Source organism: Bacillus taeanensis, from assembly GCF_003318295.1.
In the GTDB taxonomy this organism is placed as follows: domain Bacteria; phylum Bacillota; class Bacilli; order Bacillales; family UBA6769; genus Maribacillus; species Maribacillus taeanensis.
This window is the reverse complement of sequence record NZ_QOCW01000015.1, coordinates 1-57671: the sequence shown is the minus strand read 5'-3', so window position 1 is coordinate 57671 and position 57671 is coordinate 1. Positions and strand designations below refer to the sequence as shown.

Genomic DNA, 57671 nt, shown 5'->3' with positions numbered 1-57671 from the left:
CAGAGGCTTTTTAGAAAATGGGGTGGAATTTGGTTTCTTAGCCTTAGGCCCTCTTTTATATTCATTCTCAGAATGGATTATTGAGCAGGCGAAGGAAAAGAACTGCGATGCTATTCTATTCTTTGCAAGAGATTGTTATTTACCGAGTAAAATTGTAAAGAAAATTCTTGAAGCACGCGGTGAAGCTGAAAAATTTGATGTTCATTATATTGCAACATCACGCCGCGGATTGATGGGGTTAAACCTTCAATCACCTGAGGATTTCTTTAAAATTCGCATTGATGATTATGCGAGAAAAAATCCTTTCTCGATGCTGCTTGAAAATCGCTTTGGATTAGATCCATATGCAATTTCAGATCATATCCTTACGCGTTGGAGTGTGGAAGATATTGATATTCCTGTTGGTAAGTTAACACCAGCTGCCATATATGGTATCGTCTACGAACATGTTTCCGAAAATTGGGCAGAGGTACGTAAGCCTTTTGATGAAAAAAGACGTGCTTACAAGAAATATTTACAGCAGCAGGGTATTGATTTAGGCAAGAAAACACTTGGAGTTGACTTCGGTTATAAAGGATCCACACATCGAATGATTAATTCTATTTTCGAACAGGAACTGCAGCCTGCGTTCTTTATGACTTATTCTGATGATTTTGGTCATGATCCAATTGAAAATGCGGAAAGTTATTATTTAAAGAATATTAATCCAGCCTATAAATCAGATATTATGTTAAGTCATAATCTCATTATTGAAACACTTGTCAATGAAGCAACAGGAAGCTTAATTGAAGTGGTAGAAGATAAGTCTTCTGAAATTAGAGTTATCAAAGAAGAGCTTGGATCGGCAGAACACCTTGCAAAAGTAAATGCCATTCATCGCGGCGTGCTTCAGTTTGCTGATAGCTGGCTTCGTATTTTTAAAGATAACCCGGATCTTACTTCAATTGAAGCAAATTCAGCTGAATATTTATTAGATACGGTTTTAAGAAAGCCATCTAAACGTGAAGCAGAGGTTTTAAAGGGGATGTTGTTTGATAATGCTTTTGCAGGTCATAATAAACGATACATCCTTACACCGAACGAAGGTGCACCAGACTCTGAAAGCATTTGGAAAGAGGGGCATAAAGCATTATACTCTGCTAATGCTAAAGCACCAGTAAAAAAGCCGAGTCCAAAACCAACAGCACCAGTAAAAGCTGCTAGTGTTCAACAACAACCAGCAAAAAATCCGGCACCAAAACCAGCAGTCCAAAAGCAGCCGGCAAAAAGCCCGAAACCAAAAACAGCTGCACCAGTAAAAAACAATAGTAAAAAGCCTCAAATACCTGAGGTCTCGCTAAAAAATAATAACATTATTGTGAATGGTACAAGCTATCCAAAAGATATTCATTCACTACGTGTCCTGCATCGTAATACATTTGTAGAATCGATAGCTTTACTAGCAAAGCTATCCCCTTCTAAGGAAGTAATAGCTGATTATGCAAATATGGTAAAAGATCATCCGAAAAAATACGTTGCTGCCAAGCTTCTTAAGGACTACGGTGGGATCAGCAATGCTAATATTAGCAAAAAAGATAAGTTGAAAAGTTATTTAAGTTTGTTAGGTAAGAAATAATTTGATGAAAAATCCCAGCGTCTAGTAAAAAAAGCGTTGGGATTTTTTTGAGAGAGCTGCAGCTGTATTAAATAAAAATTAACAACCAAGCAGCATAATAATAGCTTAGATAAGGAGCATAGATAAATGATAAATGATAAGTATATTGATATAAAAAGTGATTATATAAAGATTGTTAAAAAAGGCGAGCACTTGCCCACTTTAGTGGCGTTTACAAATGCAGGAGTGCCAAAAGGTAAATTTAAGCCATATAAAGCGATATTAAATGTTGAAGCGAATATTATTTTTCTTAATGACAAAAATTATCGTTGGTATACTGGAGGAATTGATGGACTCACAGATAACTGTGAAAATTCGGCCGTGAAAATTGTTGAAATGGCAAGGGAAATTGGTAATGGAAAGGTTTATACGTTTGGTTCCTCAATGGGTGCTTTTGGTGCTACTTTATATGCTATGTTAGGTAATGCTGACGGATGTTTAGCATTTTCCTTAGAATCAAAACTGGGGTATGAAGGTTCTAGAAGCAGTCGTTCAAAATATATTATGGAAAATAAAAATATAATAAAATATAATGACTTAAAACTATTGATACAGGAAAAGAAGGTTCCGTTAACTTTGTTTGTCCCAGAAAATGACGAATCTGACTTATTTGGCGCCCATCATATTCTTCATCTTGAAAATATAAAGATAACGTCAATTAGAGGTTCAGAACACCCAGGACTTCAACTTTTTCAAAATGGTGATTTAGAAAAATTGGTAAACGAGTATGTAAGGAATGGTTCTATTATATCTTCTTACCAAAGAAGGGGTACTATTTTTGAAAACCCTGATTGTATTCCAGAAATTTATAATATTTTTAGAAAGAAAAACTCATTAACTAAGCAGGATTGGTTAAATTCTTTATTAGAATTGTCTCAGCAGTGGCCTACTGTGCCATTTATTCAACTGCGATTAGGAGAAGCATATTATGCAAATGGTCATCCACAAGGTGCGGAATTAAGTTGGAGAAAAACAATAGAATTATCTGATTATCAGTATGAGGCATATGTTAAACTTGGTTCTCTATTGAGACGGAAAGGGCAGTTGAAAGAAGCTCTCTCCTTAATTGAAAAAGGAATAGAAATAAATCCACTTTTTGCCCATGGCTATGCAAATTTAGGTTTAGTTTACTTTGATTTGCAGCAATTTGATCTCGCTGAGAAATTTGCAAGGAAAGCCATTGAAATTAACGGTGGAAATATTGGATTTCAAAAAAACTTGGCAAAAATACTGGTTGAATCGGCTAAAATAAAAATGACCGAAGCAAATGACATTTACTTAAAACTTACAAAATGAACAGGTATATGATTAACAACTTTTTGATTTCTAAGAAGGTTAGCTCTTAGAAATTAGAGTGTAGGTCAATAAAGAAGGTGAAAAAGATGGAGAACCATTCCGGTTCTCCATCTTTTTTTCTATTCATTTGTTTCGCTATTTTCATCCGTTTCCTCAGGCTCACTATTTACAGGCTCTTCTTCAACCACCTTCTCAAACACAGCACTAACAGATTTATTTCCATCCATTGTTACACTCGTTGTTGCACTGCTTGAAGAGGAAGCACCTACCCAGCGGACGAATGTCCAGCCGTCTGCTGGATTTGCGGTTAGTGTTACCGTTGTTCCTTCAGGGAACGTGGAGCCGCCAGAACTTCTGCTAATTGAGCCGCTGCCGACAACAAGAGTTGAAAGTGTGTACTGCTTTATTTCAGGCGCTTTTTTGGCAAAGACGGCGCGTACACTTCTATTGCCATTCATTGTCACGACTGCTGAAGAAGACGTACCGCTAACATCGCCTTCCCAGCGCACGAACTTCCAGCCCGCACTCGGTGAAGCACTTACCGTTACTTGCGTTCCTGCTGGGAAACTGCTACCTGAGCGGCTCTTTGAAACCGTTCCTTCACCTGTTTTACTAACAGAAAGCAAATAACTGTCAGGATCTGGTTCAGGTTGTGCTTCTTCTTCCACTTTCGTAAAGACGGCGCGCAGTGATTGATTGTTATCCATCACCACGGTAATTTGAGCCGCTGTCCCAGAAACCGTTCCTTCCCAGCGCTCAAACTTCCAACCTTCAGCAGCTCTTGCTGTTAATACAATTGATTCATTATGTGAGAAAGTTGTATCAAGAGAACTTCTTAAGATTTGCCCTTCACCGCTTGATGAAAGAGATAATGTATGACCAATTCGTTCAAATACAGCATGAATTGCCATATGATCGGTCACTTTTACTGTACCTGGGTTATTCGTACCATAGATATCGCCTTCCCAGCGTACGAATTTCCAGCCTTCCTGCGGCTGTGCTGTAAGTGTAACCACGCTATTTAAAGGATAAGAATCCTGCTCAGGAGAAAGCAAAACCGTTCCTTCTCCAGTGACTTCTGTTGTTACTGTGCGGCTGTCTCCTTCGATAAGCACTTCAACTTCTGTTTCAAACTCTTCATAAGAAATTGTAATAATTTCTTTTCCTTCTTTACGCGCTGTAAAGGATGATTCAGTTCCTTCATTAGCACTTAGGTCACCAAGCTTCTTCTCTAATGTCCACGTTGGAGTAAATGTCATCTCTTCACCAGCAGCATCTTGACCAGTTACTGTTAAAGTGAGACTTTGATCAATGGCAAGTGGTTCAAGCTCTTCAGGTGTTACGCTCATACTTTCTAAGACGTGTTCCTGTACCTTTAGGACAATTTCTCGTGAGATAGAACCAGACTTGGCTGTAATTTTTACTTCTCCACTCTCCTTTCCGAGAAACGTAACGGCTTGTCCTTCATCAATGACTTCAAGTGTGCCAATGCTTTCATCCTCTAGTTCCCACTCTGCTTTCATAGGAATCAAAGCACCTTCTTGTTCCAATACTAAGGATAACTTGTGCTCATAGCCTTTTTGAACGAGGAGACGCTCACTACTAATTTTAATATTTTCTTCTATTTCACTATATTTTGTTTGTAATTCGCTTCCATTTGATTGAGTCATCCCGAGATCTAAAATTTTCAGTGCTGACGTAACGTGTGATAGTTTCACATAAAGAGTTGAAAGCGAAAGATAAAAGGTAGGATCTTCAGGTGCCAGCTTGATTCCTTCCTTTAATACTGTTTCTGCTTCTTTAAACTGTGAGAGCGCCGTATAAGCTTCAGCTAAACCTAATCGCGCTTCCAGATGTAAAGGATCGATTTCTAATACATTTTGATAGGCTTCAATACTTTTTTCAATGTCCTCTTCTTCAAACAATTCAGCTGCCTTTTCATATTGGGCTGAAATGTTATCAGATTGAATCGCATGAACAGTTAGTACTCCCATAAGACCAATAACAATAATGCCGACAAAAATTAATAGTATGTATTTCTTATCCATATTCACCATCTCTTCTAAATAACTTATTTAGTAAAATAATCTATAAATATACCAATTTTTATTATATAGAAATTGATAGGAAAGGAAAAGAGGTTAGACATGAAGAGAGAAGCTTACTAGTAAATCATTAACTATTCCTAGATGAATTTTACTGTAAAAAAATCTACCCAATAAGATAGCGTTTACAAAAACATATATAATAGAAGAAACTCGTCAAAAATATTCGAAAAGAGCAAGAGAAAGATGGCGAATTCCTTCTTCAACTCAATTCTTTTACGAAGTCTCAGCCATTGCCTTTTCTTCTTCTGTTTACTCCACCCATTAGCAAAATTGAAATTGGGTCCTTTTTATCAATTTCAATTCTCTCAATACTTTTTTCAGAGATTTTCTCTATAAGAAGTTCATACATTTCATTTTCTGTATTTTCTACAGAACAATAACGGTAATATGTATAACTGGCAAGGCCTCATACAATAAATCAAACAAATATTTCTAAACTCCAAAATAGTATTTTTATTAGATTTTTACCTCTTTCGGAATTGTGAATATAAGGTATTTTTGCACCTATATGTCGAATTCTGTCTATAACAACCGTTTGAAAATAATTCTAAAGCTAATTATAATGTGTAAGTAAGAAGTTTCCAAAGTGCGTTTTTGTTATTGTAAGTATTTTTTTCCGTTTGTTATAAAAAAGAGTGTTGCATATGTTTACTTATTTTGTAAAAATGAGATAGTGTTATTCTTAACAAAAACTCAACAAAAAAGGACAATTTTCTATGCTATAATACAGAATATAAAAAATCTTACTATTTGGAGGAGAAAATGGAAGAGACAATTAGCTTAAAAGAGGTTTTTGCAGTATTAAGAAAACGATTATCAATGATCTTACTCATTACCATTATTGCTACTGCAACGAGCGGCATCATTTCTTTTTTCTTTATCACGCCAATCTATCAATCTTCAACACAACTTCTAGTGAATCAATCAAAATCCGAAAATCAAATCATAGATCCAAATCAAATTAAATCAAATCTTGAACTTATTAACACCTATAACGTTATTATGAAAAGTCCAGCGATTTTAGAAAAGGTAATTGATGAATTAGATCTTAACAAAACAGCAAGTCAGTTAAACAGCCAAATTAGCGTAAGTGCCGTCAATAATTCACAAGTTATTTCAGTTACTGTAGAAGATCCAGATTCAGCGAAAGCTGCAAAGATTGCGAATACTGTTGCAGCAGTTTTCCAAAAAGAGATTGCAACCATTATGAACGTTGATAATGTAAGTATTCTTTCACCAGCAGAATTAGTGAGTAATCCTTCACCGGTAAAGCCGAATCCTGTGCTTAATATGGCGATCGCATTCGTGGTTGGTTTAATGATTGGCGTAGGACTAGCGTTCTTACTTGAATATCTTGATAATACGGTGAAAACAGAGCAGGATCTTGAGAAGTTACTTGGTTTACCTGTACTTGGTGCAGTTGGAGAAATCAATGTAGGTGAGGGTGCAAGTGCTCCAGGACGCTCTAGAAAACAGAAGTTAGGAAGTGAAAGCCTTGAGTCGTAAAAAAAGAGGATCAATTGTTACGAATAAACAGCGAAGCTTAATTGCTCATTATAAGCCGAAGTCACCGTTTACGGAGCAGTACCGTACCATTCGTACGAACATTCAATTTGCATCTGTTGATCAAGATATCCGGACATTAATGGTTACTTCACCAGGTCCTGGGGAAGGGAAATCAACAACAGCAGCAAACATTGCCGCTGTGATCGCACAGCAAGGGAAGCGCGTCCTGCTTATCGATGCTGATATGCGTAAGCCAACCGTTCACTACACATTCCAAACTTCTAATACACAAGGTGTAACAAATGTGTTAACGAGACAATTAACATTGAATGAGGCTGTATTAGCAACTGAAGTTGAAAACTTATCTATCCTTTCAAGCGGTCCAGTTCCACCGAATCCGTCAGAATTACTTGGGTCAAAGATGATGGATCAGCTGATTGATGAGGCGTTAAAAACATTTGATATGGTGATCTTTGATACACCGCCGATTCTTGCGGTAACCGATGCACAAATTGTCGCAAATCGCTGTCAAGGGTCAGTGCTTGTTGTCTCAAGCGGAAAAACAGAAAATGAAGCAGCACTTAAAGCAAAAGAAAGTCTTGAACATGCCAAAGCAAAGCTTCTTGGTGTTGTGTTAAACCGTAAAGAAATGAAGCAGGGTCAATACCATTATTATTACGGCAATAAATAAAATCGCACATTTTGTGACAATTTAACACAAAATTAACAATTGTGTGTTAAACTATATGTAAAATACAGGTAAGTGCTTTTAATCCATAAATACAGTAAGCATACTGTAGGATAGAAAGGGGGAGAGGTTATGATTGATATTCATTGTCACATCTTACCCGGGGTAGATGACGGTGCACAACATGAAGCGGCAAGTGTTGACATGGCAAAGGCTGCTGCAGCACAAGGCATTACCCACATTATCGCAACACCACACCATAAAAATCGAGAGTGGGATAATGATAAGTCTTCTATCCTGCAGGCTGTTAGTCATTTAAACAAGCTGTTACAAGAGCAGCAAATTCCACTAACAGTGCTGCCGGGACAAGAAACTCGTATTTATGGAGAGATGGTAGCAGACTATGCAGCTGGTAAGTTATTAACGTTAAATGATACGGGCAAATACATCTTTGTTGAATTTCCGTCAAATCATGTGCCGCGTTACACAAATCAGCTTCTTTTTGATTTACAGTTAAAAGGTCTTACACCAATTATCGTCCATCCAGAGCGGAATACAGAAATTATTGAACACCCCGATGTGTTGTATAAGTTTGTGAAAGATGGAGCATTAACGCAGGTAACGGCTTCAAGTGTAACAGGGGATTTAGGGAAGAAAATACAGAAATTCTCAAATCAACTCATTGAACACAGACTTACACATTTCGTAGCATCCGATGCCCATAATACTTCGACAAGACCTTTTCGTTTAAGGGGGTCTTATGACCTAATTGAGAAACAATTTGGAGTAGATGTGAGGTATATGTTTCAGGAAAATACAGAGCTGTTAGTAGAGGGCAAGAATGTATTTGTAGATGTTCCTGAAAGAATTAAGCGAAAAAAGTTTTTAGGATTATTTTAATATAGAAACATAGAAAGGTGGATGAAGATTGAAAAAAGTAAGAAAGGCAATTATTCCAGCTGCGGGCCTTGGTACAAGGTTTTTACCAGCAACAAAAGCAATGCCAAAAGAAATGCTTCCAATTGTTGATAAGCCGACGATTCAATACATAGTTGAAGAAGCGGTGGCATCTGGTATTGAGGACATCATTATCGTAACTGGTAAAGGGAAGCGTGCAATTGAAGACCACTTTGATAAATCATTTGAACTTGAACAAAATCTATTAGAAAAAGGTAAGCTAGACTTATTAGAAAAAGTAGAAGCTTCTACAAATCTAGCAAATATACACTATATTCGTCAAAAAGAACCTAGAGGGTTAGGTCATGCAGTATGGTGTGCACGAAACTTTATTGGAGATGAGCCATTTGCGGTATTGTTAGGTGATGATATTGTACAAGCTGATAAGCCTTGTTTAAAGCAACTAATTGAGCAGTATGAAGAAACAGGTTCATCTATAATCGGTGTGCAAACTGTACCTGATGAGCAAACACATCGCTATGGAATTGTTGATCCATTATTAAAAGAAGATAGACGTTATGGTGTTAGTAATTTTGTAGAAAAACCAGTAGAAGATGCTCCTTCAAATTTAGCGATAATGGGGCGTTATGTGTTGACGTCAGAAATTTTTGTTTTTTTAGAAAAGCAAGAGATTGGTGCAGGTGGAGAGATTCAGTTGACAGATGCAATCCAAGCTTTAAATGAGAGTCAAGAAGTATTTGCATATGATTTTGAAGGTGTTCGTTATGATGTAGGAGAGAAATTAGGGTTTGTTTTAACAACAATTGATTTTTCACTGAAAGATAGTGAGCTAAGATCACAGGTGCTGAACTACCTAGAAAAGACTCTTCAAAAAGAAAAAGTAGACAACTAAATTAATAGAAGGGGGAAAACAGTCTTGGATAACAGTATAATCCGCGCGGGTAAATATACTTCTAATGTTCATGAAACAATAACTATAGAAGAAAGTAGACCTTACAACACAGCAAAGCGTTTACTAGATATTACAGGTGCTTTAATAGGATTAATTTTACTTCTTCCATTGTTTTTTGTTGTGGCGCTTTGTATTAAGTTAGAAGATCCTAAAGGTCCGATCTTATTTAAACAAATAAGAGTAGGGAAAAATGGAAAAGAATTTAATATGTACAAGTTTCGCTCTATGGTATCTAATGCAGAAAAACTGCTTGAACAGTTACTAGAAAAAAATGAAACGACCGGTGCAATGTTTAAAATGAAAAATGATCCTAGGGTTACTAAAATTGGACGTTTTATTAGAAAAACAAGTATTGATGAACTTCCACAACTTTGGAATGTTCTAAAAGGTGATATGAGCTTAGTAGGTCCTCGTCCGCCATTGCCTAATGAGGTTGAACAGTATACGGATTATGATAGACAGCGTTTGCTCGTTGTGCCTGGGTGTACAGGTTTATGGCAAGTTAGCGGTCGCAGTAATATTGGTTTTGAAGAAATGGTTGAACTAGATTTAAAGTATATTACTGAACGTAACATACGTTATGACTTTAAATTAATAGTAAAAACGTTTCTGTTACTGCTGTTTGGAGATAAAGGAGCATACTAATATCTTTTTCCTTTCCAGACAAGTTACTTGTTTAAGGACGGTAAACTAAAATAGAATAAAGAGCGGTTCAATCTTAAGCACTAAATTTACTTGGAGGATCTGTTAAACTATGAATGCAAAAATCGTTGTCAACGGAACTTTTTTAATGAAACCTGTAACAGGGGTTCAGCGTTATGCACGTGAAATTATAAAGTCCTTAAATAAAAGCGGTTATACCGATATTATTATCATTTCTCCAAAAGAATATGAGGAAGAACATTTCATGGGCTATCCTGTTATTCGCGATTCCCTTTCATTTCCTTTAAAAAATCAATGGTGGGTATGGGAGCAAACAAGATTGCCGAGTTTATTTAAACGCTATGCAAAGACACATATATTATGGAGCCCGACGAATACAGGTCCTGTTACGGTTTCAAATCAAGTTGTTACGATTCATGATGCAGCTGTATTTGCAGGTCCCAATTGGTTTTCGAATTTTGGGGGGAAGTATTATCGAATGTTGCTACCTTTGCTTGGAAAACGAGCAAGGCATATTTTAACTGTTAGTGAGTTTTCAAAGAGTGAATTAATAAAGTATGGAATTACTAAAAAGAGTGATATTTCAGTAGTGCCATGCGGAATTGGACAAGAATTTTTAAATGAAGATCTAAAAAGAAATGGCGCAAAAAAGCATTCTTCCGGTTTTGTTTTAAATCTTGGCTCACGAGATCCAAGAAAAAATGTGTCAGCACTTCTTTCATCATGGAATAAATTAGATGAAGGTATCGCTTCAAATAAAAAGCTTGTTGTTGTCGGCGGACATAATAGAGGGTTTAATAATGAAGGAATTAAAGAAGAAGTTCTTCACCCCAATATTGATTTTGTCGGATATAAAACCGATGAAGAAATTATTGAACTGTATCAAAATGCAGATTTATTTGTTTTCCCTTCCCTGTACGAAGGATTTGGATTACCTCCGTTAGAGGCGATGGCTTGCGGCACACCAGTAGCGGTTGCTAACGCTGCGAGTTTACCGGAAGTATGCGGAGACGCAGCAATCTATTTTGATCCAACTGATGAAAAGGATATTGCAGAGAAGATTAGCAAGGCATTATCTGGTACGGTAAATCTAGAAACATACAGAGAAAGCGGACTGCAGCAAGTGAAAAAATTCACGTGGGAAAAATCAGCGGAAAAGCTGATTAAGGTTTTTGCAAAGCTTCATAGGGAGTAAAAGAAGAAACCTTATAGACTTAAATCAATTAAAGGAATGTTATGATATGCGCAATCATGCCAAAGTGGTTTTTATAAGTACCTTATATCCGTTTAAAATTGATAATGGTAAGAAGGTTGTGTTAAATGGTTTTCTTACTTACTTAGTTGAACGGTTTGGCGGTGAAAATATTGAATATGTACTAATTAATGACAAAGAAGAAATCGCCCAAAACGTGCCGGTAAAGCTTATATCTATTGATAAAGCCAGTACCGCTGAAAAACTGAAAAATTTATTGCTACATGTTTTATTAAAACGTGATAAGAGCATACAAGAGGCAATGATTTACTCTAGGAAAGTAGGACAAGAACTTCAGCAGCTTCTTGATAAATCACAGCCTGATATTATAATTTGCGATACGTTTCGAATTGGACAATTTTTTGAAAAAGATATTTCACATGTAACAGGTTATAAGATTCTTTATTTGGATGATTTGTTTTCAATTAGGTATCAAAACATGATTCGTACATTGAAGAAGTTTCCAAGCGCAAACTTAAATCCATTAGGAAATTTCGACAAGTTTGTTCCTAGTTTCTTAAGGCCAATCGTTAATTTTCGTCCCATGTTAAAATTCATTTTAGAGTTAGAAAAAAAGTTAGTGTGGCAAACGGAAAAGCGAATTGTAAACTTCTTTGATAAAAATTTACTTATTAGCAGCCAGGAAACAGCTCATTTAAGAGAGGCAACAAATAATCCAAGTGTTGAAGCCGTGAATCCATTGTTGCTAAACGGTAATAAGGCCGAATTGAATAGAGCGTATAACGGTAATGCCGAATTTATCTTTCTAGGTTCTTTAAATATTCCTCATAACAAATTTTCAATTGTCCATTTTATTACTACCCAAATGGATGAGGTTATTAAACAGGTACCGAATTTTAAATTGCGAATTATCGGAAGAAATGCAGATGAAGAGCTGTTAAATATCGCTGCAAATTATAAAGATCATATTAGTGTTGAAGGGTATGTGAAAGATTTAGAAGCAGTGTTTAATGAAGCTTGTGGAATGCTTATTCCTTTAGTATTTGGAAGCGGCGTAAAGTTAAAAACACTTGATGCTATGTCATATGGTCTTCCGATCATTTCCACAGGATTTGGTGTCGAAGGAATTGATGTAACAAACAAGTTAAACTGTATCGTTGAAGACGATTTAGATAAATATCCAGCATTAATAGAAATGCTGTGTAATGTCAAAACAAATGAAGAATTTTCAAAAAATGCAAAGAACTTCTATACCCAAACATATACGAAAGATGCTATTTTTAAGCAATATGATCAACTTTTTAATTCTAATACAAAAGTAGGTGCTAATCGTGCAGCCTCACGTAGGAGTTATTCTAGTTAACTATAATGGTTATGAAGATACAACAGCATGCATTAATTCATTGCTGCAGTTAAATTACTCAAGTAAAACCATATATGTTGTTGATAATCAGTCACCAGATGGATCAGGGGAGAGGCTTCATTCCTGGATAAAAAACAAACAAAGTAAGGAATTGAAATTTATCCAGTCTAAAGATAACTTAGGGTTTTCGGGTGGCAACAATTTGGCAATGAAGGAAGCGTTAAAAGATGGAGTACAGTATGTATGGTTAATTAATAACGATACAGAAGTAGATTCTAATGCGCTCCTTAAAATGGTGTCCGCATTGACAGAAGATAACAAAATCGGAATGGCAGGATCTAAAATTTATTATTATAATTCCGATCTTCTTTGGTATGCAGGCGGTTATTTTAATTCGTTAGGTTTGCCGAGACATCGTGGTTTAGATGAACAGGATGCTAAAAATACATTATATAATGAATTGTCGGAAACAGATTTTATTACAGGATGCAGCCTGTTAGTAAAAGCTGAATTAATTCAGCAAATCGGAATGCTTGATGACGACTTTTTTATGTATTATGAGGATGCTGAATGGAGTCTTCGCGCCAAAAAGAATGGATGGAAGTTAGTATATGTTCCCGAATCAATTGTTTGGCACAAAGTAGGTTCTTCTACTGGTAGAGAAAAAAAAGACCATTCGCCAATTATTGAATATTACGATATTCGAAATAATATCTTTTTTATCAAAAAAGTTTACTCTAATGCTGAAAAGATCATCCCAACCTTTACAATCGTTTTAAAATTAGTAAAGAAACATGTAAGGTTGGTAATTAGCCAAGAAACAAGGAAAAAGGAAAAGTTAGCTATGATCTATCAAGGCTTATATGATGCAATGGTTGGAAATAAAGGATTATTGAAAAAAAAATAAAGGCTGTTTAATTCTTTTTATAAGGTGGAGGGAGATTTGAAAGAACAAAATTATTTAAATAATGTTATTAGTACTAGGAATAATAATAGTATTATCTTATATATAATTAACCTTATAATAGGGGTATTAATTATAGGAATTACTAACCTTCCCTCTAGTTCAGCAGTTCCTATCTTTAAGGTAGTAGATACTCCTCTAGGTGCAATCTCATTTACTAGAATAACTTTATTAATGACACTTCTTATATGTATTATGTATTTGTTATTAGTAGGAAAAGTACCTAAGCTAAGCTCAATTGATGTTAGTATGTACCTTTTAGCATTAACAGTAATCATCAATTACAAAGATGTTACAAAATTAGCTTATTTTTTCCTTGTAATTATTGGTTCTTATTTTCTGGGGAAAATAATAGTATTTTTTAGATTCGAAAGTTATTTACGTAAATCAATAATTATAGGTGGGATAATACAAGCAATTTTAGTTATTTACTCAACTTATGTTAACCCAATAATAACCTCAGCAGGTGAAAACTGGTGGTATGCTGGAACTAATGGAATCGAAGGAGCAATTAGTAGTGTTAGGGCGTCTGGAACTATTGGACATCCAGTTGTACTTGCCGCAGTCCTAATGCCTTCAGTATTAATTTTACTAGACGATATTTTGACTAAAAAAGGAAGAATAATTCTATTTTTGCAGGTTCCTATTATTCTTACAATATTATTTGCTATCTTTTTAACATATTCTAGAGGTACTTGGTTATCGCTAATTGGAGTCTTTATTTACATTCTTTATAAATATGGTGTATTTAAGAAATTAAAATCCTGGGTAATAGGTACAGTAATATTAATAGCTTTTTCATTGTCTCCTTTTGCAGCCGATATTTCTCAAAGGCTAGCATTAACAGATAGTGGCCATTTTTCATTCTCACACCGTCAATATATGTATGGTTGGTCTTTTCAAAGAGTTTTAGAAGATCCAATTTCCTTTTTATTTGGGCATGGGATTGGGGGTTCTAAAATCTTACTTCAAGAATATCCACCTCCAGATGCATTACTTGTAATAGATAATATATATTTAACATTTCTTGTTGAAATGGGTGTTCTGGGCTTAGGATTGTTAGGTTTTACTATATATAAGTCTATAAAGGTTTACTCTATGCAAAAGTTGAATGGCAATATGTGGGTATTATTTATTATCTTAGGTTTAAGTCTTAATGGAATAACCTTTGAAATATATAATTGGGAGCAAATAGGATCCTTATTTTGGATATTAATAGGGATGGCAAGTGCAAAACGATATTGTTTATTGCATAGTAAATATTAAATTTGAAACACAGTTAATATTTAAGTTGATTCTTTATTATTTTTATAATAGGTTAGTCAATTTTAGAGCTTTTGTGAAAGGTAGAATATATTATGAATAGCCAATTAGATATAAATGCGGATAGTCTATTAAAAAAGTTCAAAAAAGATTCATTAGTATATGCCCCTGCTATATTAATACCTGCCTTCCTAAATGTTTTAACTGTTACAATTGTAACAAGGCTTTTTTCTGCTGAAAGTTTTGGTCAGTATTCAATAGTAATAGCTTCGACCGGTATTTTTGTTGCACTGATATCTCAATGGATAAACCAATCAATCCAGAGGTATCGACCAATTTATAAAAAAAACAACAAACAAACTGAATTTAATCTCCATATAAATTATATGATTTTTGGTTTAATAATTGGTTGTGGTTTAATTTCAATTTCCTTTGCTCCTTTTATGAATACGTTAATGGGTGATTACGAGGTTTACTATTGGCCATCTGTAATTTTAATTATATTACAGAGTATTTATTCTATAATATCGACAATATATAGGGCAGATCTAAAGGCAAAATACTACAGACTATTTCAAGTTTTAAATGCTATTTTAAAATTGTTAATTGCTTTAGTTTGGATTTTGCTTATCAAAAAGGAAATAATTGGATTAGTTTGGGGGGGGATTATCTCTTTTGCTTGTTTAATTGTACCTATGTATGTGGCAAGTGGACTATTTCACATTGAAAAATCACCTATTGGTAAAAATCTGAAATTATTTTGGGGATTTTCAATGAAATTTATGGTTTATGGTTTTCCAATGTTAGGTTGGTTTTTAGGTACTTCCTTATTAAATTTAGGTGACCGTTATATGTTAGAGTACTTTAGTACCAGTGAGCAGGTAGGAATATATTCCGCTAACTATTCACTAGTAATGACAGCGTTGGGCTTAATTAGCACACCTCTTTTAACATCAGCACATCCAGTTATCATGAATGCTGCTGATAATTTAGATAGGGAGAAACTAAAGGAGGTAATATCCAGGTTTTCGAGAGTATTTCTAATTGTTATAGTTCCATTAACTGTTTATATAATTGTCTTCCGTACTGAAATTACCAATATTTTACTTGGTGAAGAATTTAGGGAAGGTAAGCAAATAATACCTGTACTCATAATAGGGATGGTAGTATGGAAGTTCTCAATGTTTGGTCATAAAGGCTTAGAAGTTGAAGAAAAAACAAGAATAATGCTTTGGTTTGTAGTTATTGCGACAGTGTTTAATTTACTTCTAAATGCATTGCTAATTCCTGATTATGGTTATGTAGGAGCAGCAAATGCAACTTTAATAAGCTTTTTAATTTATCCAATTTTAATATACTTTTATTCTAGGAAAAATACCCCTTGGGTTATTAAGGGTGATTCAGCGATTAGGATAATATTATGTTCTATCATAACAGGATTATTATTGTCTATAATAAATTCTTTTTTAAGGGAATTTATTCCTTCTTTTATTTTAATTATTATAGGCTGTATTAGTTTTATTATAATCTACTTATTACTTTTATTAACAACAAATGAACTTAATATTCAAGAGAAAAGAGCACTAAATCGAATGTTTGGAATGACTAAGTGACTTATTTGATATAGGTTCTTTATTTAGGAGGTTAAAGGAACTTTTATGTTAATTCATATCGGATATCATAAAACGGGTACTACTTGGTTTCAAAAAACTTTTTTTAAAGAACATTCTCAGTTAACTACACCATTTAGTTACGAGGAGATTGTCGAGAAAATTGTCTATCCACATAGTTTGCACTTTAATGGGAATAGCACGAAAATTTTTTTTGAGGATAAAATTCAGGAATGTTTGCAAAAGGGGGAAACGTCCGTTCTTTCTTCCGAAAGGCTTTCGGGAAATCCCCATTCAGGTGGATATGATAGTAAAGAAATTGCGGACCGATTATATGAAGTTTTTCCAAAAGCAAAAATATGGATTGTTATTAGGAATCAAATAGATATAATAGCGTCTAATTATAAACAATATGTTAGAGAAGGTGGAACAGGGACAGTAAGAAATTATTTGAAAGGTGACCCTCCAGAAAGGATACCTTCATTTAGCCTTCAGCATTTTGAGTACTTTTATTTAATCAAATACTATCAAGATCTATTTGGAAAAGAAAATGTAATGGTTTCCTTATATGAGGACTTTAAAAGTAATCCAAACGGTTTAATAAAAGATTTGTGCAAATTTATAGGGATAAATCAAGAATTTAATTATAGTCAAAATAAATCTTTAGTTAATAAGAGTTTTTCCGATTTATCAATCAAAATTTTACGACCGACTAATATTTTTAATTATTATCCATCAATGGCTCAATATCCAGTTATAAACTTACCAGGCAGGTTTTTATTAAGGCGTTCTCTACGTGTTATGGACAAGGCAGTTGGTAAACAAGTAGCAAAAAATACAATAAAAAACGAAGTTAGGGAAATTATAGGGAATTATTATGAAGAATCTAACAACGAACTAAGTAAGCTTTTAAATATAAACCTTCATGAAAAGGGATATATGTAAAGGTATTTTAATGAGAAATAACTCCCATTGATAACTTAACATGGAAAGGAGCCATCAGAGAGTGGAGAAAATAAAAAAAGAAAACTTAAACAAGAGTTTATCAAGATGGCCCAATTTTTATATTGTCGGAGCAGCTAAATGTGGAACTACTTCTTTATACTACTATTTAAACAGTCACCCAAATGTTTATATGTCAACGATGAAAGAACCACATTTTTTTGCTCAGGTTAATCCAACAAAGGAACAAAGGCATATTGTTCCAGTCGTTTCGAATGAGGTTGACTATTTAAAGTTATTTGAGGGCTGCGAGGATGGTATGCTAAAAGGGGAGGCAAGCCCATCTTATCTTTGGTCAGAGAAAGCACCTTTAAATATTTATGAAAAAGCCCCTGATGGGAAAATAATTATTTTATTACGAGATCCTATTGAAAGAGCCTATTCTCATTATTTAATGGACTTTCGTCAAGGTGTTCAAACAAAATCATTTTATGAGGCATTAAAAGAAGATTACAGTAAAAAAGAAAAAGGCTGGGGAGTCTCTCACTTATATGTAGAGCTTGGATTGTATTATGAGCAGGTTAAACGGTATTTGGAAACTTTTGGAGATGATCAAATCAAAGTTTTACTATTTGAAGATTTAAAAAGCAATCGTGAAAGTTTAATGGAAGAAATTTGTGGCTTTTTAGATGTTGATTTTAACTTGTTAGCATTTGAGAAGGATAAAGTATACTTGCGTTATGCTGCACCCAGGAATAAATTAGCACAAAAGGTGATGGGGAATCCGATGATTCGTAATGCAGCCAAGTTTGTGCCACAAGCATTCCGAACAGGAATTAAGGATAAAGTATTGTTTAAGCGTACAGAAAAGCCAAAAATGGATGAAAACTCTAAAAACTTTTTAAAGGAAGTTTATGAAACTGACCTTCAACAACTAGAAAGTTTGCTAAATAAAGATTTATCAAAATTAAGAAAAGTATGGGATGTCAATTAAAATCAGCAATTAAAGTTTATTGTGAACAAGTTTTAAAGTGAAAGGAGGAGTTTATCAATGCTCAAAAAAGCTGTAAAGAAACCAATTTTATTAACAGGCGCCCCGCGAAGCGGTACAACGTTTGTAGGAAGGATGTTAGATCTTTCGTCATCAATTGGTTATTTTCATGAACCATTTAATGTTCAATTTGGGATTGAAGGTATACACGAAAATTTTATATATATTTATGAAGGAATGGAAAATGAAAAATATTATGAAAATTTACTCTGTGATTTATTAAAGGGGAAAGCTAAATATAAGCGAGCTCCTTTAGATGTTGTTAATCAAGATAAACCATTATTTATTAAAGCTAGAAACTATTTAGGAAGAGCAATTATTAAAAGTAAACCGAATGTAAACTATTATAAGGTTAAGTTAACTCCTAGTATAGAGCGGTATTTTTTAAAAGATCCAATAGCATGTATGTCGAGTGAATGGCTTCATCGAAAGTTTAATATGGATGTTGTTATCTTATTACGCCATCCTGCGGCATTTGTAAGCAGTTTAAAACGTTTAAATTGGCGTTTTGATTTTAGACATCTTTTAAATCAACCTGATTTGTTAAGGGAGCATCCAGAAATCCTTGAAATTATCAAGGACTATGATGTGAAAAACTTATCGATTGTTGAAGAAGGCGCCCTATGGTGGACTTCTATCTATACGGTTCTGTTCAAGTATCTTGATAGAAACCCTAACATGATTGCATTTAGGCATGAAGATATTTCAAATGATCCATTTGAGAAATTTAAGGAGCTTTATGAACATCTAGGAATGGATTATACACCACAGATCCAAGAAAAAATTAAAGATTTTACGGATAATTCAAACCCAACTATTGCTGAAAAAAATAAAGTACATGTCTTAAAACGGAATAGTAAAGAAAATACAAAGGTATGGAAAAAGAAGTTATCATCTGAGGAAATTCGATTAATTAAAGAGATTACTGAACCTGTAGCTAAAAGGTACTATTCAGAAATTGACTGGTAAAACTTTTTGACAAATAGGGGGGATTAAGATGAAAGGCATCATTCTTGCAGGTGGAAGTGGAACAAGACTTTATCCGTTAACAAGAACAATATCTAAACAACTATTACCTATTTATGATAAACCAATGATTTATTATCCACTATCAATTTTAATGTTATCTGGAATTAAAGATATTCTTATTATTTCAACTCCAGAAGATACACCTCGTTTCGAAGAATTACTTGGTGATGGATCAGAGCTAGGAATTTCACTATCTTATGCTGTACAACCTTCTCCTGATGGATTAGCTCAAGCTTTTATTATTGGTGAGGAATTTATCGGTGATGACGATGTTGCATTAATTTTAGGTGACAATATTTTTTATGGACATGGATTAACAGAGCTTTTAGAAAATGCTGCAAACCGTGAAAGTAGTGCAACAGTCTTTGGTTATTATGTAAACGATCCTGAACGTTTTGGTGTAGTAGATTTTGATGATAATGGAAAAGCTGTTTCAATTGAAGAAAAGCCTTCTGACCCCAAAACTAATTTTGCAGTAACAGGCCTGTATTTTTATGATAACCGTGTAGTAGATATTGCAAGAAATATCAAACCTTCATCACGTGGTGAATTAGAAATTACAGATGTAAATAAAGCATATCTTGAAATGGGTGACCTACATGTAGAATTGTTAGGTCGTGGCTTTGCATGGTTAGATACAGGAACACATGAATCATTATTAGAAGCTTCGCAATTTATAGAGACTATTGAAAAGCGCCAAAGCTTTAAAATAGCTTGTATTGAAGAAATTGCATTTAATAAAGGATATATTTCAAGAGAACAATTAATTGCTTTAGCAAAACCGTTAATGAAAAACGAATATGGGAAGTATTTAATGAGGATAGCTAATCCGAAACAATCTTTACAGCATGTATAGTAAACTTTGTAAATAATAGGAGTGGAAGCATGAATATTATTGAAACCAAGCTTTCTGGAGTGAAAATTATTGAACCAAAAGTATTTGGTGATCATCGTGGATTTTTTACGGAAAGCTATAGTGAAAAGGTCTTTTATGAAGCTGGGATTGATTATAAGTTTATCCAAGATAATCATTCACTATCAGTTGAAGCAGGAGTTCTTCGTGGATTACATTATCAACTAAACCCCAAAGCGCAAACAAAACTTGTACGCGTAGCTACTGGAGCTATTTATGATGTAGTTGTAGATATCAGAAAATCATCCTCAACCTTTGGACAGTGGGTTGGAGTAATTTTAAGTGAAAGTAATAAACGTCAGCTTCTTGTACCAAAAGGCTTTGCACATGCCTTTTGCACAATTACTCCTAATACGAATGTTCTATATAAAGTTGATGAATACTATTCACCAGAAGATGATCGAGGTATTCTATGGAATGATCCTGAACTTGGAATTGATTGGCCGATCTCAAATCCAATTTTATCTGAAAAAGACAGTAAGCATCCTTTATTAAAAGATGCAGAAATTAACTTTGAATAAAGGAGAAGAGAAAATGAATTTATTAATAACTGGTGGCGCAGGTTTTATTGGTAGTAACTTTGTTCGCTATATGTTAGAAAGATACCCTGATTACAATGTTATAAACTATGATTTACTAACATACGCGGGTAATTTAGAGACTTTAAAAGATGTAGAGCACTTATCAAATTATACATTTGTGCATGGAGACATTGGTAATCAAGAATTAGTTGATCATATTGTAAAAACACATAAAGTTGATGTGATTGTAAACTTTGCTGCAGAATCTCATGTGGATCGCAGTATTACAGAACCCGATGTTTTCGTAAAGACAAATGTACTTGGTACACAAGTATTATTAGAAGTAGCAAAAGCTAATGATATTACAAAATATGTTCAAATCTCTACTGATGAAGTATACGGTTCACTTGGTGAAACAGGTTACTTTACAGAAGAAACACCACTTGCGCCAAATAGTCCATATTCAGCTAGTAAAACAGGTGCAGACCTTTTAGTTCGTTCTTATCATGAAACATACGGTATGAATGTAAATATTACACGCTGCTCAAATAACTATGGACCATACCACTTTCCAGAAAAATTGATTCCTTTAATGGTTACAAACGCACTAGAAGGAAAAGAGCTTCCTGTGTATGGTGATGGTAAGAATGTACGTGATTGGTTACATGTAAAAGATCACTGTTCTGCTATTGACCTTGTAATTCATAAAGGTGAACCAGGAGAAGTTTACAACATTGGTGGTCACAATGAGCGCACAAACATTGAAATTGTACAGCTTATTGTAGAGAAATTAGGAGCTTCTAAGGGTCTAATCAAATATGTAGAAGATCGTTTAGGACATGATCGTCGTTATGCAATTGATCCAACTAAGATTACAACTGAATTAGGTTGGAAACCTGAATATACATTTGATAAAGGTATTGAGGAAACAGTGCAATGGTACTTAGATAATAAAGAGTGGTGGCAGCGTATTAAATCAGGCGACTACATGGAGTATTATAAAAAACAATACGAAGGACGCGAAAAGGTTAATGCTTAAGATAGTTGTCACAGGAGCTAACGGACAGCTTGGTGTCGATATGGTTAGTCGTTTGAAAGTAGAAGAGTATGAAGTATATGGATTTGGAAGGGCAGAACTTGATATCACAAATCAAGACCAAGTAAACCAAAAAGTAAAGGAAATTCAACCAGATATTATTATACATTGTGCAGCTTATACGGCAGTAGATTTAGCAGAGACTGAAGTAGATCAAGCTTTCCTTGTAAATGGTATTGGCACAAGAAATATTGCTGTTGCAGCAGAAAAAGTGAATGCTAAGCTAGTTTATGTAAGTACTGATTATGTATTTAACGGACAGGGTGAAACTCCCTACACAGAGTTTGACGTTACATCACCGTTAGGCGTTTATGGAAAATCAAAATTAGCTGGCGAACAATTTGTACGAGAACATCATTCTAAGTTTTTTATTGTTCGTACTTCTTGGGTATTTGGAAAGCATGGCAATAATTTTGTGAAAACGATGTTAAAACTTGTTCAAGATAGAGATACGCTTTCTGTTGTACATGATCAAGTAGGGTGTCCTACTTATACAGTAGATTTAGCAGAATGTATTTCAAATCTTGTTAAAACTGAAAGATACGGTACATACCATGTTTCTAATTCTGGAAGCTGTTCTTGGTATGAGTTTGCCAAAGAAATATTCAGTCAATCTAATATTAAGGTTGATGTGCAGCCGGTAACAACAGAAGAGTTTCCAAGGCCTGCTCCAAGACCTAAATACTCAATTTTCGAACACTCAGCATTAAGATTAAATGATTTCCCTCCAATGCCTGATTGGAAAAAAGCTCTAGGGGAATTTCTGCAACACCTTGATGACAGTATCTAACTTTTATATGGTTGTTTTGGTATTAAAAAATATTAAACTGGAGGTTTTATTATGACAACTGCAACAACAGAAAAAATTCAAACAATCGCACCACATGGCGGTACACTTGTTAATCGTGAAGTGAAAGGATCCGAACGAGAAGAAAAACTTGCTAAAGCTGAAGGGCTAGCTTCTTTAACAATTTCAGCATGGTCAGTTTCTGACTTGGAATTAATTGGGATTGGTGGCTTCAGCCCTCTGACAGGATTTATGGGACAAGCTGACTATGAGCGTGTTGTAAAAGAAATGCGCCTTGCTGATGGTACAATTTGGAGTATTCCAATTACATTACCTGTAACACAAAAACAAGCAGATCAGTTTGAAATTGGCCAAGAAATCGCACTTAAAGGTGAAGATGGCGTTATTTACGGTGCACTGCAGCTTGAAGAAAAGTACACATATGACAAAGAAGCAGAAGCACAAAATGTTTACGGTACAACAGAAGATGCTCACCCTGGTGTTAAGAAAGTTTACGAAAAAGGTGAAGTACATCTAGCTGGCCCAATTACATTATTAAACCGTCCAGATCATGGTCAATTTACAGATTTCTATAAAGATCCAAGTGAAACACGTCAGATGTTTGTAGATCTTGGTTGGAAAACAGTTGTTGGTTTCCAAACTCGTAATCCTGTACACCGTGCCCATGAATATATTCAAAAGAGTGCATTAGAAATCGTTGATGGTTTATTACTTAATCCACTTGTTGGTGAAACAAAATCTGATGACATTTCAGCTGAAATTCGTATGGAAAGCTACCAAGTGATCTTAAAACATTACTACCCAGCAGACCGTTCTCGTCTTGTTATTTACCCAGCAGCGATGCGCTATGCAGGTCCAAGAGAAGCGATTCTGCACGCATTAGTTCGTAAAAACTACGGCTGCACACACTTTATCGTTGGTCGTGACCATGCGGGTGTTGGCGACTACTACGGCACATATGATGCACAGGAAATTTTCAATAACTTCACACAAGAAGAAGTTGGCATTACGATTTTAAAGTTTGAGCATTCTTTCTTCTGTAAAAAGTGCGGCAACATGGGTACAGCGAAAACTTGTCCACATGGAAAAGAAGAGCACGTTCATTTAAGTGGTACAAAAGTACGCGAAATGCTTCGTAACGGCGAAAAGCCACCAAAAGAATTCTCTCGTCCAGAAGTTGCAGAGGTTCTTATCAGAGGTATGCAGGAAACTAACTAAGGAATGTGATGACTAGTGACCTTTGAAATAGGGTTTGTATTACTGGTTGTAATTTTAATGATGGTTGGGCTAGTTTTTGAGCTAGCTCGACCAGATATGATTGTATTTGTTGCTTTAACAATTTTTCTTTTAACAGGCATTTTAACGCCAGATGAAGCATTAAAAGGTTTTTCAAATGAAGGAATGCTTACAATTGCCCTGTTGTTTATTATTGCAGGAGCAATTCAAAAGAGTGGGATTGTTGATCAATTTACAACAAAGTTGTTAAAAGAAAGTAAATCGACTAGTGGCACATTATTAAAAACATTAGTTCCGGTATCCAGTCTATCTGCCTTTTTAAACAATACCCCAATTGTAGTAGCTCTAACACCTATTATTCGCAAATGGTGTGCAGATCATGGTATTTCACCATCAAAATTTTTGATTCCACTATCATATGCAACGATTTTAGGTGGAACGATTACTTTGTTAGGAACTTCTACTAATCTAGTCGTACATGGTTTAATGCTGGATTTTGGGATGGAAGGTTTCTCAATGTTTCAGTTAGGTATTGTTGGAGTACCATCTGCAATTATTGGACTGCTTTATATTGTAACAGTTGGGTATAAACTGCTTCCAGATCACAAGATATTAACAGATACAGTTAACGAACAAAGTAGAGAATATTTATCAGAAGTACGTGTTGAAGCTGATTTTCCTTACATCAACCAATCAATTGAAAAAGCAGGCCTTCGTAAGCTTAAAGGTCTTTACTTAATTGAAATTATTCGTAACAAGGAAAAAATTTCACCTGTAAGGTCATCAACAAAGATTCAACAAGGTGATCGTCTGATTTTTACTGGATTAATTTCTACTATTGCCGAACTGCAGCAAATGAAAGGTTTAAGAGTAGCAGCTGGAACAGACTTAAATCTTGATATGTTGAAAAATGGTAATACAAAGCTTGTTGAAGCAGTTGTTTCTCATCAATCTAGTTTATTGTATAAAAAAATTAGGGATACAGGGTTTCGAAGTCGCTTTGATGCGGGCGTTATTGCCGTTCACCGTAATAGTGAGCGGATTAAAAGTAAGATCGGTGAAATCACATTAAAATCAGGTGATTCTCTATTACTTTTAGCGGGTCCTGATTTTCAAAAGAGAATGGCACAATCGAATGACTTTTATGTTGTAACAGCACTAGATACTCCTGTTTGTCTAGAAGATACAAGAAAAGGTTGGATAGCTCTTGGTGCATTGTTATCGATGATTTTACTTGTTACTTTAAATGTACTAACAATGTTTAAAGCAATGAGTTTAGCAGTTGTAATCCTGCTTTTAACACGTGTACTAACACCAGAAGAAGCAAAGCGTTCTGTACAGTTTAATATTCTACTTTTGATCGCAAGTTCCTTCGGTGTTGGTATGGCTTTATTAAAAACAGGTGCAGCAGAATGGATTGCGAACGGACTTGTGAAGGTTGGACAACCATTTGGAATTATCGCAATGCTGTTTATTATTTATTTAATTACTAATCTGTTTACTGAAATTATTACGAATAGTGCAGCAGCAGTCATGATGTTTCCAATTGGTCTTGAAATAGCAAACCAGTTAAACATTGACCCAACAGGTATTGCAGTAATGATTGCAATTGCTGCGTCATCAAGCTTTGTAACACCGATTGGTTATCAAACAAACTTAATTGTCTATGGTCCTGGTGGCTATAAGTTTACCGATTATTTCAAAATAGGAATTCCGTTAAGTTTAATTGTAATGACTATCACAGTCTTTATCGTGAACTTAGTTTGGATTTCATAGGGAGAGGGAGAACAAAAATGAAAGCAACAAATATTGTATGGCATGATGGACAAGTAACAAAACAAGATCGTCAAAAATTAACAAACCATAAAAGTGCGGTACTATGGTTCACAGGTCTTTCAGGTGCAGGGAAATCTACTGTATCTGTAGCAGTTGAACAAGCACTTCATGAGCGCGGTATTCACACATATATTCTCGATGGGGATAATGTTCGTCACGGTTTAAACAAAAATTTAGGCTTCAGCCCAGAAGATCGTACGGAAAACATCCGTCGTATTGGTGAAGTATCAAAATTATTTGTTGATGCAGGTGTTGTAACATTAACAGCATTTATTTCTCCATACCGTGAAGACCGTGATATGGTTCGTGAACTAAATAATGAAGGTGAATTCATTGAAGTTTACGTAAAATGTGATGTTTCAGAATGCGAAAAGCGTGATCCAAAAGGCTTATACAAAAAAGCTCGTGCTGGTGAAATTAAAGGATTTACTGGAATTGATGCACCATATGAAGCGCCAGAAAATCCTGAAATTGTTGTTGAAACAGACAAGCAGCCTCTTGAAGAGTCTGTAAACCAAATTATTAATTATTTAACTGAAAAAGGTTATATCAACCAATAAAAAAAGGGGAGATAACCATGAACCTTGTATTATTATCAGGTGGATCTGGTAAACGTCTATGGCCTCTGTCAAATGACTCTCGTTCCAAGCAGTTTTTACGTGTACTAGAAAATGAAGATGGTAAGTTAGAATCAATGGTGCAACGTGTATGGGGACAGCTTGAGGCATTAAACTTAAGTGATTCTACTGTTATTGCGACAAGCAAAAGCCAAGTTGAAATGATTCAAAATCAACTAGGACAGCAAGTGCCTATCATTATTGAACCAGAGCGACGTGATACATTCCCTGCTATTGCTTTAGCAGCAGCATACCTTTATTCTATACAAGGTGTCGGTCTTAATGAAGTCGTTGGTGTATTACCAGTTGATCCTTACGTAGAAAATAAATTCTTTGATCGTGTTAAGGACTTAGAAGATGTATTGTTATCTTCTAATGCACAACTTGCATTAATGGGAGTTAACCCAACTTATCCATCATCTAAGTATGGTTATATTGTTCCAGAAACTATTGAAGATGATCATATTAAAGTTAGTCATTTTAAAGAAAAGCCTTCTGAAGAAGATGCAGAACAATTAATTAAAGATAATGCGCTGTGGAATTGCGGCGTCTTTGCATTTAAGTTAGATTATATTATTTCTATGCTTGAGGTCAAAGGTTTACCTATTCAATATGATGAGTTATCAAAACAATATAGTAGACTTGAGAAAACGAGTTTTGACTATGAAGTTGTAGAGAAAACAAATCAAATTGTTGCGGTTTCTTATGATGGTTACTGGAAAGACCTTGGTACATGGAATACATTAACAGAAGAAATGGCTGGAAATATGATCGGTAAAGGTATTATTAGTGAAGACTCTAATAATACACATTTAGTAAATGAATTAGATATTCCTGTTACAATTCTAGGTGTACCAAATGCTGTGGTGGCAGCAAGTCCAGATGGAATCTTAGTAGCTGATAAAGAATCGAGTCCCCGTATTAAGTCTTTATTAAATGGATTCGAGCAACGCCCAATGTATGAAGAACGACGCTGGGGTTGGTATAAAGTGTTGGATCATACAAAATATGATGAAGGCAATGAAGTTCTTACAAAGCGTATCGGTATTAAAACAGGTAAGAATTTAAGTTATCAGCAGCATTTCAAGCGTAGTGAAGTATGGACAATTATTAAAGGTGAGGGCGAATTTGTGTTAGATGATACAATTCGAAATATTAAGCCAGGTGATGTTTTAGAGATTCCTGTTGAATCAAAACATGCAATTAAAGCAATTACAGATTTGGAGTTTATTGAAGTTCAGACAGGTTCTGAGCTAATAGAAGAAGATATTGTCCGTATTTTTATGAATTGGGATGAAATAGAGGCTAATTGCGCATCCATGAAATAGTAACTTAAAAGGTCACTATAGGAAAGAATAATCCTCTAGTGATCTTTTTTAAAACTAAAACAGAGAAGGCAGGTTAAAAACATGCTTGAAAAAATAAATGTGGTTAATATTATTAACATCTCTATTGAAGCTGGTGATAAGATTTTAGAAGTATATGAATCTGCAGATTTTGGAGTGGAAAATAAATCAGATAACTCACCATTAACATTAGCAGATAAAAAATCAAACGATGTTATTACAGAACAATTAGAAAAGTTATACCCTGAAATTCCAATTTTAAGTGAAGAAGGAAAGCATTTAACTTACGAAGAGCGTAAGAATTGGGAATATCTATGGGTAGTTGACCCACTTGATGGAACAAAAGAATTTATTAAACGTAATGGTGAATTCACTGTAAATATTGCTCTTGTACATAATGGTACACCAGTACTTGGAGTAATTTATGCACCAGTACTTGATACGGTATATTTTGCAAAGCAGGGATTTGGATCTTATAAATTAGAAAATTCCAAGGAACATTTTGATAGTAAAGTTGAAGAGAGCAGTTTAGTTAAGACTGCTATAAGCTTACCAATTCAACAAGATAGAAAGCGTACTACTGTTATTGCGAGTCGTTCTCATATGTCATCAGAAACGGAAGAATATATTAATGAGCTTAAGAAAGAAGTAGGCGAAGTAGAAATCACTTCAGCTGGAAGCTCTCTTAAATTATGTTTAGTTGCTGATGGTACAGCTGACGTGTATCCACGTTTTGCACCAACAATGGAATGGGATACAGGCGCTGGACAAGCAATTGCTGAACTATCAGGTGCAGCTGTTACAAGAACAGATAACGGTGAAAAACTTAAATACAATAAAGAAAACCTTTTGAATCCTTGGTTTATCGTTAAGAGGTAATTTAGTTGATATAAAAAGCCACTAATAACTTAATTTTAGTGGCTCCAATTTTGAGAATTTACTGTAATTTTATAGGAGGTAACCATGAATTGGAAAATGAATTATAAGTTATGGGCCAACAATTCAAAGTTAGATAACGAGATTATAGAACAATTAGAACAAATTAAGGATAATGAACAATTGCTCGAAGACTCTTTCTACAAAAACCTCGAATTCGGTACAGGCGGTATGCGCGGTGAAATTGGCCCTGGCACGAATCGTATGAACATCTATACAATCCGTAAAGCTTCTGAAGGTCTAGCACGCTACATAGAAGCACAGGGAGAAGAGGCGAAAAAACGCGGTGTTGCAATTGCTTATGATTCGCGCCATAAATCTCCTGAATTTGCACTTGAAACAGCATTAACACTTGGAAAACATGGTATTCAAACCTATTTATTTGATGGGCTTCGTCCAACACCTGAATTGTCATTTGCGGTTCGTTATTTAAATGCATATGCGGGTGTTGTAATTACCGCAAGTCATAACCCTCCAGAATATAACGGCTATAAAATTTATGGTCCAGACGGTGGACAAATTCCTCTTTTAGCTGCAGAAGAAATTATTGCAAAAGTGAATGAAATAGAAAATGAATTAGAGATTGAAGTGGCTTTAGAGGCTGAATTAAAAGAGTCTGGTTTACTAAAAGTGATTGGCGCAGATATTGATGAGGTATATGTGAAAGAACTTCAAACGATTTCTGTAAACCCTGAAGTTATTGAACAAATGGCAGCTGATATAAAAATTGTCTTTACACCGCTTCATGGTACTGCGAATAAGCCAGTACGTGATGGACTTGAAGCACTAGGTTTTCGTAATGTAACAGTTGTAAAGGAACAGGAACTTCCAGATCCAAACTTTTCAACAGTTTCTTCACCTAACCCTGAAGAACATGCAGCATTTGAGCTTGCAATTAACTATGGTAAAGAAATTGATGCAGATGTGTTGATGGGTACAGATCCTGATGCTGATCGTGTTGGTGTTGCAGTAAAGAGCTTAGAAGGTGAATATGTTGTTTTATCAGGCAACCAATTGGGCGCCTTAATGCTTTACTACCTTCTTTCTCAAAAGAAAGAAAAAGGCGAACTTTCTGAGAACGGTATTGTACTAAAAACAATTGTAACATCTGAAATTGGCCGAGATATCGCGACAAGCTTCAATTTGCCAACAGTTGATACATTAACAGGTTTTAAATTTATTGGGGAAAAGATTAAAGAATTTGAAACATCTGGTGACCATACATTCTTATTTGGTTATGAAGAAAGCTATGGCTATTTAATTGGAGATTTTGTACGTGATAAGGATGCCGTTCAATCTTGTTTAATGGCAGCAGAGGTAGCAGCTTATTATAAATCCAAAGGAAAAACACTTTATGAAGCATTAATTGATATTTTTAAAGAGTATGGATATTACCAAGAATCCCTTGAATCATTAACACTAAAAGGTAAACAAGGATCAGAACAGATTGTTGCTATTATGACAGCTTTTCGTAATGAGCCGCTAAAAGAAGTTGCTGGACATAATGTTGCAGTAATGGAAGATTACCAAAAGAGTGAACGTCAATATACTACAGGTGAGAATACTGAGGAAATTCTATTACCAAAATCAAATGTTTTAAAATATAAGCTTGAAAACGGGGCATGGTTCTGTCTTCGGCCATCTGGAACAGAGCCGAAAATTAAATTCTATTTTGGTGTGAAAGATGAAACATTAGAGAAAAGTCAAACACTTCTTAAACAGTTAAAAGAGCATGTGCTTGAAAAAGTAGACAGCATTGTTAATGTGCAGGCATAGATAACAAAAAGGTATAAAAGGGAGCGGGATGATGGTGAAGGAACCTATCTTTTTAAAGCCAGTTTTTAAAGAGCGAATCTGGGGAGGGACGGCTCTTAGAGATCAATTTAATTATGAGATTCCATCAGATCAAACAGGAGAATGCTGGGGTATTTCAGCGCACCCCCATGGTTCTTGTGAAATTATAAATGGACCACTAAAAGGAAAAACACTTGATCAAGTATGGGAAAGTAATCGTGAGTTATTTGCGGACCAAGAAGGTGAAGAATTCCCTTTACTAGTAAAAATTCTTGATGCAAATAATGACCTTTCTGTTCAAGTACACCCAAATGATGAACAAGCTTTAGAGTTGGAGAATTACCCATTTGGCAAAACAGAATGCTGGTACATTATCAACTGCGAGGAAGGCGCAGAAATCATTTACGGTCACTATGCACAATCTAAAGAGGAATTTGCCCAAATGGTGGAAGAAGAACGTTGGAATGATTTACTTCGTAAAGTAAAAGTAAAGCCAGGCGATTTTGTTTATGTCCCAAGCGGAACGATTCATGCGATAGGTAAAGGGATTCGTATTCTGGAAACGCAGCAAAGTTCTGATATTACTTATCGTGTCTATGATTATGATCGTCGTGATGCAGAAGGTAATACACGTGAACTTCATATTGAAAAGTCAATTGAAGTATCAATGACACCACACCAAGATGTAGCATTAGAATCAATAGAAGAAGTAAAAGAAGGGTTAACAAGTAAAAAGTTAATCGAAGAAAATTATTTTACCGTCTATCACTGGGATTTAGACGGCGGTGTAACAAATGAAGTAGAGGATAATTATTTATTAGTGAGTGTATTAAATGGTGCTGGTGAGCTTATCATATCAGGTAATACTTATTCATTTAAAAAAGGAGATCATTTTATTATTGCTTCTACGATAAGTAATTACGAGCTAAATGGACAAGCTGAGTTTATTGTGTCACATCCAGCAAAATAATGTATAAAAGTCTTCTTTCAGAGGGAGAAAGAAGACTTTTTGTAATATATTATCAGGCGTGTTAATTATCCAAAATTAGACAGACTAATCTTGTAGAAATTTGAGTATCTTTTCAAAAATGCCATCATTTCTGAAAACCAATCAATCGAAAGTTTACCTGTCTCTAGTTTTCGTTTAAATGCAATAAAAGACAAAGACGTAAATACAGATCATTTCGCGGTCTGATCATAAAGCAATTTTAGCAGCACATAGGTAATAAATGAAAATTTCAATTTATGATATAGTGATGAAATGAAATTAAGATACATACATAAATTGAAGTTTTTTGGGGAGGATAGTATGAAATTTTTATTAATAAGTATCATATTTTTATCAAATAGTTGGTTTACTGATACATTTAATGCTCAAGAGTATCATATTTTTAAAGGTTTTTATCATCGATTAGAGGTAAACATTGATAAAGTTCATAATAGTTCTTTCAATTTGATCGAAATTATTGAACAGGAAGATCATTTTCCTAACTTGAACTTCGCTGTTTTAAAGGATTTTTTTACAAGTTTTATAGATCGTTTTAAGGGGGATTCTCGTCAAGAACAAAAAGAAAAATATAAGGCCAATGTTCTAGAATATGGGGCGGACCCTGATGGAGTTAAGGACAGCACGCAAGCGATTCAGAAAGCGATTTACAGTTTACCTGAGGGGGGAGAATTATACTTCCCTGCAGGCACATATTTAGTCAGCAGTATTCATATTGACAAACCGCTTTCTATTATAGGTGTTCATGTTGGACAAGATACGTCATCAAAAGGGGGAACGATTATAAAAGCATTAAAAAGCTCTTCTAAACCTTTAATTGTAATAAGAAATAAAAAAGATAATAAATTTATTAATGGTTTTTCAATTTCAAACTTATTATTAGAGGGTGATGGATTGGATAAATCAGGAATTGAATTTTATCAAGTAGGCTGGGATGCGCAGATTGAAAATTTGAATATTCAAAACTTCAAGCGTCAAGCGATAATTATGAAAGATCTTATGGATGTTGTTTGGACAGGGGGAAGAATTAAAAATAGCGGAACAGACGGAAAATATGCTGCAATTGAATTGAATAGTGCCAGCAACGTTACAAATGCGATTCATGTATTTGGACTACACGTTGAAAATTGTGAGTTTATGCTAAAAGCGAATGCAGGGCGTCAAATTCAGTTTGTCGCTTCAAAATTTGAGTTGAATAATAAATATCCGAAACAGTCTCCTATTCAAATTACGAGCGAGGTGAAAGAAATTTTGTTTACTGGCAGTCAGTTTCATTATGCGGATACGAGCAAGTGGGGAGAAGCTGAAAATCAGCCCCATATGATTAAAATAGAAAATCGTTGGACAAACATTAAGGATTGTACCTTTACGAGTCGCACGCAGATAGGCGCTAAGTTTATTCATCAAACACAAGGATCTGGTTTATTACTAGAAGGGAATCAGTTTCACTGGCTTTCTGCAGATGATTACTCCATCGTACTTAACGAAAACAGCGCATTTACAGGGAATAAAATGATGATTGAAGTTGGAAATAGAAAATTATACGCCGTAAAAATGGGTTCAGGAAATAAGATAAATGATAATATATTAGAATTAAATGGTATTGGAACCAATAATGGACAAGTGTTTTACAGCGGTGGAACAAATAATGAGGTAAAAGCAAATCGTTTAATTGGTACAGCCTCTCATAATATTGTTGAATTTTTCGCATTAGATTACGATAATAATGTATTTGAATCGTATAACGCTTATAAGCCACAAGTATTAAAGAAGGGCAAATCTCACCCTAGTACAGCTGGAAAATATGTATTTAAAGCTACCGATATATCAACACAGGTAATAATGGATTTTAATCATGCTCATAACGGCAAAACGATTACGATTATGGCAGAAAATGATGGTGTGATGATTCAAAACAATGACAATATTAAATTGAAGAGTGGTAAAGATAGAAAGTTAAAACAAAATGAAGTCCTCCGTTTAACTAGAATCGATTCAGTTTGGTACGAAAACTAAAAAATTTATAAGTATCGAAAATGAGGGTATATCTATTATACACTTACTTATTACAATATAGATTCAGATTAATTTGTCGACTGATACATGAATTTTATCTGGTACTTTTAGTGTGGAGAACTTTTTTTGAAGTCGTTATACTTATATAGTATTTATAGGGTTTTTTATGAAGTTTCCGGCAGACTTTTTTTGCTTGTAAGCAGCTAGTTGAGAAAGTGACTGTTCTCAGCTTTTTCTCGAATCGATTTGTTTGCCACAAAACCCTTTATGAAGCCGAAGAAACACCGTTATTTTTCTATCATATAAAGGAAGATCACGACCAGTACGAGTGTAACGACTGTGTGGACGACTAGAAGACGTCGAGCAATGGGGATAATGTGCTACTTATAGTTGTTACATTGATACAAAGGTTAGACTGTTTTTTCTTTAGCATGGGAAGGAGACTCTATTTTCATTCCTGGATTGAGAGCGAAAGCTCATGAGTGTTTTTTTTGCAAGACAAAACGTTAATGATATTATTCTAAATGTACTTGGAACGGTTGTTGGATATTGGTGTTTGGTATTAGTTATAAGATATGAAATTATTAGATTACATAGAAAAAATTATTGGAAATAACGAATATAGTGAAGTCTTTTTCTACTTTTTTATAACTGAACACGAAGTTGTTATCGTCAAGTGGAAGTGACTCTTAAGCACTTTTGTTGCTCACCCCAACTTCTATTATTTTAGTAAAATAGCTAGAAAGAAGGTTATCAACCTGCTTGTGTAAGCTCTCTATCAGCATAATTTATTCCACTACATTTAATTGAAGAGAAAGCTCGTTATCTTATGATTTATAAATCTTCCTCTTCATTTTGTTGTTATGCTTTTATAAGCTAAGAATAGCTCTATTGTAAATTTGTTAAAATTCCACTTTCACTAGCTCATGCTGGTGTAACAACTTCTAATTTTAATTCAGGTGAGTAATTTTAGGTGAGTAATTTTTATAAGTCCCAGGCTTAGAAGACATGTTTATTTTTCTCTTTTTGTATTGTTATGTTCATAAGGAATGAAATTTAACCCCATTTACTTTTAGGATCCAATTGAACTGTAAATTCTTGAGATTAAAATAAAAGATCTGGTTTGGAGGTTGTTATGATGCGAAATGCAGCAGTTGGAATTGATATTGGAGATACGAAGGTAGCGATTGCGCTTGTAGATGAGAAGGGAAATACATTAGTCGAAACAACGATACCAACAAATGTTGCGAAAGATTCTAATGTGACAATGGAACAGATTATTCAAGAAACAGCATTGTTGCTGCGGAAAACGGATATGAATGTGATCGGAATCGGTATTGGTGCACTAGGACCGCTTGATGGAGAAAAAGGGGTTATTCTATCTCCACCTAATTTAAAAACATGGCACAATTATTCTGTGAAAGAAAAGATTGAAAGAGAGTTTGGCTTAAAGACGGTTCTAGCAAATGATGCGGATGCTGCAGCAGTAGGAGAGTACCACTTTGGTGTCACAGAGAAACACCAGCATATTGTTTATGTAACAGTTAGTACAGGAAATTGGCGGTGGCATTCTTATTAATGGAGAGCTGTATATTGGGAGTGTTTCAAGCGCAGGAGAGTTTGGACAGATGATCGTGAAAAAAGATGGTCCATTATGTGATTGCGACCGTCGCGTGTCGCAGCTGTTTAGAAGGGATTTCTTCAGGAACAGGGATTGCCAACAATATGATAGAAAAAGTATTTCAAAATAAAACACATGATTTATATGAACTTGCAAAGACCAATTCTCTCGTTGCACAAGATGTGTTTCATTGGGATGCTCTAGATGAGCAAGATGTAACATTTGTCATTATGCTTGAGATCCCAGCAGCAGAGGGTGGAACGACACATCTTCAAATTCTTTCCGCACTATCCGGTAAATTAATGGATGAAGATTTTCGCAATCATTTAATGAATGCTAATCAAAAAGAAACGATTTTAAATTTATTAGACGAGTTAGTCGTACAAAAAACTAATTAACATAAAAAGGAGCGTTTATACTATGAAAAACATTATCGTAATTACTGCTTGTCCTGCAGGTGTCGCACATACGAATATGGCTGCTGCCGGCGATTTTAGCGGCAAAGCGTGAAAGAAGCATTTCGAAGCTGCTTTTACCATATGATCCAGAGCTTCCCCTGCATCGAATCAAAGATTTAGAACTGAATTTTATTCGAAATCTCGACGAACTGTTACAAGTGTTAAAAGGTCAATTGTCTTTTCCTCTCGTTTTACCTCAACCTTCTTCAGAAAAAGGACTTCATGAAAATTCCTTACACAAATTCGAGAAAGATTTTCAACAGATTTACGGTCATCAACAAGCAAAACGAGCATTAGAAATTGCAGCAGCAGGTGCACATAATGTGTTTATGTCAGGAACGCCTGGATGTGGGAAGAGTTTATTAGCAGAAACATTTCCATCAATTCTTCCACCGCTTACAGAAGACGCTCAGTTTGAAGTGATGAGTCTTTACCAATTAGCAGGAGTTTCTTACCCACACCTCACTGTCCCTTCGTTTCGTCACCCGCATCCTTCCGCATCCGCTGTTTCGATTATTGGCGGCGGTTCTACTCCGAAGCCAGGAGAAATTTCACTTTCCTATCATGGGGTTTTATTTTTAGATGAAATGGCTGAATTTCAAAAGAAAACATTGGACATGTTGCGTCAGCCTTTAGAAACAGGTAAGGTGACAATCAGCAGGGATCATTCAACAGTTACATACTCAGCAAAATTTATGTTAATCGGTGCGATGAATCCTTGTCCATGTGGTCATCTTGATTCGCAAATGCATTATTGTACATGTACGGCAAAACAAATCAATTTCTATCGAAATCGCATTTCTGGTCCGATTCTTGATCGGATGGACATTTTATTAAACCTTCGTCCCGTTAATTTTGAAAAAGAAGTGAAGGGAACAAGTGAAACTTCAGAAGTAATTCGAGATCGCGTAAAAGCTACTCGCGAAGGAAGTATGAACGTTACGAGGAAGAGCTTTGTAATGCGAATGTACCGATTGATAGGCTTAGAGAATTAAGTCCGCTAACAGCCGAGCAGGAGAGAATTTTACAGCAGTGTGCCCTGAAGCAGAAGTGGAGCAACCGTGTTCAGGTGAAAGTGATTCGAACAGCGCGGACGATTGTCGACTTTGAAGGAAAAGAAGAGACCACAGATGAAGCGATTTGGGAAGCGATGACGTTAAGACGTGTGTTAGAAAAACAACAGCGGGCAATGAGGTGAGAGGGTGGGGCGGTGAAACCCCCCTTGTATTTAAGAACCACTTTTATTTTGCAATAAACAGCTAAGTGTCAATAACGGTTTCAAGCCGTTATTGGCACTTTTGCATTTTTTAATGTGAAATGAATTTACATCCTACCAAAGCTCGACAGCAATAGGTTTTCTGTTTTCATATTTGAAGATATGGTTAAATCCGCATTCCTTTGCCATTGCGGCTGCTTCGTGCAGGTCTGCACCAACGGATTGTGGGGAGTGAGAATCAGAACCGATTGTGAGTATTTCTCCGCCTAGCTCCTTGTAAAATCGGATCACATCAATCGAAGGGAGCGTTTGTTTTAAGCTTCCTCTCAGTCCGGATATATTGATTTCAATACCGATGTTTCGTTCGATTGCCTTTTTTAAGATAGCCTCTAACAGCTCTTTGAAATCATGGAAATTGTAAATTCCGTATGTTGTAATCGCATAGCGTTTCAGCAAATCGATATGAGCAAGTATATCGATGTCGGCTGTACAAACAAGTTTATACACTTCTTCAAAATAACCCATGTAGGCTTTATTACCTTCTTTGTTTTCTAAGTATTTTCGTAACTTTTGATTTTCGATATTATGTACAGAGCCTAAGATAAAGTCTAGGTTAAGCGGTTTTAGCACTTCATCATATTGTTCCTTAAGCAGGTGAGGCTCACAAAGTTCAATGCCGGCTTTTATGATTAGCTGATTATGGAATTTTTCTTGGCATTGAGTGATTTCATTAAAATATTTGTCAAAATCGATATGACCATAAGTGGGGGCGAGGGGGTTTACGGAAAAGTGCTCTGTGAAGCATATTTCTTTTATGCCTTTTTTGATGGCGTTTTCGCATACTTCCTCCATTGATGCTTTTGAATCAAAAGAATGGTTTGTATGATGGTGATAGTCCATTAGATACATCCTATAACTTCCTTTCTAGTATGATAGACAATTAAATTTTCCTATTATTCACATATTTATGATACCAGTCATTGGCGAGAGAAAACAATGAAAATAACGAAAGAAAGATTCAAAGATTGTTTTTCTGATAATTGTGTTTATTGTTACTTTTATGTGATAGTAAAGAAGTGAAGGGGGAGTAGAATGAAGCATAATGTGGCTGTAGGAATTGATATCGGTGGTACAAAGGTAGCCATCGCTCTTGTGAATGAAGATGGAACAATATTAGCAGAGGAAACGATTCTAACCAATGTAGAGCAAGGTCCAAGTTTTACGGTAGAACAAATTATTAATCAAGTCTCTCATCTAAGAGATAAACATGAAGTCAATGTAATTGGCATTGGGGTCGGTGCACCAGGACCGCTTGATGGAGAAAAAGGGGTTATTCTATCTCCACCTAATTTAAAAACATGGCACAATTATCCTTTGAAAGGAAAGATTGAAAAGGCGTTTGGCTTAAATACGATTTTGGCAAATGATGCTGATGCTGCGGCTGTTGGAGAATACCGCTTTGGTGTGACGGAAAAACATCAGCATATTGTGTATGTAACCGTGAGTACAGGAATTGGCGGCGGCATTCTCATTAATGGGGAGCTGTACAGCGGGAGTGCTTCAAGCGCAGGAGAGTTTGGACAGATGATTGTGAAAAAAGATGGTCCTTTATGCGGCTGCGGTCGTCGCGGCTGTTTAGAAGGAATTTCGTCAGGAACAGGGATTGCCAACAATATGATAGAAAAAGTACTTCAAGATGAAACACATGTGTTATATGATCTTGCAAAGACCAATTCTCTCACTGCACAAGATGTGTTTCAAGCGTATGAAAGACAGGATCAGACAGCGATAGAAGTTGTTACTGAAGCAGAGGATTATTTAGCGATTGGGTTAGCAAATGTTCTTAATGCCTTAAACCCATCTTTGCTCATTCTTGGTGGAGGCGTTATTCTGTCTCAGCCGGGATTCTATGAATCTGTTGTTGAAAAAATCAATGAGTATGTGATTGAACGTAATGTGGAATCACTAAAGGTTGTTAAGGCGAGTCTTGGAACAAAGGCAGGAGTAGTTGGGGCGGCAGCTTTGGTGATGTAAGTAGTAATCATTAAACTACTTGTTTTAAAGCTTTAGAAGAAAGTAGGGAAAGCGCAGCCAGGGGGGCAGGTGTGATACTAGCCCAAAATATTATTTTGGGCGGTGAATCCGTCCCCTTGGCTCCATCATTTGGCTTTTCCATATGTGTCACTTTAGCTGTCAACCTTTGTTTCATGTTATAAATAACCCGTGGTGCTAGATAAAAAAGCATAAAAATAGCCCTTGATCGGAATATCCTCCAAAATGAAAGTGACCAAACCCCATTTTGGAAGGAGTTTTTCCGATGCAAGAGTACTTTCATTTTACCGAAAATCCGTTAAAACTGCAAAAACAATTAAAAATGATTCTGGGTGTAGTAGAAAAAGAACTGGTGAAGTTAGAATCTCTATTTCAACGTAAAAACCGACATTTATTGAAACAATCAGATGGAGAAATCATTAGTGTGCATATTTTAGGAAAGTTACTGGGCTTCTATTCAGAGAGATCCTGGCACCGATTTATCATTGGAAATTTATTTGAGAGATCACAGTTTCCAGAGCGCTCTCGTTATAATCGACGTTGTCGTGATTTACTGCAGATGATCAAATGGATTCGCTACCGAATTGTCCAATCTCAGCCTGTTGGTGCGTATACGATCATTGATAGTTTACCAATTCCACTTTGTCATAATGTTCGCATCCCACGTATTAAACGTTTTAAAGGAGTGGCGGACAGAGGCTATTGTGCATCCAAAAAAACCTACTTTTATGGATTTAAAGCACATATTCAAGTCACCAATAAAGGGCTTATTACCAGTTATGTCATTTCCCCAAGTTCTTACCATGATGTTGAAGTGACTGAAGACTTGATTGCTCAAAATCCTCATCCAGTAACCTTAGGAGATAAAGGCTATATTAGTCAGACTCTCAAACAAAACCTTCAAGAGACATATAGCGTTTCACTTTGGACACCGTTACGGTCGAACAGTAAGCAGCCTGTCTTACCGAAAGTGATACAAATATGGATGAGGCAAAAGAGGAAACGCATTGAAACCATATTTTCAGTACTTGTTGAGCATTTTTTAATCACATCGATTCGTGCCAATAGCCTAACTGGTTTTGAAACATCATTAGAAGCGATTCTCATGGCACACACACTTTGGATCACCGGTGCAGTTGAGCTTTAATGTTCAACTAGTACCATGGGTTATAAATAATTATGAATTAAGAAAAGTTGAAAGTCCTTTATAATTAATTCCCGAATTATCATGATGTTTTCTCTTCTTTTTATTAGTATAATCTTTTCCGATATAGGAAATTAATATGGACTTTGCTTTTTTTAGAGACATATGAATTTTTGGATTTCTAAACAGGTCATTCCGTTCTCCTAGAACTGGAAGAGTGTTTCGATCAAGTTTATTTGAAGGAATGTGAAACATAAAATGTCCAACTTTAACAAGGACATCTAAATGCTGTTGTGATAATCTAGGATTTGTTGAAAAGTGAAGACCTACTTTTTGGGCTTTTCCTTCATGAAGTAACCTTTTGATAGTTTTTTGTTTGATGGAGTACAAATCAGAGGTTTTTGCTGCAACTTTTGCATGTTTGTTTACTATATAAATTGCAACGGCAATATCTTCAAGAGATATATTAGAAGAGAGATGGTTTAAGTCAGGTGCTTTTCTATTTGTCACTTTTAGTATTCACTCCTATGTGGGATTATTTGACTGAAGAGGAATGGGGCAATGTGGATGGCTTAACTTGATTATAAAATAAAAAACTAGCATTTGAAAGATAATAAGGTTAACTTTGCAAAGTGAAAATTAATAGTTAATTTGTTAATAAATTTAGTAGTGAAGATCTGTTCAATTTTTAACTTACCGCATTTATGTTATAAAAAGGTGCTTAGTTTATTATTCCAATGCCAATAAAGGAATACAGATGAAACGGAACAGCTGAATGTATTGTTTTTCATTCTACAACTAAAGTAAACTATTAGTTAGATGTGTTTAATTGTATATTCAATAAAGAGCTTGCCATGATCGGTAAGCTCTTTTGGTTATGTGATGAACAATAATGGATTTTTCTGTATAATATACTTTTTACCAGAACTTCCGGTAATGATTTGTTCTTTTTATAGGGGCTTTCTAGCTTAGAATAAGAAATAAGAAAAGGCTTACAAGAAAGCTTTCTTCTTAATTGGTGGTGAAGAATATGCTTGAAAGACAAAAAGAGATTTTGCTTATTTTGCTAAAGTCAAACGGGTATTTATCAGTTGATTCACTTGCGAAGCGTTTGGATTGTTCGGAGAAGACGATTCGAAATGATTTGAAAATGCTTGATGAATGGCTTGGAAATTACCCGAAAGTTGAAATTATCCGAAAACCGAGTGTAGGAATTTTTCTAAATGCGCATGAGATTGATCGAAAAGAACTCCTGCAAGAGGTGATTGGTACAGAACAACACGACATTAGTCAAAATGAGCGCAGAAATGAGTTAATTAAGATTTTGTTAAAAGCAGACAAAGTTCATACGATGCAGCAGCTTGCGAATTTGTTTTATGTTAGTAAATCAACGATTGGACAAGATTTAATTGAAGTTGAACATTGGATGCGTTCTTTTGATTTACGACTTGTACGAAAACCGAATTTAGGTTTAAAGGTAGAAGGAGAAGAAAAAGCTTGGCGTACTGCTTTATCTAAAGTGATTGATGTATCAGCTAATCAACTTTCATTTGTTTCACTTCAGGAGAATGTGCTTCAAGAAGTAATTAGTTCATATGATTACTCACTGATTGAAACGGAGATTAGGAAAATCGAAAGAGCACTTGATTTTCAGTTTACGGATCAAGCAATGACGAATTTAACGATTCATTTAGCAATTGCTGTGAAACGAATTAAGTTAGGGTATGGCATTATCATGCCGCAAGAAGAGCTTGTAGAGCTTCAAGAGAAAAAGGAGTACGCATTAGCCCTTCAGCTTGCTGAATCACTAGAGAGAATTCTTGCTGTCAAAATTCCAAACGATGAAGTGGGTTATATGACGCTGCATTTATTAGGGGCACGTTTTCATTATGATCATTCCATGGAACATGAACATGTGGAAGAATCGCTTCAAAAAATTGATTCTGAGGCATTAAGTGCTTCGAGAATGATTATTCAAAAAGCGGCAGAAGTGATTGATGTGTCGTTACTTGAAGATAAAGAGCTGTTAATTGGATTATCTGTTCATTTACATGCAACGTTAAATCGTTTAAGACATGGACTAAGTGTCTCAAATCCGATGCTAAAAGAAATTAAAAAAATGTACCGTTATCCATTTGACCTTATCTTTTCTTTTATACCGGAAATTGAAAACGCATTTAAGATTTCACTTCCAGAAGATGAGGTGGCTTATATTACACTGCATGTACAGGCTGCATTAGAACGGGTACAAAAGCAGCAGCAAAAGATAACGAAGGCATTAATCGTTTGTCCAACAGGAACAGGGACATCACAGCTGTTAAAAGCAAAGCTTGAACGTTATTTTTCAAATTTAATGATTGTTGATACGGTTTCAACGTTTCAGTTAAAAAAGAAGATTGAACAAAAAAATCCAGACGTCTTAATTAGTACTGTTCCGTTGAAAAACCGAGATTTGCCATCTTTAACAGTTACACCACTTTTGTTGGAATACGAGAGGGAAAAATTGAAGAACTTTTTAAAAGAATTGCATTCCCCATTTCCAGAAAAGGAAACAGCATATCCATTGTTAAAAACGTTGGTTTCTGAAGAGTTAATTTTCCTTGATGTAGACTTCAATGATCGTTTTGATGTGATCTCTTATTTAGGAGAGCAGCTAAGTGAGAGAGGCTATGTTCATGCTGATTATGGAACAAGTTCAACAGAGCGAGAAAAGATTTCTTCTACAGTGATTGGCGGCGGCATTGCCATTCCGCATGGTGATCCGCAATTAATTGGAAAATCAGTAATTGGGATTGCGAGGCTGAATAAAGAGATTGAATGGGAAGGCGAGAAAATTACGTTTGTCTTTATGCTTGCCAATAAGCTGTCTGATAAGGAAGAAGTCAAGCAATTGTTTAAAGAGCTTGCGAATTTAGTTGAAGATGAAGACAAATTAAATGAGTTAAGAAAGCAGAAAAATACCAGAGATTTCTATAAAACGTTATAAGAAAGAGGGGAAACGAAATTGAAATTATTAGCGATTACGTCATGTCCAAATGGGATTGCCCATACGTATATGGCAGCTGAAAAACTATCAAAAACTGCTGAAAAGCTGGGCATTGAGATGAAAGTTGAAACACAAGGTTCAATTGGAGTGGAAAATGAATTAACAGCAGCAGAAATTCAAGAGGCTGACGGTATTATTATTGCAGCAGATAAACAAGTTGATAAAAGTCGTTTTCATGGCAAAAAAGTATTAGAAGCGAAAGTTGCTGACGGTATTCGCCGCCCGGAAGAGTTAATTAAAATGTTCCAAGACGGGGAAGTTGCTGTATATGGCAATGCACAAGAAAACACATTAAAAAGTGTTAAAGAAATAAAGGATGAACGTAAAGAAAAACAAAATGTTTTGTATCGCAGTTTGATGAATGGCGTTTCCTATATGATTCCATTTGTAGTAGTTGGAGGATTATTAATTGCTTTAGCACTAGCCATTGGTGGAGAGCCAACACCAAATGGATTAGTCATTCCTGAAGGTTCTGTGTGGCAAACGATTCTTGATGTTGGGGCTGCATCGTTTATGTTTATGGTGCCGATTTTGGCAGGTTTTATTGCCGTAAGTATTGCAGATCGCCCAGGACTTGCGCCGGGTATGATCGGTGGTTATATTGCAGCAAATGGTAGTTTCTACGGAAGTGAAGCAGGTGCAGGATTTATTGGTGGAATTATTGCAGGTTTCTTAGCAGGTTATATTGCCAAAGGCATTAAGAAAATTCCAGTTCCAAGAATGATTCAGCCGATTATGCCGATTTTGGTTATTCCGCTTTTATCATCGTTATTAGTTGCTGTTGTGTTCATCTTTATTCTGGGTCAACCAATTGCAGGTATTATGGAAGGCTTAACAAGCTGGTTAAATAGTATGCAAGGTTCAAGCAAAATTTTATTAGCGATTATTTTAGGGGCAATGATTTCTTTTGATATGGGTGGTCCGGTTAATAAAGTTGCTTTCTTATTTGGAGCAGCAATGATTGGTGAAGGAAATGCGTATATTATGGGCGCTGTTGCGACAGCCATTTGTATTCCTCCGTTAGGATTAGGTCTTGCAACAGTATTAAATAAAAAGAAATACCTTAAAGAAGAACAAGAAGCAGGAAAAGCGGCATTAGCAATGGGACTTGTCGGAATTACAGAAGGAGCGATTCCTTTTGCTGCAAGAGATCCGCTCCGTGTTATTCCAAGCATTATGATCGGTTCAATCGTTGGGGCAGTTATTGCGATGTTAGGTCAAGTAACAGATAGTGTTCCGCACGGCGGTCCAGTTGTTGCTTTATTTCAAGCGGTTGGACATGTACCGCTGTTCTTACTCGCGATTGTTATCGGCTCAGTTGTAACTGCGTTTTTAGTTAACGCAATCAAAAAGACAGTAGATGTGGAAGAAGTGAACTAAATCATTTATGAAAGGAAGAGCAAGGATGAATTTTACCGATTTAATTACAGAAGATCTTATTGCATTACAATTAGAAGGCTCAACAAGAGAAGCGGTTATGGATGAAATGATTGCTATGCTGGATGCGTCAGGTGCTTTAGTTGATAAAGAGGGATTTAAAACGGCGCTTTATGAGCGTGAACGACAAAGCAGTACAGGAATTGGCTTTGGCATTGCCATTCCTCATGGCAAAACAGATGCTGTTACATCAGCAAGAGTAGCGTTTGGCATTAAAAAAGCAGGAGTGGATTGGGATAGTATGGATGGAGACGATGCGAATCTCATTTTCATGATCGCGGTTCCGGAGCAGAATGCCGGAGATGACCATTTAAAGATTCTGCAGCTGTTATCAAGAAAACTGATGGATGATGAATTTCGTGCTAGTTTGCTGGAAGCATCAAGCAAAGAACAGGTGGTAAATTTATTAAGCGAGTTATAAAAGAGAGGGATATTCCCTCTTTTTTTATATGGTGTGGATGTCGAAATTGGCTAAAAAATTAGTAAGATAAAGAAATGAAAGAGAGGAATAGATTGATGTATCAAGAGCCTATTTTTTTAAAATCAGTATTTAAGGAACGTATTTGGGGCGGTACGGCGCTGAAAGAGAAATTTGGTTATCATATCCCTTCAGATGAAACGGGCGAATGTTGGGGGATTTCAGCGCATCAAAACGGTCCTTGTGAAATTTTAAATGGCGCGTTAAAGGGAAAAACGCTTGATCAAGTATGGGACAGCCATCGTGAGTTATTTGCGAATGAAGAAGGCGAAGAGTTTCCGTTATTAGTGAAAATTCTTGATGCCAACAATGATTTATCTGTTCAAGTTCATCCCGATGATCACTATGCGAGAGAAGTTGAGGGTGAACAGTATGGTAAAACAGAGTGCTGGTATATTATTGACTGTGAAGAAGGCGCTGAGTTGATTTATGGTCATCATGCAAAGTCGAAAGAAGAGTTTGAACAAATGGTTGCAGATGGACGCTGGGATGACTTATTGAGAAAGGTGCAGGTTCAACCGGGTGATTTTGTTTATGTGCCAAGCGGAACAATTCATGCGATCGGGAAGGGCATTATGATTCTTGAAACCCAACAAAGCTCTGATACAACTTATCGTGTGTATGATTATGATCGTCCTGATGCAGAAGGCAATACGCGTGAACTTCACATTGAAAAATCGATTGAGGTATCAACAATTCCGCATCAAGATGCCTCATTTGAAGTTGTAGAGGATGTAAGAGAAGGATTAAGAAGTAAGAAATTAATTCAAGAGAATTATTTTACAGTTTACCATTGGACTTTGGACGGGGATGTAACGGAGAAAAATGAGAATAACTACTTGTTAATGAGTGTGTTAGATGGTGAAGGTGAATTGTTAGTATGTGATCAAACTTATTCGTTCAAAAAAGGTGATCATTTTATTGTTCCGGCGACAATGACGGATTACAAGCTGCGCGGTAAAGCGGCATTTATTACTTCGCATTCTACAAAATAATGAAGTAATAGATTGTTAGTGGTGTGAATGATATTATAATTATATATAACTAATATAATAAGGAGCCATTCACATGAGTGATTATTCATCACCAGTAGTACATGCTGCAGCAAAGATTCTTGAACTTAGTAAAGAGCTGGAAAGCAAGCTTCAAGGATATTTACTAGATACAGAGGAGCGTCCAGATATATCCTATGAATTATTGAAAATATTAACAATAGCAGATGATTTAGTCCAACTAGGAAATCCAGAGCAGACTTCTGGTGAATTTTTTGGTCTGCCAAAGGAAGTTGTAGTAGGATCTAAGGAGCCTGTTTCATTCTCTAATCAGCATGGATGGGATTTTGGACCTTGGTTCAGGGAAAAAAGTACAAATATCAAAGATGGCGTAAAAAAATCATCAAAAATTGGGAACTTGACCCTCATACACTTCAATTAAGAGATGATGCTCCGATGTCCAAAAACGAATTTATAAGACATGGAATTGATACCGGTCTCCATGAAGTTAAGAGATATTCAAAACTTATATTTGATCAGTTTTTTCTAACGAAGTAACAGCTGATAAATAGTTTGACAGGGTGAGAGGCACCGCCCGAGGAATTTTTCGGTTTTTTAGTCATATGAGCTGTCTGTTTGCTGGTTTTTTATTGTGTTTTCAAAAACCGCTTATCCAGACAAGCTCACATGACTTTTTTGTTTTTTTTGCTGATAATCCTTTATTCTAAAATAATTGTGCTTCCCTCACTGCATTTTCTCTCATTTTCCTTAATGCGCTTTTTCGCCATGATTTTACGGTTTCATAAGGGGTGCCTTCTTGTGCTGCGATTTCTTTTATTTTCATGCCGTTTAAGATGCCGAGCTGGACCCACTTTCTTTCGCCTTGGTTGAGTCCTGTTAAGTAGGCTTCGATGATTTCGTTTTCAAGTGGGATTAGGGCTTGTTCATCAACGGCTGTAAGAGATGTGGTGTAGTCTTCAACGTGATGGTGTTCAAGGTATTTCGTGTCTTTTTTAAGTTCGGAAAGCATTTTTCCGCGTACGGTTGTGATTGCGAATGTTGAGAATTTGCCTTTTTCAGGGTCGAATCGTTCATATGCTTCCCATAAGCCGATTAAGCCGAGCTGATAGTAGGTGTCATGATTGCTGTGGATGTTGAGTGAGCGAATTTGTTTTTTGATCATCGGTTCATAGGCATTTACAAGTTTTTCGAAAGAGCAGTTGTTTCTGTTCATGTGCATTCCTTTTTGAATGCGCGCATTCTATGTTTTCCGCCGGTAATGTAACTGTATAAGGTTTTTGGAATTTGTTCATATGCGTAAACGTCACGTATGGGTTGTTTGAAAGCGTTTATATATGACGTTTCCTAAGGGGATACGTCACATATCGAGGATGATACAGGCATCATTTGTGCAGTATGTATCAAATTTTTTTAGAGATGATTATTGGTTTAGCCAGTCATATGTAAGCACGGTTGCTGCGGTTTCGCGTCTTTTTTCGACCGCAAATAAATTGGCGATTGTGCCGTAAAAATATTGGGTAAAGGTTGTTTTAATCGTGCCGCGTTTATAGCGAAAGACGGTTTCCTTGAAGGCAGTGATAATCGTTTGGATATAGATGTCAACAGGCTCAGCGATTTGGAAGCGGCGGTAAGCAATCATGACCCGCTGCCACAGATTGTGGATGTCTTTTGCTTTTCTAAAAAAAGGTTTCACTGCTTGTATGAACTCGTTTGGAATGTTTGAAGGTGTGTACGTGTAATCGAGTTGTTCGAGAGTAACGTGACTAGGACGATGGTTTTTATTTTTTAAATTAGCTTTAAAAGAAATAGTTTCTGAAGGTGATTTTCGCTCTTGAGATTTGTCTTCTAAAGGATTTTCGGTCATTGAACGCTCTGTCAATTTTCCTGAAGGCGCTCCGTCAAAGCGGTGAAAGATGAAGACATTATGGGCCATGCCGCCTTCTTTTCGGATCGTATGATGTACGGTTAAAATGCCTAGTTTTTTTGCTTTCGAGAGCATTCGTTCAAATGTGGAGCGTGAGATTGTTTCACCGTTTTTATGGCAGGCGGAAACAAGTTTTCCGATTCTTGCATTGCAGACGCCGGGTACTTTGGCACTGTAGCGGGTAAGGTGTTTAAAGGCGATGCGCTCGCTTTTTGTAAAATCTTGTTCATGTTTTTGAAGGAAGCTTTTGATGGTATTGTTAAATTCATTGAGGTTTGTGAATTCACTTAAATGGGTGAACTGCTGAATATGTCCTGATTTCATAAAATCCTCTCCTTGTGGAAAATGGGGTCATATTTTATATAGTGTGAAAGGCAGGAAATGGGGGAGAAGAGCTGGGATTTTCTTGGCGGCAGCAGGAAGGAAGAGGAAATGTTAAAGAATTATAAAGGCGTCTTAACAAAAACTTTACAATTTTTAGGGTATAAAATAGGAGCATTTATCGAATTTTGTATGTATAATATAAATGTTGTTAAATTATGCTAAAGAAATCAATCGTTGAGAGGAGAATAAGCAGGGAATTAATGAGTGATTTTTAATTAAAGCTATAAACATTAAAAAGTGAGTGAGTTGAGGAAAGGGAGTGCTGCTGATGTCTTTATGAAGCAGTATTTTAATAGCTTTTAGATCTTCTTTATACAGAAAATTCTGAGTAATCAGAAAAACTTGTTGACAAGCGGAAAATGTCGTTTTATGATAAAAAAGGAAATATTTTAAAATGAAATGATTTCCAAATAACTGAGACTTAAGAGGAGGAGTGGAAGGAAGAAACGATTACAGAGAGATAATATTGTTTTACTTCAGAGGTCAGCTAAGATTATACCCACGTATTCATTCATCACTTTCATCATGTGAAATTCCTTCATCATTGTTAAAAATCCATTAAGAGGTGACAAATGAAAGGCTGTGTAGAGCAGTCAGCAACCACTAAGTTAAGTCAACATGTGCTTTTTAAAAAAATTAAATGAGACGGAGTTGGCACAATGGATTATTTGACGCAGTTAAAAAAGTTTTATGATTGGATGGAAACCAATCCGTTACCGCCATCTGTACCTGCTGTGGTTCTTTGGCATGCTCTTATGTACCTTGTTGTGAAAAATGGAGGTGCACCTGAGTTTTCTGTTGGGACACATTTTTTAATGGGAAAAACGGGTGAATGTGAGCTCATGATTCGAAGAGCGCGTCAAGAACTAAAAAACCTTGGATTTATCGATTTCATTATCCAACCTGGAAATCAAGCAGATATTTATTATATGCGTGATTTAGCAGAAGTCTTTGAAAATGGTAAATTAGAAAATAATATCTGTCGTGAATCTGTATTAAATAATAAAAGAAAGAACCATAACGTCATTTACCTCCATGATCACTTACAAAAGCTTTAGAACACCTTCTTAAAACCTTCATCATAGAGCTTCAGTTCACCAAAGATCGATTTAAAAGAAGAAGATTCTCATCTAAGAGTAACAAAATCCTATTATTTTAAGACGGAAAATTGAATAAAGGGGTGCTTTGTAGCAAACATGAACTGCATTTCGATTTTGTAACAAAGCGAAATTATGAAAGGTGTAGGGAGAGTTGTTTGAATAAAAGGAGCGGCAGGGGGGATGAAGTATGAAAGTAGAAGGAAATACAACTGCTATGCTTGAACGGAGCTATATGAAAGAGGAGCGCGGTGTCATTTATACAGCACTTGAAGAGCTCGATTTTCATTGGAGTGAAAGAGACGTACGCATTTTTGACGCGTTATGGAGAGAAGGAAAGTCACTAATAGCAATTGCTGAGTACTTTAATCGGGATCTTGATGAAACAGCCTTGCTGTTAATGGATCGCGCTCGGCTTAAAACGATCAATCAGCGTAAAAACGGAATATGGAAAAGCGAGGGAGAGAAAAAATGAAAAAACAACATTACTTTTCAAAGCTTAAGCTTCACTGTAAAAGATGTGATGAATTCAAGGTTCACAGCATTTATAAAAAGCCCGGCGTTTTTCATTTTTTCTGTACAATCTGTGGTTATTCCAAAAAAATTTCGATAAGCTGCTTATCTAAAGAGCGCGCGCAGTAAGGGAGAGACGATCTGATGAAAAGATACAGTGATGGGTATGAAATTTCTAAAGGAACGATGGCGATTTTTTCAGCGGCACATGAAAGTTACGGCTCGAAAATTCTTGATCTTAGCGGAGAGTACTTTTCAGAAAAAATACCAATGGAATTAATCCGGTCTGGCTGTCTTGATGGCGGTTCTACATATGAAGGAAGAAAGAAAGCGGTCATCTATCATACAAACATTTGTGAAAAAATTCCTATTCCAATCTCACTGCTTGAGAACATCTATGCTTTTCCAACACACGCGCCAATTCAATTTGAAAATGTGTGGATCTTTTATCATCATGTAAAGGAAATTAGGCCGTTTAAAAATAAATCGATCGTCGTTTTTAAAAATAATCAAACATTAGAGCTTGGGGTTTCTTTTTATGTATTAAAGAAGCAAATCGAGCGAACGGCATATTGCGAGTTTCGTTTTTCACAGGGACGTACATATAATGAAGGAATAGGGCTTTAATAGGTCTTTAGTAGGTAGGGGTCTGACCCCGCAAAAAGACATTTCCCCTATTTTGTCCATATGGAGAGGATGAATGTAGGTATCATCAATGCTCAAGATGAATAGGACGTATAATACCTCTAAAACATAGTTGACAACTAGGAATAATAAGCTTTAAAATTACTTAATATAAAGAAAGATCGTGGAGGGGTGTAATTCGTTTTATGACATGGGAGATCATTTTTGTATTAGTCGTTGTGTTTTTAATGATGATCGGATTAATTACGGAATTCGCTCGTCCTGATATGATTGTTTTTGTAGCGTTAGTGAGTTTTCTCGTAACGGGTATTTTAACTCCGGAAGAAGCTGTCGCAGGTTTTTCAAATTTAGGGATGCTGACGGTTGCCCTGCTTTTTATTATTGCGGGGGCGATCCAGCAAACAGGGCTTGTTGAACAAGGAATGACACGGTTGTTAGGGGATGTGAAATCTGAAAGGCAGGCGCTTTTTAAATTTATTTTGCCGATTTCAGGGCTATCAGCTTTTTTAAATAATACACCGATTGTTGTTACGTTAACGCCGATTATCCGAAAATGGTGTGCTGAACATAATCTGTCGCCGTCAAAGTTTTTAATTCCATTGTCATATGCTTCTATTTTAGGCGGTATTTTAACGCTGATGGGAACCTCTACGAACTTAGTTATTCATGGGCTTATGCTTGATCGGGGAATGGAAGGCTATTCCTTATTTACATTACTGATCGCCAGTTTGCCGGCTAGTATTTTAGGGCTTATTTACCTTGTGACAATCGGCTATAATATCCTTCCTAATCATAAGGTGTTAACAGAAACGATAGAAGAAAAAAGCCGTGAATATTTAATTGAAATGATTGTGGAAGAAAATTATCCATTTCTCGATAATCCATTAGTTGATCAAACGGTGGAAGAAGCGGGTCTAAGAAATCTTGATGGCTTATATTTAATTGCGATTATAAGAAAAAATGAAAAGATTTATCCTGTGAAACATTCAACAAAGCTTAAATTTAATGATCGGTTAATTTTTACAGGCGTGATTTCAAAGATTGCGGAGCTCCAGAAGAAAAAGGGACTTGAATTAAAAACAGGAACTAATTTAACACTCGATAAATTAAAAAATGGAAACGGACAGCTTGTTGAAGTAGTCGTATCGCACCAATCTTCGCTTCTGCATAAGAAGATTAAAGATACCCAATTTCGTGCAAAATATGATGCTGGTGTGGTAGCTGTTCATAGAAACAATGAAAGAATTAATAATAAAATTGGCGATATTGTTTTAAAGCCGGGCGATACGCTCTTACTGCTTGCAGGTTCTGACTTTTCAGAGCGGGTGATGCAGTCAAATGATTTTTATGTGGTGACCCAGTTAAACGATCATCCTCTTTTAAATAAAGTGGATACGAAAAAAGCTTGGATTGCGGTTTCGACGTTACTAGCGATGATTTTATTGGTAAGCTTTGATGTGATTTCGATGTTTAAAGCGATGAGTATAACGGTTCTTGTTTATTTATTATTAAAGATTGTTTCACCGGAAAGCGCAAAACAAAACGTGCAGTTCAATGTATTATTACTAATTGCGAGTGCTTTAGGGATTGGGACCGCATTGTTTAAAACCGGCGCCGCCGAAATCATGGCGAATCATTTAATTACAGTTGCTGAACCGCTTGGGATGATTGGTATTTTATTCTTTTTATATATTTTAACGGTGATCTTCACAGAAGTGATTACAAACAATGCGGCCGCGGTCTTAATGTTTCCAATTGCGGTAGAAGCAGCGAATCGATTAGATGTTGATCCAATGGGTTTTGTAGTGTTAATTACGATTGGAGCTTCAGCCAGCTTTCTGTCTCCGATCGGCTACCAAACGAATTTAATTGTTTACGGCCCGGGCGGCTATAAGTTTACAGATTATATTAAAGTCGGTTTACCGCTGAGCTTGCTCGTTATGATCACAACGATTATCATGGTTATGACTGTATGGATTTAGTTTCCGTGACAGGCACTGTTTTACCAAACAGAAGACGTAACGGCGCTATGTTTTTATAGGATGAGCTGGAGAGGTTATTTCTTTTCGAGTATATTAGATTTTGAAAATTCAAATTCTAATACTGACAAACAATATATAAATGTTAAAATAGCTTTAGTAACTAAAAGGAGTGTATATTATTATGTCAACAACTACAGTAGAAAACAACGAAACAATTGCTGCTCATGGCGGTGCATTAGTAAATCGTGAGCTGCAGGGGAAAGAGCGTGAAGAAAAGCTTGCACAAGCTGAAGGGTTAGCTTCTTTAACGATTTCCGCATGGGCAGTTTCTGACTTAGAATTAATCGGAATCGGCGGCTTCAGCCCGCTTACAGGGTTTATGGGGCAAGCTGATTATGAGCGTGTTGTAAAAGAAATGCGCCTTGCGGATGGCACGGTTTGGAGTATTCCAATTACATTACCTGTCACTCAAGAGCAGGCAGATCAGTTTGAGATTGGTCAAGAAATCGCCCTTAAAGGTGAAGATGGTGTTGTATATGGTACACTTCAGCTTGAAGAAAAGTACACATATGACAAAAAGACTGAAGCTCAGAACGTTTACGGTACAACAGAAGATGCGCACCCTGGTGTAAAGAAAGTATATGAAAAAGGTGAAGTCTACTTAGCAGGTCCAATTACATTAGTAAACCGCCCGGATCATGGTCAGTTTACTGATTTCTACAAAGATCCAAGCGAAACACGCAAAATGTTTGTAGATCTTGGCTGGAAAACAGTTGTAGGATTCCAAACACGTAATCCTGTCCACCGTGCCCATGAATATATTCAAAAGAGTGCATTAGAAATCGTTGACGGTTTACTTCTTAACCCGCTTGTTGGGGAAACGAAATCTGATGATATTTCCGCTGAAATTCGTATGGAAAGTTATCAAGTTATTTTAAAGCACTACTACCCAGCAGATCGCTCTCGTCTTGTTATTTACCCAGCAGCAATGCGTTATGCAGGTCCAAGAGAAGCAATTCTGCACGCATTAGTACGTAAAAACTACGGCTGCACGCACTTTATCGTTGGCCGTGACCATGCTGGTGTTGGTGATTACTACGGCACATATGATGCACAAGAAATCTTTAATAACTTTACGCAGGAAGAAATCGGCATTACAATTCTAAAATTTGAGCATTCATTCTTCTGTAAAAAATGCGGCAACATGGGTACAGCAAAAACTTGCCCACACGGCAAAGAAGAGCATGTTCATTTAAGTGGTACAAAAGTTCGTGAAATGCTTCGCAATGGAGAGAAGCCGCCAAAAGAATTTTCACGTCCAGAAGTGGCTGAAGTTCTAATCAGAGGGATGCAGGAAACGAACTAAGGAATTAAAATAGTTCCAATTTTAAAATGAAAATTTCGTTAAGTTTAACTCGCTGCAGTTAAACTTAACGTTCATATGGCTTGGACTTTATAAGGAGAGGAATCAGAAAAGATGAAATCAACAAACATCACATGGCATGAAGCGCAGGTAACAAAGCAGGATCGTCAAAGTTTAACGAAGCATAAAAGTGCAGTGCTATGGTTTACAGGACTTTCAGGTGCAGGAAAATCGACTGTATCTGTAGCGGTTGAAAAAGAATTGCATCAGCGCGGCATTCATACGTATATTCTTGATGGAGACAATGTCCGTCACGGCTTAAATAAAAACTTAGGCTTCAGCCCGGAAGATCGTACTGAAAACATTCGCCGCATTGGTGAAGTATCCAAATTATTTGTTGATGCGGGAGTAGTCACATTAACAGCCTTTATTTCTCCATACCGTGAAGACCGTGATATGGTTCGTGAACTAAACAATGAAGGTGAATTCATTGAGGTTTACGTGAAATGTAGTGTTGATGAGTGTGAAAAGCGTGATCCAAAAGGATTATATAAAAAAGCTCGTGCAGGTGAAATCAAAGGCTTTACTGGAATTGATGCGCCATATGAAGCACCAGAAAATCCTGAAATCGTTGTGGAAACAGACAAACAGTCACTTGAAGAGTCTGTGAACCAAATCATTAATTACTTAATCGAAAAGAATTATATTAATGCCTAACACTGAAGGTCACTAGAGGTTTTACTCCTTAGTGACCTTTTTACTACATAAAATAAAGGTGGGATAGAGAAATGATTGAGACGATTACTATCAATGATATTGTGAAGATTTCGATCGAAGCAGGCGATAAAATTTTAGAAGTATATGAATCTGCAGACTTTGGCATTGAAAGTAAAGCGGATGATTCACCGTTAACGATGGCGGATAAAAAGGCAAATGAAGTGATTACGGATCGGTTAACGAAATTATATCCTGAAATACCCATTTTAAGTGAAGAAGGAAACCATTTAGCGTATGAAGAACGCAAAGATTGGGAGTATTTTTGGTTAGTTGATCCGCTTGACGGCACAAAAGAATTTATTAAACGTAATGGAGAATTTACCGTAAACATTGCTCTTATCCATAATGGAACACCAGTACTTGGTGTTATTTATGCACCGGTTCTTGAGACAGTATATTTTGCGAAACAAGGTTTAGGAGCTTACAAGTTAGAAAAGTGTAAAAAACAGATTAATGGTCAAGTTGAGGACAGTAAATTAGTTGAAGTTTCTACCGCTTTACCTCTTAAACAAGATCGAGAACATACAACCGTGATTGCAAGCCGCTCCCATATGTCACCTGAAACAGAAGCATATATTAATGAACTGAAGAAAGAAGTAGGTGAAGTTGAAATCACTTCAGCAGGCAGCTCGCTTAAGTTATGCTTAGTTGCTGAAGGGAAGGCTGATGTTTATCCACGCTTTGCGCCAACAATGGAGTGGGATACAGGCGCTGGACAAGCCATTTCTGTATTGTCAGGAGCGAGTGTGACGAGGACAGATAGTGGTGAGAAGCTTGAGTATAATAAAGAGAATTTGTTGAATCCGTGGTTTATTGTACGCCGTTAACTTTGCAATATCCCTGTTTTTTGTCTGAGGTGGGGTTATTCACCAAAAACAGATCGTCCAGGTTATCCTGAAGAATGTAAAATTTTTCATTATAGACAAGTTATGCACTATGAGGAAGTACTCTGTAAAAAAGAACCATCCTAAGTCTTTAATAAAGACTTAGGATGGTTTTTTTCACAATACTAATTAATAATGGTCAGCCGCTCTTCTTGCGGCATACTACATATACTAAAGGGGTCTGACTCCGCAAAAAGACATTCCTCCTATTTTGTACATGTGGAGAGGACAAAATAGGGGGAAGGCTGGAGAGTGTTTTTTACAATAAATAAAAGTAACAATCTAGTCCGCTCTCACAAAAGAAGTGAGAATATGGGCTGGATTTTTTAGTTTGTCATGATTCAAATTAAGTCGTAGTAATAATAGCGGTGATTTCGGTTGCGATCATCTCCTAAAATTATAGTGAGATGATCCTACATTTTTGGAATACGATTTTTCCTTTTAGAAGCGCGTTCCTTTTCTGCAACAGCAAAATCTTCTGGTGTTGCTTTTCGCTCCAAGTTTTTGATACCTTCTTTTGTTTTTTTATCCAAATGGGTTCCCTCCTTTATGCATTATTTAATATTTACTTATTAGATGAACATATACATAAACTTTTGGCATAAATACTTTATAGTAAATCAGAAGGAAGATGTTGGTAAACATATTATTTTGATTTCCTGCTCATAATAACTCTTGGGTTTAAATACCCATTTAAAGTTTTAAATGACTAAAGGAGGTTTTTTTATGTATCATAACCAACAAATTATTTCGCAAATTCAAAACACACTTCAACAAATGCAAAGTTCAGAACAAAGAAACGGCTCTCAATTAAGACAATTTGCCAATCAGATTGAACAAATTGCTCAACATGAATCACAGGCAGTGCAGCAAATTCAACAGCTGAATCAATTATGTAATCAATTAAATCAAGAGCTTCAACGTATGTCTCAATTAGTATCGCAACAGCAGCAGCAAGTAATAGGACAACAACCTTGGAGATCCCAAGTTTCAGCGCAGCAGCAGCAATTTCAGCCGCAGCAGCAATTTTCTCAATATCCATTGAACCAAAATCACTATCAATAAGAGCAATTTTTCTCAAGGCTCATGATCTAATTTTTTCCTTGTTTGGGTTTCTGCCAATACCTAAATTAGAGTAAATATTAGCTTATCCCTTTAAAAATAAACCAAATGAAGGCTTATCTGTCCTGCTGGTGGGTTAGACCCACCAGCATTTCCTAGTTTGAAAAAATAATAAAAAGGTTTACGCAATGGATGAAAAACGAAGCAATAAAATCTAAAACAGCTCTCCTAATGATTTCTGTAGAATATTTGTTTTGGCCGCTTTTTTTGTTTCTTCGTATTCTTTTTTCAATTTATCCGCATAGCTTGGATCATAGTGGTGGTCTTGAAGAGCACGTTTCGCGTTTTCATAAATGTGTTGAAATTCCTCGTCAATTTCCTTCTCGAGAGCATTTCCCTGAATTATATATGCAGCAACAAGAGCGTTAAACGACATTTCTTTTTCCTTATATTCTTTCACAGCTTCAGATGCAAGCTGTTCCATCTCGTTTTTTGCGTAATCTCGCAGTTCTTCTAGTGGTGGATAGTATTTCTGCAAGATTTCTTCGGGAGTGACAATTGAATGTGCTGAAGAAGCGCTGTTTACTAATGCGCTCGTTTCCACGACGCTTGGAGACTTGGCCGCTTTTGGAGGAATCGGCTCTTCAAAAGCTGACAGACCATATAATAACGGTGTAAAAACAACGATAACAATTGTCCAAAATGAAAGAACACTTCTTACTCGGACACGCTTTTGATAGCAGAATCTCCAAATAAAATGAAGAAAAAGCGGAATAACGACTCCAACAGAAACGCCCGCGATATTTGCGAGTCCGTCTAAAAGTTCTGCCGTTCTGTCTGGTAGAAATAACTGCCTGTATTCTTCAAGTAGACTCACAACGATTAGCGTAAACCAAACAGCAGAAATGCGCCTCAGTCCATTGGCGAGCGGCGGTAGAAGACTCATCATAAGCGAAATTATAAAAGAAATGAATCCGTAAAAAAGGAAATGCTGCCATTTATCCATTCCTATTGCGATCAAATCGAACATAGTCATAGTCTCACCTCTTTAATCAGTATTGGCAGAAATGGAGAAAGGCAAACGATTTTTCTTTTTGCCAGGAGAAAAGCGGGTTTAGCTGCCGCGTGGAGATGAAACAAATTCTTTATTAGAAGAGGAGAGTAGTATCTGATTTTTTTTTTTTTTTTTTTTTTTTTTTTTTTTTAAAATTTTTACATTTTTTTAAAAAC

The 57671-nt window shown here is 35.9% G+C and carries 51 protein-coding genes and 1 pseudogene (1 of these 52 running past the window's edge); 45 read left to right on the top strand and 7 right to left on the bottom strand.

The genetic code is table 11. The features are described 5' to 3' along the window. Together DS031_RS14280 and DS031_RS14275 are read left to right on the top strand one after the other, a co-directional pair. Positions 1–1615, top strand: partial view of a hypothetical protein gene (locus DS031_RS14280; protein ID WP_113806752.1) — the 3' portion only. Its footprint begins 2198 nt before the window's first position; only the last 1615 of its 3813 coding nucleotides appear in the window; its start codon lies off the left edge, out of view; it ends in the stop codon at positions 1613–1615. Positions 1616–1741: 126 nt separating this feature from the next. After that, positions 1742–2950 (top strand): tetratricopeptide repeat protein, encoded by a 1209-nt coding sequence (locus DS031_RS14275; RefSeq protein ID WP_113806751.1) that lies wholly within the window; start codon positions 1742–1744, stop codon positions 2948–2950. Positions 2951–3069: 119 nt separating this feature from the next. Here the strand turns inward: DS031_RS14275 and DS031_RS14270 are convergent, their stop codons facing one another. Further along, positions 3070–4998 carry an InlB B-repeat-containing protein gene (locus DS031_RS14270; RefSeq protein WP_181833171.1) on the bottom strand — a complete coding sequence of 643 codons (1929 nt, stop codon included), beginning with the start codon at positions 4996–4998 and terminating at the stop codon, positions 3070–3072. Between the two features lie 822 nt (positions 4999–5820). On the opposite strand from DS031_RS14270, the gene DS031_RS14265 reads away from it, so the two are divergent. The 30 genes from DS031_RS14265 (at position 5821) to DS031_RS24190 (ending at position 36622) form a co-directional block, all read left to right on the top strand. Then, entirely contained in the window at positions 5821–6564 is a 744-nt protein-coding gene (locus tag DS031_RS14265) for a YveK family protein (RefSeq protein ID WP_113806749.1), read from the top strand. Beyond that, positions 6554–7255: a CpsD/CapB family tyrosine-protein kinase gene (locus DS031_RS14260; protein ID WP_113806748.1), complete on the top strand. Its 702-nt coding sequence runs from the start codon at positions 6554–6556 to the stop codon at positions 7253–7255. Before DS031_RS14265 ends, DS031_RS14260 begins: the two co-directional genes overlap by 11 nt. Positions 7256–7384: 129 nt before the next feature. After that, entirely contained in the window at positions 7385–8152 is a 768-nt protein-coding gene (locus tag DS031_RS14255; protein ID WP_113806747.1) for a tyrosine-protein phosphatase, read from the top strand. Positions 8153–8180: 28 nt separating this feature from the next. Continuing rightward, positions 8181–9062, top strand: a complete 882-nt coding sequence (gene galU, locus DS031_RS14250) for a UTP--glucose-1-phosphate uridylyltransferase GalU (protein WP_113806746.1) — start codon at positions 8181–8183, stop codon at positions 9060–9062. A gap of 78 nt (positions 9063–9140) precedes the next feature. Beyond that, positions 9141–9767, top strand: a complete 627-nt coding sequence (locus DS031_RS14245) for a sugar transferase (RefSeq protein ID WP_245947436.1) — start codon at positions 9141–9143, stop codon at positions 9765–9767. Positions 9768–9876: 109 nt separating this feature from the next. Continuing rightward, a complete protein-coding gene (locus DS031_RS14240) occupies positions 9877–10980 on the top strand; it encodes a glycosyltransferase family 4 protein (protein WP_113806745.1) in 1104 nt (367 codons plus the stop codon). Between the two features lie 46 nt (positions 10981–11026). After that, positions 11027–12361, top strand: coding sequence for a glycosyltransferase (locus DS031_RS14235; RefSeq protein WP_113806744.1), 1335 nt, complete (start codon positions 11027–11029; stop codon positions 12359–12361). Further along, positions 12330–13268: a glycosyltransferase family 2 protein gene (locus tag DS031_RS14230; RefSeq protein ID WP_181833170.1), complete on the top strand. Its 939-nt coding sequence runs from the start codon at positions 12330–12332 to the stop codon at positions 13266–13268. Before DS031_RS14235 ends, DS031_RS14230 begins: the two co-directional genes overlap by 32 nt. Before the next feature lie 36 nt (positions 13269–13304). Next, on the top strand, positions 13305–14591 hold the full coding sequence (locus DS031_RS14225; protein ID WP_113806742.1) for an O-antigen ligase family protein: 1287 nt from the start codon (positions 13305–13307) through the stop codon (positions 14589–14591). 92 nt (positions 14592–14683) lie between these two features. After that, positions 14684–16201: a lipopolysaccharide biosynthesis protein gene (locus tag DS031_RS14220; RefSeq protein ID WP_113806741.1), complete on the top strand. Its 1518-nt coding sequence runs from the start codon at positions 14684–14686 to the stop codon at positions 16199–16201. A gap of 45 nt (positions 16202–16246) precedes the next feature. Further along, positions 16247–17143, top strand: a complete 897-nt coding sequence (locus tag DS031_RS14215) for a sulfotransferase domain-containing protein (protein ID WP_113806740.1) — start codon at positions 16247–16249, stop codon at positions 17141–17143. Positions 17144–17204: 61 nt separating this feature from the next. Next, positions 17205–18134, top strand: coding sequence for a sulfotransferase family protein (locus DS031_RS14210; RefSeq protein WP_181833169.1), 930 nt, complete (start codon positions 17205–17207; stop codon positions 18132–18134). 57 nt (positions 18135–18191) lie between these two features. Then, complete coding sequence (locus DS031_RS14205; RefSeq protein ID WP_113806738.1) at positions 18192–19160, top strand: sulfotransferase; 969 nt, start codon at positions 18192–18194, stop codon at positions 19158–19160. A 28-nt stretch (positions 19161–19188) separates the two neighbouring features. Further along, positions 19189–20076 carry a glucose-1-phosphate thymidylyltransferase RfbA gene (rfbA, locus tag DS031_RS14200; RefSeq protein WP_113806737.1) on the top strand — a complete coding sequence of 296 codons (888 nt, stop codon included), beginning with the start codon at positions 19189–19191 and terminating at the stop codon, positions 20074–20076. Positions 20077–20105: 29 nt separating this feature from the next. Then, a complete protein-coding gene (rfbC, locus tag DS031_RS14195; RefSeq protein ID WP_113806736.1) occupies positions 20106–20654 on the top strand; it encodes a dTDP-4-dehydrorhamnose 3,5-epimerase in 549 nt (182 codons plus the stop codon). 13 nt (positions 20655–20667) lie between these two features. Then, the gene (gene rfbB / locus DS031_RS14190; RefSeq protein ID WP_113806735.1) at positions 20668–21693 is read left to right on the top strand and encodes a dTDP-glucose 4,6-dehydratase; all 1026 of its coding nucleotides are present in this window, start codon (positions 20668–20670) and stop codon (positions 21691–21693) included. After that, positions 21686–22540, top strand: a complete 855-nt coding sequence (gene rfbD, locus DS031_RS14185) for a dTDP-4-dehydrorhamnose reductase (protein WP_113806734.1) — start codon at positions 21686–21688, stop codon at positions 22538–22540. Before rfbB ends, rfbD begins: the two co-directional genes overlap by 8 nt. Before the next feature lie 51 nt (positions 22541–22591). Continuing rightward, positions 22592–23776: a sulfate adenylyltransferase gene (sat, locus tag DS031_RS14180; RefSeq protein WP_113806733.1), complete on the top strand. Its 1185-nt coding sequence runs from the start codon at positions 22592–22594 to the stop codon at positions 23774–23776. A gap of 15 nt (positions 23777–23791) precedes the next feature. After that, complete coding sequence (locus DS031_RS14175) at positions 23792–25570, top strand: SLC13 family permease (RefSeq protein ID WP_113806732.1); 1779 nt, start codon at positions 23792–23794, stop codon at positions 25568–25570. Positions 25571–25587: 17 nt separating this feature from the next. After that, positions 25588–26190, top strand: coding sequence for an adenylyl-sulfate kinase (cysC, locus tag DS031_RS14170; RefSeq protein WP_113806731.1), 603 nt, complete (start codon positions 25588–25590; stop codon positions 26188–26190). Positions 26191–26207: 17 nt separating this feature from the next. Further along, a complete protein-coding gene (locus tag DS031_RS14165) occupies positions 26208–27575 on the top strand; it encodes a sugar phosphate nucleotidyltransferase (protein ID WP_113806730.1) in 1368 nt (455 codons plus the stop codon). A gap of 81 nt (positions 27576–27656) precedes the next feature. Then, positions 27657–28472, top strand: coding sequence for a 3'(2'),5'-bisphosphate nucleotidase CysQ (cysQ, locus tag DS031_RS14160; RefSeq protein WP_113806729.1), 816 nt, complete (start codon positions 27657–27659; stop codon positions 28470–28472). Between the two features lie 84 nt (positions 28473–28556). Then, complete coding sequence (locus tag DS031_RS14155; RefSeq protein WP_113806728.1) at positions 28557–30305, top strand: phospho-sugar mutase; 1749 nt, start codon at positions 28557–28559, stop codon at positions 30303–30305. Positions 30306–30336: 31 nt separating this feature from the next. Beyond that, positions 30337–31293, top strand: coding sequence for a mannose-6-phosphate isomerase, class I (gene manA / locus DS031_RS14150; RefSeq protein ID WP_113806727.1), 957 nt, complete (start codon positions 30337–30339; stop codon positions 31291–31293). A 339-nt stretch (positions 31294–31632) separates the two neighbouring features. Beyond that, complete coding sequence (locus tag DS031_RS14145) at positions 31633–33345, top strand: glycosyl hydrolase family 28-related protein (protein WP_181833168.1); 1713 nt, start codon at positions 31633–31635, stop codon at positions 33343–33345. Positions 33346–34480: 1135 nt separating this feature from the next. Continuing rightward, complete coding sequence (locus tag DS031_RS14140; RefSeq protein WP_113806725.1) at positions 34481–34924, top strand: ROK family protein; 444 nt, start codon at positions 34481–34483, stop codon at positions 34922–34924. After that, positions 34902–35096: an ROK family protein gene (locus tag DS031_RS24660; RefSeq protein WP_113806724.1), complete on the top strand. Its 195-nt coding sequence runs from the start codon at positions 34902–34904 to the stop codon at positions 35094–35096. Before DS031_RS14140 ends, DS031_RS24660 begins: the two co-directional genes overlap by 23 nt. Beyond that, positions 35002–35364, top strand: a complete 363-nt coding sequence (locus DS031_RS14130) for a PTS sugar transporter subunit IIA (protein WP_245947427.1) — start codon at positions 35002–35004, stop codon at positions 35362–35364. The genes DS031_RS24660 and DS031_RS14130 overlap by 95 nt, the downstream gene beginning before the upstream one ends. Positions 35365–35582: 218 nt before the next feature. Beyond that, a complete protein-coding gene (locus DS031_RS14125) occupies positions 35583–36419 on the top strand; it encodes an ATP-binding protein (protein ID WP_245947435.1) in 837 nt (278 codons plus the stop codon). After that, positions 36398–36622 carry a magnesium chelatase subunit ChlI family protein gene (locus DS031_RS24190; RefSeq protein WP_245947433.1) on the top strand — a complete coding sequence of 75 codons (225 nt, stop codon included), beginning with the start codon at positions 36398–36400 and terminating at the stop codon, positions 36620–36622. The genes DS031_RS14125 and DS031_RS24190 overlap by 22 nt, the downstream gene beginning before the upstream one ends. 132 nt (positions 36623–36754) lie before the next feature. On the opposite strand, the gene DS031_RS14120 is transcribed toward DS031_RS24190, so the two are convergent. Further along, a complete protein-coding gene (locus DS031_RS14120) occupies positions 36755–37549 on the bottom strand; it encodes a histidinol-phosphatase HisJ family protein (RefSeq protein WP_113806722.1) in 795 nt (264 codons plus the stop codon). Positions 37550–37732: 183 nt separating this feature from the next. On the opposite strand from DS031_RS14120, the gene DS031_RS14115 reads away from it, so the two are divergent. Both DS031_RS14115 and DS031_RS14105 read left to right on the top strand, forming a co-directional pair. Next, positions 37733–38674: an ROK family protein gene (locus tag DS031_RS14115; protein ID WP_113806721.1), complete on the top strand. Its 942-nt coding sequence runs from the start codon at positions 37733–37735 to the stop codon at positions 38672–38674. Between the two features lie 283 nt (positions 38675–38957). Beyond that, the gene (locus DS031_RS14105) at positions 38958–39839 is read left to right on the top strand and encodes an IS982 family transposase (protein ID WP_113806719.1); all 882 of its coding nucleotides are present in this window, start codon (positions 38958–38960) and stop codon (positions 39837–39839) included. Positions 39840–39869: 30 nt separating this feature from the next. Here the strand turns inward: DS031_RS14105 and DS031_RS14100 are convergent, their stop codons facing one another. Further along, on the bottom strand, positions 39870–40346 hold the full coding sequence (locus tag DS031_RS14100; protein ID WP_245947426.1) for a YkyB family protein: 477 nt from the start codon (positions 40344–40346) through the stop codon (positions 39870–39872). A 520-nt stretch (positions 40347–40866) separates the two neighbouring features. Here DS031_RS14100 and DS031_RS14095 point away from each other — a divergent pair. The 4 genes and pseudogenes from DS031_RS14095 (at position 40867) to DS031_RS14075 (ending at position 46231) form a co-directional block, all read left to right on the top strand. After that, complete coding sequence (locus DS031_RS14095) at positions 40867–42822, top strand: BglG family transcription antiterminator (RefSeq protein WP_113806718.1); 1956 nt, start codon at positions 40867–40869, stop codon at positions 42820–42822. A gap of 18 nt (positions 42823–42840) precedes the next feature. Beyond that, positions 42841–44740 (top strand): annotated as a pseudogene (locus DS031_RS14090) (fructose-specific PTS transporter subunit EIIC). Positions 44741–44835: 95 nt separating this feature from the next. After that, positions 44836–45792: a mannose-6-phosphate isomerase, class I gene (gene manA / locus DS031_RS14080; protein WP_113806715.1), complete on the top strand. Its 957-nt coding sequence runs from the start codon at positions 44836–44838 to the stop codon at positions 45790–45792. A 73-nt stretch (positions 45793–45865) separates the two neighbouring features. Continuing rightward, entirely contained in the window at positions 45866–46231 is a 366-nt protein-coding gene (locus DS031_RS14075) for a hypothetical protein (protein WP_113806714.1), read from the top strand. 282 nt (positions 46232–46513) lie between these two features. Here DS031_RS14075 and DS031_RS14070 read toward each other — a convergent pair whose 3' ends face one another. Both DS031_RS14070 and DS031_RS14065 read right to left on the bottom strand, forming a co-directional pair. Further along, a complete protein-coding gene (locus DS031_RS14070; RefSeq protein ID WP_181833167.1) occupies positions 46514–47023 on the bottom strand; it encodes a sigma-70 family RNA polymerase sigma factor in 510 nt (169 codons plus the stop codon). 207 nt (positions 47024–47230) lie between these two features. After that, positions 47231–48058 (bottom strand): hypothetical protein, encoded by an 828-nt coding sequence (locus tag DS031_RS14065; protein ID WP_113806712.1) that lies wholly within the window; start codon positions 48056–48058, stop codon positions 47231–47233. 719 nt (positions 48059–48777) lie between these two features. Between DS031_RS14065 and DS031_RS14060 the strand changes: the two genes are divergently transcribed. The 7 genes from DS031_RS14060 to cysQ (DS031_RS14030) all read left to right on the top strand — a co-directional run bounded on the left by DS031_RS14060 (position 48778) and on the right by cysQ (DS031_RS14030) (position 55322). Next, on the top strand, positions 48778–49176 hold the full coding sequence (locus DS031_RS14060; protein ID WP_113806711.1) for a hypothetical protein: 399 nt from the start codon (positions 48778–48780) through the stop codon (positions 49174–49176). Positions 49177–49405: 229 nt separating this feature from the next. Then, entirely contained in the window at positions 49406–49690 is a 285-nt protein-coding gene (locus DS031_RS14055) for a helix-turn-helix domain-containing protein (protein WP_113806710.1), read from the top strand. Positions 49691–49872: 182 nt separating this feature from the next. Beyond that, positions 49873–50355 (top strand): competence protein ComK, encoded by a 483-nt coding sequence (locus DS031_RS14050; RefSeq protein ID WP_113806709.1) that lies wholly within the window; start codon positions 49873–49875, stop codon positions 50353–50355. A 203-nt stretch (positions 50356–50558) separates the two neighbouring features. Further along, on the top strand, positions 50559–52355 hold the full coding sequence (locus DS031_RS14045) for an SLC13 family permease (RefSeq protein ID WP_113806708.1): 1797 nt from the start codon (positions 50559–50561) through the stop codon (positions 52353–52355). A 181-nt stretch (positions 52356–52536) separates the two neighbouring features. Further along, entirely contained in the window at positions 52537–53721 is a 1185-nt protein-coding gene (gene sat / locus DS031_RS14040; RefSeq protein ID WP_113806707.1) for a sulfate adenylyltransferase, read from the top strand. Between the two features lie 111 nt (positions 53722–53832). Next, positions 53833–54435 carry an adenylyl-sulfate kinase gene (gene cysC, locus DS031_RS14035; protein WP_113806706.1) on the top strand — a complete coding sequence of 201 codons (603 nt, stop codon included), beginning with the start codon at positions 53833–53835 and terminating at the stop codon, positions 54433–54435. A 71-nt stretch (positions 54436–54506) separates the two neighbouring features. Further along, positions 54507–55322 (top strand): 3'(2'),5'-bisphosphate nucleotidase CysQ, encoded by an 816-nt coding sequence (cysQ, locus tag DS031_RS14030; RefSeq protein WP_113806705.1) that lies wholly within the window; start codon positions 54507–54509, stop codon positions 55320–55322. Positions 55323–56124: 802 nt separating this feature from the next. Here the strand turns inward: cysQ (DS031_RS14030) and DS031_RS14025 are convergent. Together DS031_RS14025 and DS031_RS14020 are read right to left on the bottom strand one after the other, a co-directional pair. Next, positions 56125–56460 carry a hypothetical protein gene (locus DS031_RS14025; RefSeq protein ID WP_113806704.1) on the bottom strand — a complete coding sequence of 112 codons (336 nt, stop codon included), beginning with the start codon at positions 56458–56460 and terminating at the stop codon, positions 56125–56127. A gap of 195 nt (positions 56461–56655) precedes the next feature. Then, positions 56656–57477 carry a VanZ family protein gene (locus DS031_RS14020; RefSeq protein ID WP_142675778.1) on the bottom strand — a complete coding sequence of 274 codons (822 nt, stop codon included), beginning with the start codon at positions 57475–57477 and terminating at the stop codon, positions 56656–56658. Between the last annotated feature and the right edge of the window lie 194 nt (positions 57478–57671).

Excerpts from the sequence above, each read along its gene's own strand:
- DS031_RS14045 (WP_113806708.1), top strand. The coding sequence starts at position 50,559 with ATGACATGGGAGATCATTTTTGTATTAGTCGTTGTGTTTTTAATGATG.
- DS031_RS14075 (WP_113806714.1), top strand. The coding sequence starts at position 45,866 with ATGAGTGATTATTCATCACCAGTAGTACATGCTGCAGCAAAGATTCTT.
- DS031_RS14055 (WP_113806710.1), top strand. The coding sequence starts at position 49,406 with ATGAAAGTAGAAGGAAATACAACTGCTATGCTTGAACGGAGCTATATG.
- rfbC (WP_113806736.1), top strand. The coding sequence starts at position 20,106 with ATGAATATTATTGAAACCAAGCTTTCTGGAGTGAAAATTATTGAACCA.
- DS031_RS14140 (WP_113806725.1), top strand. The coding sequence starts at position 34,481 with ATGATGCGAAATGCAGCAGTTGGAATTGATATTGGAGATACGAAGGTA.
- cysC (WP_113806706.1), top strand. The coding sequence starts at position 53,833 with ATGAAATCAACAAACATCACATGGCATGAAGCGCAGGTAACAAAGCAG.
- DS031_RS14020 (WP_142675778.1), bottom strand. The coding sequence starts at position 57,477 with ATGACTATGTTCGATTTGATCGCAATAGGAATGGATAAATGGCAGCAT.
- manA (WP_113806715.1), top strand. The coding sequence starts at position 44,836 with ATGTATCAAGAGCCTATTTTTTTAAAATCAGTATTTAAGGAACGTATT.
- DS031_RS14275 (WP_113806751.1), top strand. The coding sequence starts at position 1,742 with ATGATAAATGATAAGTATATTGATATAAAAAGTGATTATATAAAGATT.
- DS031_RS14220 (WP_113806741.1), top strand. The coding sequence starts at position 14,684 with ATGAATAGCCAATTAGATATAAATGCGGATAGTCTATTAAAAAAGTTC.
- DS031_RS14060 (WP_113806711.1), top strand. The coding sequence starts at position 48,778 with ATGGATTATTTGACGCAGTTAAAAAAGTTTTATGATTGGATGGAAACC.
- DS031_RS14205 (WP_113806738.1), top strand. The coding sequence starts at position 18,192 with ATGCTCAAAAAAGCTGTAAAGAAACCAATTTTATTAACAGGCGCCCCG.
- DS031_RS14240 (WP_113806745.1), top strand. The coding sequence starts at position 9,877 with ATGAATGCAAAAATCGTTGTCAACGGAACTTTTTTAATGAAACCTGTA.
- rfbD (WP_113806734.1), top strand. The coding sequence starts at position 21,686 with ATGCTTAAGATAGTTGTCACAGGAGCTAACGGACAGCTTGGTGTCGAT.
- DS031_RS14215 (WP_113806740.1), top strand. The coding sequence starts at position 16,247 with ATGTTAATTCATATCGGATATCATAAAACGGGTACTACTTGGTTTCAA.
- DS031_RS14255 (WP_113806747.1), top strand. The coding sequence starts at position 7,385 with ATGATTGATATTCATTGTCACATCTTACCCGGGGTAGATGACGGTGCA.
- cysQ (WP_113806729.1), top strand. The coding sequence starts at position 27,657 with ATGCTTGAAAAAATAAATGTGGTTAATATTATTAACATCTCTATTGAA.
- rfbA (WP_113806737.1), top strand. The coding sequence starts at position 19,189 with ATGAAAGGCATCATTCTTGCAGGTGGAAGTGGAACAAGACTTTATCCG.
- DS031_RS14165 (WP_113806730.1), top strand. The coding sequence starts at position 26,208 with ATGAACCTTGTATTATTATCAGGTGGATCTGGTAAACGTCTATGGCCT.
- DS031_RS14115 (WP_113806721.1), top strand. The coding sequence starts at position 37,733 with ATGAAGCATAATGTGGCTGTAGGAATTGATATCGGTGGTACAAAGGTA.
- DS031_RS14235 (WP_113806744.1), top strand. The coding sequence starts at position 11,027 with ATGCGCAATCATGCCAAAGTGGTTTTTATAAGTACCTTATATCCGTTT.
- DS031_RS14265 (WP_113806749.1), top strand. The coding sequence starts at position 5,821 with ATGGAAGAGACAATTAGCTTAAAAGAGGTTTTTGCAGTATTAAGAAAA.
- DS031_RS14105 (WP_113806719.1), top strand. The coding sequence starts at position 38,958 with ATGCAAGAGTACTTTCATTTTACCGAAAATCCGTTAAAACTGCAAAAA.
- DS031_RS14145 (WP_181833168.1), top strand. The coding sequence starts at position 31,633 with ATGAAATTTTTATTAATAAGTATCATATTTTTATCAAATAGTTGGTTT.
- DS031_RS14050 (WP_113806709.1), top strand. The coding sequence starts at position 49,873 with ATGAAAAGATACAGTGATGGGTATGAAATTTCTAAAGGAACGATGGCG.
- sat (WP_113806707.1), top strand. The coding sequence starts at position 52,537 with ATGTCAACAACTACAGTAGAAAACAACGAAACAATTGCTGCTCATGGC.
- cysC (WP_113806731.1), top strand. The coding sequence starts at position 25,588 with ATGAAAGCAACAAATATTGTATGGCATGATGGACAAGTAACAAAACAA.
- rfbB (WP_113806735.1), top strand. The coding sequence starts at position 20,668 with ATGAATTTATTAATAACTGGTGGCGCAGGTTTTATTGGTAGTAACTTT.
- sat (WP_113806733.1), top strand. The coding sequence starts at position 22,592 with ATGACAACTGCAACAACAGAAAAAATTCAAACAATCGCACCACATGGC.
- DS031_RS14120 (WP_113806722.1), bottom strand. The coding sequence starts at position 37,549 with ATGTATCTAATGGACTATCACCATCATACAAACCATTCTTTTGATTCA.
- DS031_RS14065 (WP_113806712.1), bottom strand. The coding sequence starts at position 48,058 with ATGAAATCAGGACATATTCAGCAGTTCACCCATTTAAGTGAATTCACA.
- DS031_RS14070 (WP_181833167.1), bottom strand. The coding sequence starts at position 47,023 with ATGAACAGAAACAACTGCTCTTTCGAAAAACTTGTAAATGCCTATGAA.
- DS031_RS14155 (WP_113806728.1), top strand. The coding sequence starts at position 28,557 with ATGAATTGGAAAATGAATTATAAGTTATGGGCCAACAATTCAAAGTTA.
- manA (WP_113806727.1), top strand. The coding sequence starts at position 30,337 with ATGGTGAAGGAACCTATCTTTTTAAAGCCAGTTTTTAAAGAGCGAATC.
- cysQ (WP_113806705.1), top strand. The coding sequence starts at position 54,507 with ATGATTGAGACGATTACTATCAATGATATTGTGAAGATTTCGATCGAA.
- DS031_RS14270 (WP_181833171.1), bottom strand. The coding sequence starts at position 4,998 with ATGGATAAGAAATACATACTATTAATTTTTGTCGGCATTATTGTTATT.
- DS031_RS14095 (WP_113806718.1), top strand. The coding sequence starts at position 40,867 with ATGCTTGAAAGACAAAAAGAGATTTTGCTTATTTTGCTAAAGTCAAAC.